The sequence below is a fragment of the Shewanella algidipiscicola genome (assembly GCF_003605125.1).
GTDB classification, from domain to species: domain Bacteria; phylum Pseudomonadota; class Gammaproteobacteria; order Enterobacterales; family Shewanellaceae; genus Shewanella; species Shewanella algidipiscicola.
The window spans coordinates 173015-230685 of sequence record NZ_QPQT01000005.1; the positions used below are offsets into that span (position 1 = coordinate 173015).

At 45.2% G+C, this 57671-nt stretch carries 56 protein-coding genes (2 of these 56 running past the window's edge); 26 read left to right on the forward strand and 30 right to left on the reverse strand.

The genetic code is table 11. The features are described from left to right. The 8 genes from DVO77_RS07080 to DVO77_RS07115 all read right to left on the reverse strand — a co-directional run. Positions 1-1119 carry the 5' portion of a M1 family metallopeptidase gene (locus DVO77_RS07080; RefSeq protein ID WP_119977842.1) on the reverse strand. Its footprint begins 666 nt before the window's first position, so 1119 of the gene's 1785 nt are visible here — the first part of the coding sequence; it begins with the start codon at positions 1117-1119; its stop codon lies off the left edge, out of view. Positions 1120-1662: 543 nt separating this feature from the next. Beyond that, the gene (locus tag DVO77_RS07085) at positions 1663-2634 is read right to left on the reverse strand and encodes a PstS family phosphate ABC transporter substrate-binding protein (protein ID WP_110458544.1); all 972 of its coding nucleotides are present in this window, start codon (positions 2632-2634) and stop codon (positions 1663-1665) included. 297 nt (positions 2635-2931) lie between these two features. Next, positions 2932-4239, reverse strand: a complete 1308-nt coding sequence (phoR, locus tag DVO77_RS07090; RefSeq protein WP_110458543.1) for a phosphate regulon sensor histidine kinase PhoR — start codon at positions 4237-4239, stop codon at positions 2932-2934. A gap of 93 nt (positions 4240-4332) precedes the next feature. Further along, a complete protein-coding gene (gene phoB / locus DVO77_RS07095) occupies positions 4333-5022 on the reverse strand; it encodes a phosphate regulon transcriptional regulator PhoB (protein WP_110458542.1) in 690 nt (229 codons plus the stop codon). Between the two features lie 260 nt (positions 5023-5282). Further along, a complete protein-coding gene (locus DVO77_RS07100; RefSeq protein WP_110458541.1) occupies positions 5283-6107 on the reverse strand; it encodes a mechanosensitive ion channel family protein in 825 nt (274 codons plus the stop codon). A gap of 32 nt (positions 6108-6139) precedes the next feature. Beyond that, positions 6140-6703, reverse strand: a complete 564-nt coding sequence (locus DVO77_RS07105; RefSeq protein ID WP_119977843.1) for an OmpA family protein — start codon at positions 6701-6703, stop codon at positions 6140-6142. 599 nt (positions 6704-7302) lie between these two features. Then, positions 7303-7755, reverse strand: a complete 453-nt coding sequence (locus DVO77_RS07110; protein WP_110458539.1) for a DUF924 family protein — start codon at positions 7753-7755, stop codon at positions 7303-7305. 249 nt (positions 7756-8004) lie between these two features. Next, positions 8005-8565: a DUF4136 domain-containing protein gene (locus DVO77_RS07115; protein ID WP_119977844.1), complete on the reverse strand. Its 561-nt coding sequence runs from the start codon at positions 8563-8565 to the stop codon at positions 8005-8007. Positions 8566-8744: 179 nt separating this feature from the next. Between DVO77_RS07115 and DVO77_RS07120 the strand changes: the two genes are divergently transcribed. The 4 genes from DVO77_RS07120 (at position 8745) to ruvX (ending at position 10596) form a co-directional block, all read left to right on the forward strand. Continuing rightward, entirely contained in the window at positions 8745-9056 is a 312-nt protein-coding gene (locus DVO77_RS07120; RefSeq protein ID WP_110458537.1) for a hypothetical protein, read from the forward strand. Between the two features lie 195 nt (positions 9057-9251). Then, positions 9252-9581: a stress response translation initiation inhibitor YciH gene (gene yciH, locus DVO77_RS07125; protein WP_119977845.1), complete on the forward strand. Its 330-nt coding sequence runs from the start codon at positions 9252-9254 to the stop codon at positions 9579-9581. Positions 9582-9598: 17 nt separating this feature from the next. Then, entirely contained in the window at positions 9599-10156 is a 558-nt protein-coding gene (locus DVO77_RS07130; protein ID WP_110458535.1) for a YqgE/AlgH family protein, read from the forward strand. Between the two features lie 20 nt (positions 10157-10176). Continuing rightward, the gene (gene ruvX / locus DVO77_RS07135) at positions 10177-10596 is read left to right on the forward strand and encodes a Holliday junction resolvase RuvX (protein WP_119977846.1); all 420 of its coding nucleotides are present in this window, start codon (positions 10177-10179) and stop codon (positions 10594-10596) included. Between the two features lie 230 nt (positions 10597-10826). Here the strand turns inward: ruvX and hemH are convergent, their stop codons facing one another. The 4 genes from hemH to DVO77_RS07155 form a co-directional block, all read right to left on the reverse strand. Beyond that, positions 10827-11843: a ferrochelatase gene (gene hemH, locus DVO77_RS07140; protein WP_119977847.1), complete on the reverse strand. Its 1017-nt coding sequence runs from the start codon at positions 11841-11843 to the stop codon at positions 10827-10829. A 23-nt stretch (positions 11844-11866) separates the two neighbouring features. Next, complete coding sequence (locus DVO77_RS07145) at positions 11867-12409, reverse strand: glutathione peroxidase (protein ID WP_119977848.1); 543 nt, start codon at positions 12407-12409, stop codon at positions 11867-11869. A gap of 176 nt (positions 12410-12585) precedes the next feature. Next, positions 12586-13698 (reverse strand): PilT/PilU family type 4a pilus ATPase, encoded by a 1113-nt coding sequence (locus DVO77_RS07150; RefSeq protein ID WP_119977849.1) that lies wholly within the window; start codon positions 13696-13698, stop codon positions 12586-12588. A 14-nt stretch (positions 13699-13712) separates the two neighbouring features. Continuing rightward, positions 13713-14750: a type IV pilus twitching motility protein PilT gene (locus DVO77_RS07155; protein WP_110458530.1), complete on the reverse strand. Its 1038-nt coding sequence runs from the start codon at positions 14748-14750 to the stop codon at positions 13713-13715. A 35-nt stretch (positions 14751-14785) separates the two neighbouring features. Here DVO77_RS07155 and DVO77_RS07160 point away from each other — a divergent pair, with 35 nt between their 5' ends. The 8 genes from DVO77_RS07160 (at position 14786) to DVO77_RS07195 (ending at position 21892) form a co-directional block, all read left to right on the forward strand. After that, the gene (locus DVO77_RS07160; protein WP_119977850.1) at positions 14786-15481 is read left to right on the forward strand and encodes a YggS family pyridoxal phosphate-dependent enzyme; all 696 of its coding nucleotides are present in this window, start codon (positions 14786-14788) and stop codon (positions 15479-15481) included. Positions 15482-15724: 243 nt separating this feature from the next. Then, the gene (gene proC, locus DVO77_RS07165; RefSeq protein ID WP_110458528.1) at positions 15725-16543 is read left to right on the forward strand and encodes a pyrroline-5-carboxylate reductase; all 819 of its coding nucleotides are present in this window, start codon (positions 15725-15727) and stop codon (positions 16541-16543) included. 27 nt (positions 16544-16570) lie between these two features. After that, a complete protein-coding gene (locus DVO77_RS07170) occupies positions 16571-17119 on the forward strand; it encodes a YggT family protein (protein WP_110458527.1) in 549 nt (182 codons plus the stop codon). Next, positions 17119-17412, forward strand: a complete 294-nt coding sequence (gene yggU, locus DVO77_RS07175) for a DUF167 family protein YggU (protein WP_119977851.1) — start codon at positions 17119-17121, stop codon at positions 17410-17412. Before DVO77_RS07170 ends, yggU begins: the two co-directional genes overlap by 1 nt. A gap of 125 nt (positions 17413-17537) precedes the next feature. After that, on the forward strand, positions 17538-17972 hold the full coding sequence (locus DVO77_RS07180; protein WP_110458525.1) for a DUF4426 domain-containing protein: 435 nt from the start codon (positions 17538-17540) through the stop codon (positions 17970-17972). Positions 17973-18139: 167 nt separating this feature from the next. Then, positions 18140-18742: an RdgB/HAM1 family non-canonical purine NTP pyrophosphatase gene (gene rdgB / locus DVO77_RS07185; protein WP_119977852.1), complete on the forward strand. Its 603-nt coding sequence runs from the start codon at positions 18140-18142 to the stop codon at positions 18740-18742. Then, entirely contained in the window at positions 18742-19881 is a 1140-nt protein-coding gene (hemW, locus tag DVO77_RS07190; RefSeq protein WP_119977853.1) for a radical SAM family heme chaperone HemW, read from the forward strand. The genes rdgB and hemW overlap by 1 nt, the downstream gene beginning before the upstream one ends. A gap of 169 nt (positions 19882-20050) precedes the next feature. Next, positions 20051-21892: a DUF885 domain-containing protein gene (locus DVO77_RS07195; protein WP_119977854.1), complete on the forward strand. Its 1842-nt coding sequence runs from the start codon at positions 20051-20053 to the stop codon at positions 21890-21892. 496 nt (positions 21893-22388) lie between these two features. Here DVO77_RS07195 and DVO77_RS07200 read toward each other — a convergent pair whose 3' ends face one another. The 5 genes from DVO77_RS07200 to trmB all read right to left on the reverse strand — a co-directional run bounded on the left by DVO77_RS07200 (position 22389) and on the right by trmB (position 26795). After that, positions 22389-23330, reverse strand: coding sequence for a LysR family transcriptional regulator (locus tag DVO77_RS07200; protein ID WP_110458521.1), 942 nt, complete (start codon positions 23328-23330; stop codon positions 22389-22391). Between the two features lie 343 nt (positions 23331-23673). Next, positions 23674-24498 (reverse strand): YggN family protein, encoded by an 825-nt coding sequence (locus DVO77_RS07205; protein WP_119977855.1) that lies wholly within the window; start codon positions 24496-24498, stop codon positions 23674-23676. Positions 24499-24759: 261 nt separating this feature from the next. Then, positions 24760-25674 carry a glutaminase B gene (glsB, locus tag DVO77_RS07210; protein WP_119977856.1) on the reverse strand — a complete coding sequence of 305 codons (915 nt, stop codon included), beginning with the start codon at positions 25672-25674 and terminating at the stop codon, positions 24760-24762. Beyond that, the gene (locus DVO77_RS07215; protein ID WP_110458518.1) at positions 25674-25997 is read right to left on the reverse strand and encodes a YggL family protein; all 324 of its coding nucleotides are present in this window, start codon (positions 25995-25997) and stop codon (positions 25674-25676) included. Before DVO77_RS07215 ends, glsB begins: the two co-directional genes overlap by 1 nt. A gap of 81 nt (positions 25998-26078) precedes the next feature. Next, positions 26079-26795 (reverse strand): tRNA (guanosine(46)-N7)-methyltransferase TrmB, encoded by a 717-nt coding sequence (gene trmB / locus DVO77_RS07220; RefSeq protein ID WP_110458517.1) that lies wholly within the window; start codon positions 26793-26795, stop codon positions 26079-26081. Positions 26796-27078: 283 nt separating this feature from the next. Between trmB and mutY the strand changes: the two genes are divergently transcribed. Together mutY and DVO77_RS07230 are read left to right on the forward strand one after the other, a co-directional pair. Continuing rightward, positions 27079-28164, forward strand: coding sequence for an A/G-specific adenine glycosylase (gene mutY / locus DVO77_RS07225; protein ID WP_119977857.1), 1086 nt, complete (start codon positions 27079-27081; stop codon positions 28162-28164). A 2-nt stretch (positions 28165-28166) separates the two neighbouring features. Continuing rightward, positions 28167-28445: an oxidative damage protection protein gene (locus DVO77_RS07230; protein WP_119977858.1), complete on the forward strand. Its 279-nt coding sequence runs from the start codon at positions 28167-28169 to the stop codon at positions 28443-28445. Positions 28446-29064: 619 nt separating this feature from the next. Here DVO77_RS07230 and DVO77_RS07240 read toward each other — a convergent pair. Beyond that, the gene (locus DVO77_RS07240) at positions 29065-30015 is read right to left on the reverse strand and encodes a porin (RefSeq protein WP_162924159.1); all 951 of its coding nucleotides are present in this window, start codon (positions 30013-30015) and stop codon (positions 29065-29067) included. A gap of 302 nt (positions 30016-30317) precedes the next feature. Between DVO77_RS07240 and rdgC the strand changes: the two genes are divergently transcribed. From rdgC to DVO77_RS07270, 6 genes are all read left to right on the forward strand, one after another. Then, positions 30318-31229 (forward strand): recombination-associated protein RdgC, encoded by a 912-nt coding sequence (rdgC, locus tag DVO77_RS07245; RefSeq protein ID WP_110458676.1) that lies wholly within the window; start codon positions 30318-30320, stop codon positions 31227-31229. Positions 31230-31951: 722 nt separating this feature from the next. Continuing rightward, positions 31952-34105 (forward strand): tetratricopeptide repeat protein, encoded by a 2154-nt coding sequence (locus DVO77_RS07250; RefSeq protein ID WP_119977861.1) that lies wholly within the window; start codon positions 31952-31954, stop codon positions 34103-34105. 187 nt (positions 34106-34292) lie between these two features. Beyond that, the gene (locus DVO77_RS07255; protein ID WP_119977862.1) at positions 34293-35849 is read left to right on the forward strand and encodes a GGDEF domain-containing protein; all 1557 of its coding nucleotides are present in this window, start codon (positions 34293-34295) and stop codon (positions 35847-35849) included. 144 nt (positions 35850-35993) lie between these two features. Next, the gene (gene ppnN / locus DVO77_RS07260; protein WP_110458509.1) at positions 35994-37346 is read left to right on the forward strand and encodes a nucleotide 5'-monophosphate nucleosidase PpnN; all 1353 of its coding nucleotides are present in this window, start codon (positions 35994-35996) and stop codon (positions 37344-37346) included. 65 nt (positions 37347-37411) lie between these two features. After that, positions 37412-38179, forward strand: coding sequence for a flap endonuclease Xni (gene xni / locus DVO77_RS07265; RefSeq protein WP_119977863.1), 768 nt, complete (start codon positions 37412-37414; stop codon positions 38177-38179). A gap of 140 nt (positions 38180-38319) precedes the next feature. Further along, positions 38320-38706 (forward strand): DUF3192 domain-containing protein, encoded by a 387-nt coding sequence (locus DVO77_RS07270; RefSeq protein WP_110458507.1) that lies wholly within the window; start codon positions 38320-38322, stop codon positions 38704-38706. 40 nt (positions 38707-38746) lie between these two features. On the opposite strand, the gene DVO77_RS07275 is transcribed toward DVO77_RS07270, so the two are convergent. Then, positions 38747-39280, reverse strand: coding sequence for a methyltransferase family protein (locus DVO77_RS07275; RefSeq protein ID WP_119977864.1), 534 nt, complete (start codon positions 39278-39280; stop codon positions 38747-38749). 94 nt (positions 39281-39374) lie between these two features. Then, entirely contained in the window at positions 39375-42203 is a 2829-nt protein-coding gene (locus tag DVO77_RS07280) for an alpha/beta hydrolase family protein (RefSeq protein WP_162924160.1), read from the reverse strand. A 288-nt stretch (positions 42204-42491) separates the two neighbouring features. On the opposite strand from DVO77_RS07280, the gene DVO77_RS07285 reads away from it, so the two are divergent. Further along, positions 42492-43499: an isocitrate dehydrogenase gene (locus DVO77_RS07285; RefSeq protein WP_110458504.1), complete on the forward strand. Its 1008-nt coding sequence runs from the start codon at positions 42492-42494 to the stop codon at positions 43497-43499. Positions 43500-43578: 79 nt separating this feature from the next. Here DVO77_RS07285 and rlmM read toward each other — a convergent pair whose 3' ends face one another. The 4 genes from rlmM to DVO77_RS07305 all read right to left on the reverse strand — a co-directional run bounded on the left by rlmM (position 43579) and on the right by DVO77_RS07305 (position 46779). After that, complete coding sequence (gene rlmM / locus DVO77_RS07290) at positions 43579-44664, reverse strand: 23S rRNA (cytidine(2498)-2'-O)-methyltransferase RlmM (RefSeq protein WP_119977866.1); 1086 nt, start codon at positions 44662-44664, stop codon at positions 43579-43581. Between the two features lie 94 nt (positions 44665-44758). After that, positions 44759-45148 carry a DUF423 domain-containing protein gene (locus tag DVO77_RS07295; protein ID WP_119977867.1) on the reverse strand — a complete coding sequence of 130 codons (390 nt, stop codon included), beginning with the start codon at positions 45146-45148 and terminating at the stop codon, positions 44759-44761. After that, positions 45141-45887 carry an alpha/beta fold hydrolase gene (locus tag DVO77_RS07300; protein ID WP_249038128.1) on the reverse strand — a complete coding sequence of 249 codons (747 nt, stop codon included), beginning with the start codon at positions 45885-45887 and terminating at the stop codon, positions 45141-45143. Before DVO77_RS07300 ends, DVO77_RS07295 begins: the two co-directional genes overlap by 8 nt. Beyond that, positions 45868-46779, reverse strand: a complete 912-nt coding sequence (locus DVO77_RS07305; protein WP_110458501.1) for a transcriptional regulator GcvA — start codon at positions 46777-46779, stop codon at positions 45868-45870. The genes DVO77_RS07300 and DVO77_RS07305 overlap by 20 nt, the downstream gene beginning before the upstream one ends. Before the next feature lie 181 nt (positions 46780-46960). On the opposite strand from DVO77_RS07305, the gene DVO77_RS07310 reads away from it, so the two are divergent. After that, complete coding sequence (locus DVO77_RS07310) at positions 46961-47194, forward strand: hypothetical protein (protein ID WP_119977868.1); 234 nt, start codon at positions 46961-46963, stop codon at positions 47192-47194. A 439-nt stretch (positions 47195-47633) separates the two neighbouring features. Here DVO77_RS07310 and thiI read toward each other — a convergent pair whose 3' ends face one another. The 3 genes from thiI to pomA all read right to left on the reverse strand — a co-directional run bounded on the left by thiI (position 47634) and on the right by pomA (position 50966). After that, entirely contained in the window at positions 47634-49088 is a 1455-nt protein-coding gene (thiI, locus tag DVO77_RS07315; protein WP_119977869.1) for a tRNA uracil 4-sulfurtransferase ThiI, read from the reverse strand. Positions 49089-49255: 167 nt separating this feature from the next. Continuing rightward, positions 49256-50194 carry a flagellar motor protein MotB gene (locus DVO77_RS07320; RefSeq protein ID WP_119977870.1) on the reverse strand — a complete coding sequence of 313 codons (939 nt, stop codon included), beginning with the start codon at positions 50192-50194 and terminating at the stop codon, positions 49256-49258. A 4-nt stretch (positions 50195-50198) separates the two neighbouring features. Then, on the reverse strand, positions 50199-50966 hold the full coding sequence (gene pomA / locus DVO77_RS07325) for a flagellar motor protein PomA (RefSeq protein WP_110458497.1): 768 nt from the start codon (positions 50964-50966) through the stop codon (positions 50199-50201). Between the two features lie 399 nt (positions 50967-51365). Between pomA and xseB the strand changes: the two genes are divergently transcribed. From xseB to dxs, 3 genes are read left to right on the forward strand one after another with little or no spacing between them, the layout of a single operon-like run. Further along, positions 51366-51605: an exodeoxyribonuclease VII small subunit gene (gene xseB, locus DVO77_RS07330; RefSeq protein WP_110458496.1), complete on the forward strand. Its 240-nt coding sequence runs from the start codon at positions 51366-51368 to the stop codon at positions 51603-51605. Continuing rightward, positions 51606-52487, forward strand: coding sequence for a (2E,6E)-farnesyl diphosphate synthase (gene ispA / locus DVO77_RS07335; RefSeq protein ID WP_119977871.1), 882 nt, complete (start codon positions 51606-51608; stop codon positions 52485-52487). A 22-nt stretch (positions 52488-52509) separates the two neighbouring features. Next, a complete protein-coding gene (gene dxs / locus DVO77_RS07340) occupies positions 52510-54378 on the forward strand; it encodes a 1-deoxy-D-xylulose-5-phosphate synthase (RefSeq protein ID WP_119977872.1) in 1869 nt (622 codons plus the stop codon). Positions 54379-54479: 101 nt separating this feature from the next. On the opposite strand, the gene grpE is transcribed toward dxs, so the two are convergent. Then, positions 54480-55115, reverse strand: a complete 636-nt coding sequence (grpE, locus tag DVO77_RS07345; RefSeq protein WP_119977873.1) for a nucleotide exchange factor GrpE — start codon at positions 55113-55115, stop codon at positions 54480-54482. A 100-nt stretch (positions 55116-55215) separates the two neighbouring features. Between grpE and nadK the strand changes: the two genes are divergently transcribed. Next, the gene (gene nadK / locus DVO77_RS07350) at positions 55216-56094 is read left to right on the forward strand and encodes an NAD(+) kinase (RefSeq protein ID WP_110458492.1); all 879 of its coding nucleotides are present in this window, start codon (positions 55216-55218) and stop codon (positions 56092-56094) included. A gap of 234 nt (positions 56095-56328) precedes the next feature. Here the strand turns inward: nadK and DVO77_RS07355 are convergent, their stop codons facing one another. Together DVO77_RS07355 and DVO77_RS07360 are read right to left on the reverse strand one after the other, a co-directional pair. Next, entirely contained in the window at positions 56329-57393 is a 1065-nt protein-coding gene (locus DVO77_RS07355; RefSeq protein WP_119977874.1) for a TonB family protein, read from the reverse strand. A 126-nt stretch (positions 57394-57519) separates the two neighbouring features. Next, positions 57520-57671: the end of an MATE family efflux transporter gene (locus tag DVO77_RS07360; RefSeq protein ID WP_119977875.1), read on the reverse strand. Its footprint extends 1189 nt past the window's final position; 152 of the gene's 1341 nt are visible here — the last part of the coding sequence; its start codon lies beyond the right edge, outside the window — the gene reads right to left on this strand; the stop codon is at positions 57520-57522.

Sequence of the window (57671 nt, forward strand, 5' to 3'; positions counted from 1 at the left end):
ACGGTTAAAAGCCTCATTAGGATCGCCTGCTTGCACATTAGCTGGCAAGGTCTGCGCCGCAATGGGCATAGAGGCTAACTCCTGCGCTAGCCGGCCATATTCCAAGACTAATTCAAGCTGCGCTTGCTCTTTGCCATAAACCGCTTCAACAATACGGTGGGTAAAATAGGTGGTAAATCCTTCATTAAGCCAAAGATCGCGCCAAGTCGCATTACTGACTAAGTTACCAGTCCAAGAGTGTGCCAGCTCATGGGCAACGGTGGAAACTAGGCTCTTATCACCGGCAATTAAGGTTGGCGTCATAAAGGCCAGTCGCGGATTTTCCATACCACCAAAGGGAAAACTGGGAGGCAACACTATCATGTCGTAGCGCCCCCATGGATAAGGACCCAGCAGCGACTCTGCGGTGTTGATCATCTGCTCGGTATCTTCAAATTCACTCACCGCCGAATCAAGCACCTCTGGCTCGGCATAAACCCCACTACGCGGCCCTAGGCTGCCAAATTGTAAATCGCCAACGGCAATCGCCAGCAGATGAGTCGGAATTGCCTTTTCCATTTCAAATAAAAACTGGCCATTGAGTGGCGCGTTGGCATCGTTCATGGCGCTCATCACAGCACGCATACCTTGAGGCACATCGACTTTAGCATCGAAGGTGATTCTGGCTTTCGGGGTGTCTTGCAAGGGGATCCAACTGCGGGCATTAATGGGTTGAGACTGACTAAATAGAAACGGTAATTGTTTGCCGCTGGTTTGTTCGGGACTTAGCCACTGCAACCCTTGTGCATTGGCGCTAGTGTAGTAATCGATAGTGATGTTGGGTGAATTTGCAAGCAGCTGAATATGCAGGCGTTGCCCGCGAATAAGATCGTGCATATCAAAATGAAAATCGAGCCGATTGTTTTTGTCATCTCGCACCGACTGGATCACGAGATCGCGGCTATCCAGATACAAGTGGCAGCACTGCTTATCAAGATAGTTCAGCATTAGCTTAGCTGTACCTGTTAGTCGTTGCTGCCCAAAATCGACCGCAACCGCCAAGCTAAGATGCGATACACGGATCTGTTCGACATTCGCAAACGAGTGATGATCTTGGTTATTGTCCCATTGCTTAGCCACATTTTATCCTTATTATTATTGCCCTAACGTCAATAGCGCTAAGTGTAATCATCGGCTAACCGCTTGTCATTGAGATTAAATATTCTCTTCCCCTACAGCATGAGTCCTTAATATCACTGATTCCACATAATGGCTCTCAACTACACTCAGCTCTAAACATTAATTGCGGCAAAATAATCAAAAAATCGGAACTAAAATGGTAAAGCGGACTCTGACCATATGAGTACGATTGATATTAACTGATGCAGAGTCCCTTACGGGTCATTGATTGGTTACAAAGGTTTTCATGGTTCATCATCTCCCTTTTCGATAGTCTCTAGCGCGACTATCAGCCAAATTCCAACTGGCATTTGTGGCGACCTACTTTAGGTCGTTTTTTTTTGCGCCACCGTTATCGTATTGCTAGCCATCGGGATCACATGGGTAAAGCACCGCGCTTATCAAGTGAGTTCATACTGATGGCCCATCACTGATAGCACAGAAAACAAAAAGGCCTCAAATTGAGGCCTTTGCTGTTGGGGGTCTCCCCCTAAACCACGTCCGTTATAGGCGGATGCCGGCTTTTTCTAAATCTTTGGCAGTCACACTCAGTGGTAGTGGAACATAACCGTCTTTCTCTACTGTTTTCTGCCCTTGCTTAGACAAAATAAAGCGGAGGAATTCACGCTCTAATGGTGCTAAGTCTTTATTAGGGTGCTTGTTGACATACACATACAAGTAACGTGATAGAGGATAACTACCATCTGCTGCATTGGCTGCGGTTGCTTCAATGTAATCATCGCCTTTTTTGGCGATAGCCACGGCTTTCACACCTGCAGTTTTATAACCAATCCCTGAATAACCAATCGCATTTAATGACTGCGAGACAGATTGCACTACCGACGCTGAACCAGGTTGTTCATTAACGTTGGCTTTAAAATCGCCTTTACATAGTGCTTTTTTCTTAAAGTAACCGTAGGTCCCAGAGACCGAGTTACGACCGTAAAGCTGCACATCTTTGGCAGCCCAATCGCCCCCAAGCCCAACGTCAGACCAACGCTGCACGTCGTTACCGCCACACTTATGGGTAGCCGAGAAGATACCGTCGATCTGCTCGATACTCAGCCCCTTGATAGGGTTATCTTTATGAACAAAAACAGCCAAAGCATCAATAGCAACACGGATCTCTGTTGGCTGATATCCATAGTGCTTTTCAAACGCTTCGATTTCATTGGGCTTCATTTTGCGGCTCATTGGGCCAAACTGTGAAGTCCCTTCAGTCAATGCTGGCGGCGCAGTAGAAGAGCCCGCCGCTTGAATTTGAATATTAACGTTAGGGTACATCTCTTTGTACTCTTCGGCCCACAGGGTCATCATATTCGCTAAGGTATCTGAGCCAACAGATGAAAGGTTACCCGATACACCGCTGCTTTTTTCATAAGTGGGTAGTGACGGATCGATAGCAGCCATAGAGGTGACTGAAAATACACTAGCGGCTGTCAAACTCACCGCACCAACAAGCTGTTTAAGTTTCATTGTATCTTTGCTCCAGTGTTAAGCGACTTGCTTACTCGTTTTATTTAAGTTGCAGTCAGTATCTATCGCAACAATGACAAGTCTATGACGAACATGTGACACTTAGATGACAGACCATCATAAAAGTGACTTATTTGAAGAAAGGTTACAATGACCTACAGCATCAATAACCCAAAAGCGCCTTATCGGCGCTATCTCTGTTAATGATGAACATAAACGGGATTTTATTAACTGATTTATTTGGTAAATAAATGACTTCGAGTAACAGAGCGAAGCCGATGCGCTTAACCAATAAGTTTAATGACCACGCTTGCCTGTATCAATAAGATGATTGGGAATAATAAAGCTGAAACAGCTGCCTTTGCCTAGACGGCTTTCTATCATCAAATCACTCTGGTGATGATTAAGCGCATGTTTAGTAATGGCTAATCCTAGCCCTGTGCCGCCCCGCTGCCGAGAGCGAGCGCTGTCGACGCGATAAAACCGCTCTGTAAGCCGTGTCAGGTGCTGCGGCGCTACCCCCTCACCCGAATCGGTCACACTAAACTGCGCCCCTAAAGGTACTCGCTTCCAACACACATGAACGCTGCCACCTGGGTCGGTATAACGAATGGCATTAGAGAGTAAATTAGAACAGGCACTTCTTATCTGGACTTCATTACCATAAATGTTCAGGGTTGGATCGCAATCAAAGCTTAGTTGATACTGTCCCTGAGCCAAAGCCTGCGCCTCCTCTTTGAGCATATCAATCAGCAGGGCCATATTGACTTTGGCATCGAGATTCACCGCAGAGCCATCTTCAATACGTGATAACACCAGTAACTGCTCGACCATGGAATGCATACGGTTGGTCTGTTGCTGCATTTGCTGCAACGCTTTATGTTGACCAGGATTAAACTCGGCCACCTCCTGCATCATTTCCAAATAACCTTGTAGCACGGTTAAGGGCGTTTTCAATTCGTGCGACACATTAGCGACAAACTCTTTGCGCATCCCTTCGAGTTGACGAATACGAGTAATATCACGGGCTATTAGCAAGCGCTGACCAGCACCATAGCCCATGATACGAATTTCTAACACGCGCGATTCATTTTGGCTATCGACAAACTCAAAGGGCTCATCAAATGTCGCTTGTTTAAGATAACGAGAAAAATCAGGATGACGCAAAAGGTTATCGATGCGCTGGCCTTTATCTTGTGGCCACACTAACCCCAACAATCGCTGGGCTAATTTATTACACCAGGCAATATTATTGTCTGAATCCAGCACAACAGCAGCATCTGGCAGGGCCTCAGCCCCTTGCCTAAAGCGCGCGAGCAGATCGGCTAATTGCGCCACTCGTTTACGGTTTTTACCTTGCAGACGATAGATACCATTAAACACCCCTTCCCAACTTCCGCTGCCATTAGGGGGGGTCAGACGTTTATCACGCCAAAGCCAGAAATTTAGCCTAGATAACTGTTGATAATGCCAAACAAGCAAGCCGATACAGCCAAGCAGCATCACTGGCAATACCTGCCCAAACAACAAGCCAATGGTAAGGCAAGCCAACAAAAATAGCGCTAAGCGACTAAGCAATTGATAGCCAGAGTATGAATTAAACATAGCGAAACCCTAATGCGCAAGTGAGCACAAGATAATCGATACCGAAGCTAACGCCTATCAAATTATATGGCCCACTTATTAGCGCTCAGCAAGCTAGAGCCGAGTCGAGAAACGGTAACCTGCGCCTCTTACGGTTTGAATAAGCCGGTCGTGGTTAGAGGGCTCGACCGCTTTACGTAATCGACGAATATGCACATCGACGGTACGATCTTCGACATACACATTGGTGCCCCATACATTATCGAGTAATTGCTCCCGACTATACACTCGCTCTGGATGAGTCATAAAGAAATGCAATAATCTAAATTCTGTCGGTCCCATGTCTAATACCTGCTCGCCGACAGTCACCCGATGGCTAACAGGATCGAGCACGAGGCCTTGCACATCGATAGGTTCATCTAAGGCGGTAGGCGCACTGCGACGCATAACCGCCTTGATACGTGCCACCAGCTCTTTAGGCGAAAAAGGCTTGGTGATATAGTCATCGGCGCCAACTTCCAGCCCTTTGACCTTATCCTCCTCCTCGCCCCTTGCCGTCAGCATAATCACTGGGATATGGCGCGTAAATTCATCCTGACGTAGCTTTTTCGCTAATTGAATACCGCTCCCACCGGGAAACATCCAATCCAGCAGCACTAAATCGGGATAAGGCTCTGTCAACATATCTAAGGCTGAGTCAAAATCCTCTGCTGTAGTTGTCGTAAATCCATGTTGTTCTAAAACAAAAGCCAACATCTCTCGGATGGCCAACTCATCTTCAACTATCAAAATCCTAGCAGTCATATGCGATCTTCTATCAGTGAATTCCCACGTTGCCATTATTAGGCTGCTTTATTACAAAATTATGAATCAGCGACACTATATTGTCATAAAAGCGCTATTTTTGTCATGAAACTTAAAACTGGTATAGGTCAATATAGGGGGATAGGAGAGCTTAACGGCCTTGTATAACAACTATGGCCCTTAAGCTTAAGTACACGAATTAACAAACAAAAAAGCCAGCCGTGAATTACGACTGGCTTAGGGCACACAATAAAAAATACTTAAGCGGCAGGTGTTTCCTTGACGTAAATATCCATTTGTGGATAAGGAATACCAATATTAGCTTCATCCAGTGCGACTTTAATTTGTTCAAGGATCTCAAAGCGTGCAGGCCAATAATCACTGCCTTTAACCCAAGGACGCACCACAAAATTCACCGAAGAATTAGCCAATTCAACCAGCGCTACAGTGTAAGCAGGATCTTTAAGCACATAATCATTGTTATCTAATACACTTTTTAATACGGCTTTAGTCTCTTTAAGATCGGCATCATAAGAGACCCCAATGACTAAATCGATACGGCGCGTGTCCATAGCCGAATAGTTAGTAATGGTACCATTCATAACCGAGGAATTAGGTGCAACTATGACCTTATTATCAGGGGTACGCAGTTTAGTCGAAAATATCGTGATCTCATCAACGGTCCCAGCGATACCCGCCGCTTCAATATAATCACCGACACGACAAGGGCGGAAAATCACCATCAATACGCCAGACGCAAAGTTGGACAGAGAGCCCTGTAATGCCAACCCCACAGCCAAACCAGCGGCACCGATTACAGCCACTAACGAGGCCGTTTGTACCCCAATTTGCCCTAAGGTGGCGATAACAGTAAAGACAAACACCGCTGCCCACGCCAAATTAGACACAAATGAGACAACGGTTGGATCTATCTTGCGTTTGGTTAATAGTTTACCAGTGAGTTTTTTAGCAATCTTGGCGAAGTATTTACCAACGACAAAAATAACCAGTGCCAATAAGACCTGCAAACCGTACGTCATGATTAGTTCTGGTGCTTGTGCAATATAACTATCCAAGTTTTCCATTTAACGCTCCCTCAATAAAATTAACCCGGTATTTACCGTGGCTGGACAATAAATTCGGCTCGTCGATTTTGCGCTCGCCCCGCTGCCGAAGCATTACTGGCAATTGGTTGAATACTGCCTTTACCTGCGACACAAAATCGACTGGGACTAAACCCATAATCTTCTACAAGTACTTTTTTGACACTCAAGGCCCTATCATAGGACAAAACTTGATTAAACTCTGCAGTGCCAACATTATCGGTATGACCAACAATACACAACTGAATAGGATACTCAGTTAACCATGTCGCTATGCTGGCAATACTCCGCCATTGTGAATAATCTACCTCGGCACGGGCAAAACGAAAATGCACGCTAACCGATTCATTAAGTTTACATTGTGCCGGATATGTCTCACCACTCATTGTCGGTAAACACAAGTACACACGTTTTGACTTTTCACAGCCTCGGGCGTCAACTCTGGTATCTGCCGCAGTATGCGGACAAGCATCTTTGAGATCTGGGACGCCGTCGTTATCAGTATCTTGCCAAGAAAACGCATGCACACAATGCAATAATCCGACAGCAAACAAGCCTATGCGGAGCAGTATGTTCATTATTACTTACCTAAAGATGCGTTAGGCTAATTACATTAATTACCAACAAAGGCATAAAAAGCAATTAAAAACTGGCCACAACATCCATCTATTTTATCTGCTTCGGCACGAGCCGCCAACAAAGAGTTACGCCACTAAGGCAAATATTTTACAATTATAGCCAGCAACAGCAGAAAACACTCCTTATTACCCAGTATGTTGCACTGCAATAATGTATAAATTTAGTACTCCCTAGAGCGGTGCCAACTATACAGCTACTAGCGTTCCCCCATGAGGGCCCTCACAAAATCGACACAAAGTTATCGACACAATAGGCGACAGTGATGCAACATCCAACTATATGATATGGAAAATGATGACGTACAGTTAAAGAAAAACATGAGGGAAAAATAACGATAGGAGCACGACATCTGGCTTGCTAGATAATTACCCCCCCATGCCAGACAAGATCTTGCTATTGATACCAAACCAATTTAATCAGGTAGGGATAAAACAGGCTGAGTCACACCCCATAATACAAAATATACAGCCCTATTGAGTAGACTGGTAAATTCCCCCCTACCCCACCTTAATAATTACTCGCGATGAATACCGATACATTAATGGCTTGCTACCGATGCTTGCTGATACCAGGCACACCAGGCTGGTTTAGCTGCAGAGGCTAATTGAGACTGCATTCCTTCGAGCAAGCGGATTAGTAAGGCTCTATCATCGGCTTTGGCTGAATAAAATAAGGGATCGTAAAAGCAGCGGCGTTGCAGTGGCTCTAATTGAGTATCAAAACCTTTATCAACCCCTGATACACAAAGCTCCCGCGCTTTAAGTTGTAATGTCATGGCACTATTATCTTCTAAAAGGTGTGCCACAGGCCCCATTAACAAAATAAGAGCTAATCTGCCCGGTGGGTTATGTTGCCAACTATCAAGCAAACCACTTTTAGCATTAACGAGTAATTGTTGCCAATGACGAGTGGTCTCTTGGCTCAGCTCACCAGCCTCTACACCTGCACCTTTATCATAATGATGAAACCATTGCTGTAGGAAATGTTCCACACTGCCTCCGTTGCCGATAACAAGATAAATCGTCAACCGAGAATAGCATCAGCAGGTGGAGGGAATATCTAGCACTTTGGTCTAAACGAAGCCTATTTTTATGTTCAATCTTTACCTAGGCAGGCTATATTCACAGACACAAACCCCCACAAGCGGCCTAAGCCGCTTGTGGGGTTTAGTATTGAATCTATGATTGAAACAAAGTGTTGATAAGGCGTTAGGCTTTAATAAAAGTAAGTTCGCCTTTAATTACTTTATTTCAGCTTGCGGCGGGTAGTGGGTCATTACCTCTGCAATGGCTTGATTTACCACCTCAATACGCTCTTCTGGAGTGCTCTTATCGCGCACGGTATCGGCAACCGAACCTCGCCAAATAAGCTGGCCTGATGCGCGATCAACTAAGTCAACGACCAAAGTACCAACTTCATACTCTCGCACTGTGGTTTGAGTATGCATATTGCCCCCCCACGCCCAGCCAGGGCCATAATAAGGGTTGTAGCCAAAATTGGTGTTAAAGGTGTCGACGTCAATTTTCTTGTCGACCTTAGTGAAATAGTTCACTAACACATCGGCCTGTTCTGCACTGGTTTTGGTTATGCCTTTAAGCTGTAATTGACTCTCGACAGCATTTCTAACACGTTGATCCATCAAACCATCGAGATGATAAGTCGTATCATCACTTTTTTTATCTATCCAGGCATAACTTTTAATCTGATTAAAGTTCACTTTAGGATCATAATCTGAGCTCGACTTCATCGTGCTACAAGCAGATAACGCCAACGCAACTGCTAAAACGATTATATTTTTCATACTTACTCCAGCAAAAAAACAAGGTCTGATATCAACTTACTCATTGTAATTTTAGCTTACAGACCAAATTTCTGATCTACAACTCTATTTTTTATACGCCATCTGCATAATTACCTTGACTTAAACCAACACCCAAATGATAATGATTATCAATTAGATTTGATTAAGGGGAGTTAACTATGACTTGGTTTATTAGTGCATTTGTTATCGCAAGTGCCATTTTCATCTTTGCGCCTAAGTCGTTAGCCACACCAAGCGCCGACACTTTAACTCAGGCAAAAGCGCAATGGCGATGGTTGCTACTGCCACTCTTGTTATTAGTGCCACTGGCCTTTAGCCTAACCAATGCTAATAACGCCCCTTACATTACCGTGGCAATTGCCTTTACCCTTACAGGCTGCGCCGTGGCCGTGCCTAAACTGCATCCTTACATTATTACTTGCGCGGCATTTACCGCATTAAGCTTGCTATTATTAGTGTTACAGCGATAAACCATTTGCTCACACCTTGCACTACTCGTTAGTTGCTTTGGGATAACATGGGCTTTATATCTCCCTGCAGATTGGTATAAAGCCTTATCCATGACCACTTATGTGGTCTTTTTTTTGTCTGATGTTGCTAATCCCTCCCACTAGATAGCGCAATTTGGTAAACTCGAGTTATCGCCCATAACCGTCCGATTAAAGATGAAAATAGATCCTAATGTAACCTTGGTCTATAGCACAGATATAGGCAAAATCACTGAAAAAAAACAACCAGAGTCCGCACCTCAAGGTGACGGCATTGTCCGTATTCATAAAGACAGCAAGGGCCGCAAAGGCAAAGGCGTTTCAGTGATTAAAGGGCTTGGATTAGATGAAAAAGCGTTAAAAGCATTGGCACAAAAGCTGAAAAAACAGTGCGGTTGTGGTGGTACAGTCAAAGAGTTCAATATTGAAATGCAAACCGACAATCGCGAACAACTCAAAACCTTACTTGAAAAACTCAATTATCAAGTTAAATTAGCCGGTGGATAATCACTCTGGAGTGCTAGATGGAAAGTTTGCAGCATCATCTACTTATTGCAATGCCTTCGCTTCACGATACCTTTTTCGAGCGTTCAGTCATCTACCTATGTGAACATAACGCACAAGGCGCCATGGGCCTGATGATTAACCGCCCTATCGGTATCGATGTTAATGAACTATTGCGGCAGATGAACCTCAATGAAGTCAACAACATTGACAGCATTAACAGTGAAGTTCTGCTTGGCGGGCCTGTTGAGCAAGAAAAAGGCTTTGTGTTACACACACCACAAGATCAGTGGAGCAATAGTCAGCGTATTAATGATGAAATAATGCTCACTACATCACGCGATGTACTGGCTTCATTGGGCAGCCACAATGCACCTGACAACTTTATTGTCGCGCTAGGTTATGCCGGATGGGGCAGACAACAATTAGAGCAAGAGTTAAGTGAGAACTCATGGTTAACCATCCCCGCCTCTGTCGATATTTTATTTAATACGCCACATGAGCAACGCTGGCAAAAGGCCACCCAAACCCTGGGCTTTGATATCGGTCAGCTCTGCAACCAAATAGGCCATGCTTAACTCCAGTAGGACATACATAGATGAATGCAGTAACAGTGCTTGGTTTTGACTTTGGCACTAAGAGTATTGGCGTGGCTATAGGCCAACAAATTACTGGCAGTGCTACCCCACTAACGTCAATCAAAGCTAATGATGGTATACCTAAATGGGAAGAGATTGGCGCCTTAATCGAGGAGTGGAAACCCGATATTATTGTCGTCGGTTTACCGCTAAACATGGATGGCAGCGAGCAAGAGATGACTCAAAGGGCACGTAAATTTGCCAACAGAATTAGCGGCCGGTTTGGTGTCAAAACCGCCACCCAAGATGAGCGCTTAACCACGGCCGATGCCAAGGCGCGGCTATTTGAAATGGGTGGCTTTAAAGCACTATCAAAAGGGCAAGTAGATTCTATGTCCGCAGTGCTGATTATCGAAAGCTATTTAGGGAACCTTTATTAATCTCACCTAAGCCAGTTTCGACTGGCTTGCACATTCCCCCCGCCGGGCAGGCAATTAATAACAGTGAAGCTTTGCCTTTAAAACACGTTAAATAAATAAAAATGCAGCCCGCCGCGACCCAAGCAGATGTCATTACTCTTCATTCCAAGGCCAACAAACTGTGCACCAAAATAAAATAGGCCTTCGTTGGAAGGCCTATAGATATTTACAAGTGATGAATATTGAGTGTGTTAAACCAAGTAAGGCTTAACTAAATTTTCCATCATCGCAATATGCGCATCATCATCGTTTAGCGCAGCAATATAACGATACTGCTTGCCGCCAGCTTCGATAAACACCTGACGATTTTCATGTTCAATCTCTTCTAACGTCTCTAAACAGTCGGCACTAAATGCTGGGCAGATAATGGCGACATCATCAACACCTTCGTTACCCAAACGTTGCAAGGTCTCATCGGTATAAGGCGTTAGCCATTTTGCCTTACCAAATCGAGATTGGAAGGTGGTAATGTAATCACTCTCAGTAAGACCTAGCTTTTCCACCACTAAACGGGTGGTTTTATGACAAAAACAAGAGTAAGGATCGCCTAAATGTAAATTACGCTCAGGCATGCCGTGATAAGAGATAACCAGCTTCTTCGGCTTACCATGTTTGTCAAAATCACGCTGAATAGACTCGGTCAATGCGGCAATATAATCAGGGTTGTCATGATAGGTATTAATAAAATGCACACTGGGTAGATAGCGCCAATTACGCAGCTCTAAGGTCAAGGCATCAAACGCCGATGCCGTGGTTGGCGCCGCATATTGAGGATACAGCGGAAGCACGACTAGCTTGTCTGTACCTTGTTGATGTAAACGGTTTAGGGTGTCTTTAACACTTGGCTCACCGTAACGCATACAGAAATCGACATTAATGTCATCACCGCGCTCACGAAACCGCTCTGCTAACTTTGCCGTCTGTTTTTGGGTTATCTCCATCAATGGCGAGCCTGACTCTCCCCAAATTTGCTTGTATAAGGCGGCCGATTTAGCGGGTCTCACTCGCAAAATAATGCCATGTAAAATGATCATCCAAAGTAGCTTAGGGATCTCGACCACACGCGGATCGGCCAAAAACTCGGCCAAATAACGACGCACTGCTGATGTTGTCGGTGCGCTAGGGGTGCCTAAATTCATCAGCAATACCGTTACTTTCGATCGCTTTTGATGCCCTTGTTCTTTGGTTAAGCCAATATATTTAGCCAATTTAACTCCCTGATTTTCAATTTTTATAATTGCTTTTCAATTGCTTCAATTAACACACTGTCGTTAGGTTTTACACTAGAAGCAAATCGTTGAACTTGTTTACCGCCGGCGCTGATTAAGTATTTATTAAAGTTCCAGCTGGGAGCTTTAGTCACCGCGGCTAAGTGGTCAAATGGACGCTGAGCCGCATCGCCTTTCACCGCGCCTGTGGCCAGCATAGTAAAGGTCACGCCGTAATTGATGTAACACACATCGGCGGTCTTCACCTCCTGTGCTTCTTCTTGATTAAAGTCATTAGAAGGAAACCCTAATACCACTAAGCCACTGTCTTTATAGCGCTGGTGAAGTTGCTCTAATCCTTTAAATTGTGAGGTATAACCACAATGACTGGCAGTATTAACCACCAATACTGGCTTGCCTTGAGTTAACTTACACAAGTCGAGCGCTTGCTCAGAATGCAACTTACGCGCCTCAACTTGGAAAAACTCGGCACATTCAGCCGCACTTGCTTGGCTTGATAAGCTTGCCATGCCTAAAACAACTAAGGGTAATAATATCGATTTCATCGTGATATCTCCAGCACTGTAAAGGCGAATATACGTGTTAATCAGTGTATTAGATCACAGCATCGAAAGATTCTTCAGCGGATAATTGGGTTCAGTTGATAACCTTTAGTTAGCCCCCCAAACATCATGAAAAAGCCGATAACCATACAGGTTATCGGCTTTATTAGCGAAAGACGTTAATCTAAGTCTAAGGTCACACCTTCCATGAAACCTGAGCTGGTAGAATCACTACTTTGCAATTTGATCATTAAACGCAAGTCGTTGGGGGAGTCGGCATGATGCAGTGCATCGGCATAGCTTATTTCGCCCTCAACATAGAGCTTTAATAACGCCTGATCGAATGTTTGCATGCCCTGCTCATTAGACTTGGCCATGGTCTCTTTTAAAACATGCAATTCGTTTTTAGCAATCAAACTGGCCACACGCGGAGTGTTAATCAGCACTTCAATGGCGGCCCGGCGTCCATTACCATCACTTTTTGGCACCAGTTGCTGCGCCACAATACCCCGTAAGTTAAGCGATAAATCAAACAGTAACTGCTGATGCTTACTCTGAGGGACTAGGTGCATAATACGATCTAACGCTTGGTTGGCATTGTTAGCGTGTAGCGTCGCCATACATAAGTGGCCCGTTTCGGCAAAGGAGAGGGCAAATTCCATGGTTTCTTGACTACGGATCTCACCAATCAAAATAACATCGGGTGCCTGACGTAACGAACTTTTAAGCGCGGCATCAAACGATTCGGTATCGATACCCACTTCGCGCTGGGTAATAATGCTCTTACGGTGATCATGTACAAATTCGACAGGGTCTTCGATAGTTAAAATATGCCCGCGGGCATTAGCATTACGATAACCCACTAATGCAGCCAAAGAGGTTGATTTACCTGTACCTGTGCCCCCCACCATGATGATGAGACCACGTTTACTCATGACCAAATCTTTTAAAATGGGCGGTAACTTTAACTCTTCAACTTCAGGGATCTTGGTTTCGATGCGGCGCATAACGCAACCGGGAGATTCTCGTTGCCAGAAGGCGCTGACACGAAAACGCCCCAGATCCTTGGCCGCAAAGGCAAAGTTACATTCACGACTTTCATGAAACTCTTTACGCTGCGCTTCAGTCATTAACGCTTCGACAAACTCAAGCGATTGCTGCGGTGTAAACGGATTTTCGGCCAGTTGCCTGACCTCCCCATCGATTTTGGCACTGGGCGGAAAACCCGCAGTGATAAACAGATCCGACGCTTTGCGATCGACCATGACTTTCAAAAAAGGACGAACTTCCATAATAAAACCTTAACTTAGAAACTAGCGTTCTTATTGGAACTCTTTGACATGGCGTCTTCACGAGTGATGAGGCCTCGATTGACCAAGTTTTGTAAACACTGATCTAAGGTTTGCATACCATGAGCCATACCCGTTTGAATCGCTGAATACATCTGGGCAACTTTATCTTCACGGATTAAGTTACGAATCGCCGGTGTCCCCATCATGATCTCATGAGCAGCCACACGACCACCGCCCACTTTCTTAATCAGGGTTTGTGATATCACCGCTTGCAGCGATTCAGATAACATGGTCCTGACCATACCTTTTTCGCCTTCGGGGAATACATCGACCACACGGTCAATGGTTTTCGCCGCTGAGGTGGTATGCAAGGTGCCAAAGACTAAGTGACCAGTTTCTGCTGCCGTCATCGCCAAACGTATGGTTTCGAGATCGCGCATCTCGCCCACCAAAATCACATCAGGATCTTCACGCAGCGCACTTCTAAGAGCAGCATTAAAGCTGTGGGTGTGACGATGCACTTCACGTTGGTTAATCAAGCATTGCTTATTTTGATGGACAAATTCGATAGGATCTTCAATGGTCAAAATATGATCATGACGGTTTTCATTAACATAATCGATCATTGCTGCCAAGGTGGTACTCTTACCCGAGCCGGTAGGCCCTGTCACCAAAACCAAGCCGCGTGGGTAACTGGCAATTTTTTTAAAAATCTCAGGCGCACCGAGCTTTTCTAGGCTTAAGATTTCACTGGGAATGGTACGAAATACCGCGGCAGCACCGCGAGATTGGTTGAAGGCGTTAACACGAAAACGGGCTAAATTAGGTACTTCAAAGGAGAAATCGATTTCAAGATGTTCTTCGTAATCTTTGCGCTGCTTATCGTTCATGATGTCATATACAAGGCTATGCACGCCTTGATGGTCTAAAGCAGGTAGATTAATCTTTCTGACCTCACCATCTACACGTATCATTGGCGATACACCTGCAGAAAGGTGTAGATCCGATGCATTGTGCTTTACACTAAAGGCAAGTAACTCTGTGATTTCCATAGTTTGGGATATCCATTCAACCAAAAACGTAGACCATGACAACAATAGCAGACAGACTGGCGCTAGCCCACCAAAGAATCGCTCATGCGGCGCAAAATTCATCACGTCATAGTGACGAAATAAAGTTACTGGCAGTGAGTAAAACTAAGCCAATTTCTCAGATAGTAGCCGCTTATGAGGCCGGACAACGTCTTTTTGGTGAAAACTATGTCCAAGAGGGTGAATCCAAGATTATTGCCCTAAAAGCTGACTACCCAGATATCGATTGGCATTTTATCGGCCCGCTGCAATCGAATAAAACGAAAGTGATTGCCGAGCACTTTGATTGGATGCACACCCTAGACCGTGTCAAGATAGCTCAGCGCCTAAATGAGCAGCGCCCGCCGCAGCGCGCACCGCTCAATGTGTGTATTCAAATTAACATCAGCCAAGAAGCCAGTAAATCTGGGCTTCCCCCTGATGAGGAGCAGATAACGGCATTGGCAGATGTGATCGACTCATTACCACATTTATGTTTACGCGGACTAATGGCAATTCCTACAGCAACCGATGATAAACATCGCCAACAGCAAGAGTTGTCACACATGCAGCGGCTATATCAAGCATTGCAAGTCAAGTATCCACAGCTTGATACTCTGTCGATGGGTATGAGTAACGATTTGGAGATGGCGATAGCTTCTGGATCGACCCTAGTGCGTATTGGCAGCGCCATTTTCGGTGCCCGTAGCTAGCGTTAATTGCCATTTGCAATCGCCTAAAATCAGGAGTAATGGGTTAGCAATAGTTGATTTGTAAGCATAGGCCCGAAAATAGCATAGCGATGCACTAAAGAGCGTAAAATTAGGTTGGTGTAAAGCGTTAATCTACATGCTGCCCCATCAGCAGGCTAGTCTATTAGATTGACAAGCCTTGTTTTTTCAGCACTTGCCCTAATATTATTAACAGCAGTTTTAGGCAAAACAACAGAGACCCTTATGATACAGAAAAAAATATGCTTTATTGGTGCCGGTAACATGACGCGCAGCATCGCCAGCGGTTTAGTCAACAGTGGCTATCCGGCTGAACTCATCCACGCCACCAACCCCAGTGAAGCTAAGCTGCAACTCTTATCGCAGCAACTCGGTATCAAGGTGTCACATGACAATCGCCAAGCGGCTATTGAAGCCGATGTTATCGTTCTGGCGGTAAAACCTCAGCTAATGCAGCAAGTATGCGAAGCATTAAGCGACTTAGATTTATCACAAAAACTGATTATTACCATAGCTGCGGGCGTAGCGGCATCACGTTATCATGATTATTTTAAGCAGCCGATAAAGCTCATTCGCACTATGCCAAACACGCCAACGCAAATCGGCTACGGTATGACTGGCCTGTATGCCCAGCCGTCGGTGTCAGCACAAGACAAAGCCCTGTGCGAACAAATCATGCAAAGTGGCGGCGAAACGGTGTGGGTGTCAAAAGAAGATGATCTTAATCAAGTTATCGCATTAGCGGGCAGTTCCCCCGCCTATTTTTTCCTGATGATGGAGGCTATGATTGACAGCGCGAAGCAAGATGGCGTTGACGAAGATTTAGCTCGTCAATTAGTGCAGCAAGCCGCCCTTGGCGCCGCGCAAATGGTTAAGCAAAATCCGCAACTGTCGGCCGGACAGTTACGCGAAAATGTCACCTCTAAAGGCGGCACTACGGCGCAAGCATTAGCGGCATTTGAAGCGGCTAATTTAAGGGGCATCGTCAGAAATGCAATGCACGATTGTATGGATCGCGCCGCAGAGATGGCTAAACAATTTTAATTCAATACCGTTAAATAGAGAGATCCAATGAACGCATTTAGCTTTTTAATCAGTACCGTTTTCGACCTGTACCTGATGGTGGTCATTATCCGCATCTGGTTGCAGCTGGCTCGCGCCGATTTTTACAATCCATTTAGCCAGTTTGTGGTAAAAGCCACCCAGCCTATTGTCGCGCCAATGCGACGAGTTTTACCCTCAATGGGGCCATTAGATACCGCATCAGTGGTACTTGCCTTGTTAGTGGTTGTGACTAAGTTTGTCGTACTCAGTTTAATCGCTGGCGCCGCTATTAGCATTCCGACAATTTTACTGATATCTGTAGTCTCAGTGATTAAAGAAGCTGGGGTATTGCTGTTTTGGATGTTAATTTTACGTGCGATTTTAAGCTGGGTGAGCCAAGGCCATAACCCTATAGAAATGGTCATGGCACAACTAACAGAGCCTCTATTGTCGCCCATTCGCCGTATTTTGCCGCCTATGGGTGGGTTAGACTTATCGTTACTGGTGATGATGATCATTCTTAACTTTGTCAATATTTTGCTCGCTCAATACGTGCCATTTTGGGCCAATGTATAGTGGCGTCAGTGACACAAGTGCAAGGTGATCTGCTGCTCAAGCTCTATATACAACCTAAAGCCAGCCGGGACCAGATTGTGGGCCCCCATGGTGAGGAGCTAAAAGTAGCGATCACCGCTCCGCCTGTCGACGGCAAAGCCAACGCTCATTTGAGCAAATATTTAGCCAAACTGTTTAAGGTGCCTAAAAGCCATATTGTTATCGAAAAAGGCGAATTGGGCCGTCATAAGCAAGTTAAGGTATTGGCGCCCAAGCAACTGCCTGATGAGATTGCTAACCTACTCGAGCCCTGAGTTTAGCGATAGCCAATCGGCCGCCTAAATTCAATCGCTAAGCTTAAAATCGCAATGCTTAAAACCACCAAAGTTAAGCATTAAAAGCTATACTAATACCCATATAGAGTCTCTAGGAGATAACCATGTTTCGTTCATTATTTTGCGTACTACTGCTGTCACTTGGTATAGCAAGTCACGCTAACGCCGAGCAAAAACACAGCGTGGGCCATTACGATATTCATTATATTGCCTTAGGCAGCACCTTTGTCACGCCAACCATAGCTAAAACCTATGGCATAAAACGCAGTAGCTACACAGGATTAATAAATATCTCGGTGTTGGACACCAGCAAAGAGGGAAATCCGGCGATCCCGGTGGAGATTTCGGGCATTGCCAATAATCTGCTCGATGCTCGTCAGGATCTAGTCTTTCGCGAAATACGCGAAGGCGACGCCATCTACTACATCGCAGAGGTACCTTATCGTGATGACCAAGAGATCAATTTTCAGGTGGCGATAAAATACGGCAATAAGCTCAATACTCAGCTCACCTTTAAACAGAAATTTTACGTCGATTAAGCCAAAACCATAGTAATTTCAGCTTGATAGCTCCTACACAGACTACACAGCACTTTGCTTTTTAGCCGCGGTTAAAGAGCAAAGTAAAACGCACTCCCCCCTACCGTTTCGGCCCTAGCTTGGGTATCATTGCCGCCAGTTATCTCCATCTCTCATTGGTGCTCCAAATGAATAAAATAGTGTTAGCCAGCGGCAATAAAGGTAAGTTAAAAGAGTTTGCAGAAATCTTAGGTAAATTTGGTATCGAAGTACTGCCCCAAAGCCAATTCAATGTCGAAGAAGTGCCAGAAACGGGCACCACCTTTGTTGAAAATGCCATCATCAAGGCGCGTCACGCCGCAAAAATTACCGGGCTTGCGGCCATTGCCGATGACTCAGGACTAGAGGTCGATGTACTTGGCGGCGCACCTGGGATCTATTCGGCCCGCTACGGCGGTGACAATGCCAGTGACAGCGATAATTACAATAAACTCCTAGCAGCATTAAAAGAGACTTCCGCTCAGCGCAGTGCGCGTTTTCAATGTATTTTGGTCTATATGCGACATGCAGATGATCCGACCCCTATTATCTGCCAAGCGGCGTGGGAAGGAAGTATTGCTTTCGAGCCCAAAGGCGATAATGGCCATGGTTACGATCCGATATTTATCCCTGAGCATCATCAATGCAGCGCGGCACAAATGAGCAGCGAAGAGAAAAATGCCTTAAGCCACCGCGGTAAGGCGATGCAACTATTACTTGCTGAATTACAAGCCAAAGGCGTACTAGGCTAATGTTACTACTGCCACCGCTGAGCCTCTATATTCACATCCCATGGTGTGTCCAAAAATGCCCTTATTGCGATTTTAATTCCCATGGCCAACATGGTGAATTGCCCCAGCAGGAATATATTGATGCTCTGCTGGTCGACTTAGCCAAAGATCATCAATATGTTCAAGGCCGTAAGCTACACTCCATCTTTATTGGCGGCGGCACGCCGTCACTGTTTGATGCGAGCCAAATACAACGGCTACTCGAAGGTGTAAAAGCACAAATTGCCTTTAAAGACAATATCGAAATCACCATGGAAGCCAACCCTGGCACCTTAGAGCACGATGACTTTGCCGCCTACCGTGCAGCAGGCGTTACGCGCTTATCGATTGGTGTTCAGAGCTTTGCCAGCGACAAGCTCAATCTATTAGGGCGTATCCATGATAAAGATGAAGCTAAAGTAGCGGCAAAAAAAGCCCAGCAGGCTAATTACAACAGTTTTAACTTAGACTTAATGCATGGGCTACCTAATCAAAGCTTTGCCGAAGCCATGCACGATATCGAAACCGCGGCGGCACTTAACCCTCCGCACCTGTCTTGGTATCAATTAACGATTGAACCAAACACCTTGTTCCACTCTAAACCGCCACAACTGCCCGACGATGAGGCGCTATGGCACATATATGAACAGGGGCAACAACGTCTGGCACAGCTTGGTTATGAGCAATATGAGATCTCCGCCTATGCCAAACCCGGCTATCAATGCCAACATAACCTCAACTATTGGCAGTTTGGTGATTACCTAGGCATAGGTTGTGGTGCCCATGGCAAGATAACCCTCGAAGCCGAACAACGCATTTGGCGCACGGTGAAAATTAAGCACCCTAAGGGCTATCTCAGTGCAGTAGAACACCTGTTTGATAAAAGTGAAGTACTCAATGAGGATCGCCCGCTAGAGTACCTAATGAACAGGTTACGACTGATGTCACCTATCCCTAAACTAGAGTTCGAGCAGCGCACAGGGTTACATCGCAGTGTACTCGATAAGGGGATGCTACTAGGTGAACAAAAAGGCTTGGTTGTCATAGGTGATGAGCATTGGCAGCTTACCCCCAAGGGCAATATGTTCGTTAACGAACTACTCGCACAGTTTTGCGATTAACCGTCTTACTTCTACTTTAAAAAGTGCCCCATTAAGTCCCTGCAGCCCGCGAGCACATCTCGCAGGCTGCTTTCTTGTGAACTGGTTGAAATATCTGTTAACATTTATCTTCACAAATCTACAGCCACCTTGCTTATTATGTCAGCCATTATTAAATGGAAGCCATAATATGACTATAAAAACAACAATATCAGTCGTCGCGATAGCCCTATCAACACTGCTCCCCTGCACCACTAACGCCCACAACAATTCCATCGAACCGGCAGCAACCTCGAGGATTGGCGTTACAAAACAAAGCCGTGATTCACAGCAAGCCAATCAACTATTTGAAGCCATTTTCATGGAAAATGTGATGGCAAGTCCCATACGCCAAACTGAACTGGGCATAAAAACCGACTATGGTAAATGGGATGAACTGGGCAAGTCGGCAGAACAAGCCCAGTTAGCGCGTGACCAAAAGCACCTACAACAACTGCAACAGCTTAAAGTCAGCGAGCTCGATACACAGACTCAACTGAGCTTCAAGCTATTAACGCAAAAGCTGCAACAGCGCATTGCCGACCACCAATGGCGTTTGTACAACTACCCTGTTAATCAGATGTATGGCAGCCACTCTCTGGTCGCATCTTTCTTGATAAACCAACACCAAATACAATCGATTCCCGATGCGCAGGCCTACATCAGCCGCCTAAATGCAGTACCCAAATACTTTGCCCAATTAGAGCAAGCGCTCGAAGAGCGAGCTCAAGCAGGCATTATTGCGCCAAAATTTGTCTTTGCACATGTCCTTTCTGATAGCCGCAACATTATCGATGGCGCGCCATTTAACACAGCCAAAGATAGCGCCATCTGGGCCGATTTTAAGCGTAAACTCGAGAGACTTGAGCTTAGCGCGAAGCAGCGACAATCACTATTAAACGATGCCCAAAAAGCACTTACCACCCAGGTTAAGCCCGCATACCAAAAACTCATCGCTTATATTACGACACTAGAGCAGCGTGCAGATGACAAAGATGGGGTGTGGAAATTTAAGCACGGCGAAGCGTTTTATAACAACGCCCTTGCCCGCACAACTACCACGGCAATGAGCGCAGAGACCATCCACCAGCTAGGGCTGACAGAGGTAGAGCGCATCCATCAAGAGATGCACGCTATCATGGAAAAAGTGGGCTTTGAGGGTGACTTAAACGCCTTTTTCCAATTTATGCGCAGCGACAAACAATTTTATTATGCTGACACCGAGAGCGGCCGCAAAGCCTATCTGAAGCAAGCCAGCAGCTTAATTGATAATATCTCAGCCCGGCTCGATGAGGTGTTCAATGTTAAACCTAAAGCGGCAATGATCGTTAAGCGCGTCGAAGCTTTTAGGGAAAAGTCTGCAGGTAAAGCATTTTATAATCAACCCTCACCCGATGGCAGTCGCCCCGGTACTTACTACGCCAACCTGTACGATATGCAAGCTATGCCAAAATACCAACTGGAAGCGCTAGCCTATCATGAAGGAACGCCAGGCCATCACATGCAAATAGCTATCGCCCAAGAGTTACAAGGGGTGCCTAAGTTTAGAAAGTTTGGTGGTTATACCGCTTACATCGAGGGCTGGGGACTGTATAGCGAATACTTTCCTAAAGAGATGGGATTGTATAGTGACCCCTATTCCGACTTCGGGCGCTTGGCCATGGAGCTATGGCGCTCATGTCGTTTAGTGGTCGATACGGGGATCCATGCCAAACGTTGGACACGCGAGCAGGCCATCAACTATTACATGGCCAACACACCAAATGCCAAATCTGATGCCGTCAAAATGGTCGAGCGACACATTGTTATGCCTTCCCAAGCTACAGCCTATAAAATTGGCATGTTAAAGATCATCGATATTAGAGAAAAGGCCAAACAAGTGATGGGGGATAAATTTGATATTAAAGCATTCCATACCTTGCTACTCAAAAATGGGCCGCTCCCTCTTGATGTGCTTGAGGAACAAATAATAGACTGGGCTAATAATGCTTAATAACGCCTGTATCGTTAGGAAGAGTATTGCGCTGAATAAAGGCAATGGTTAAAGAAAAATCACCCCAGCAAGCCTTGCTGGGGTAAACCAAAAACTAGGATGATGGTTAAAGCTAGCATTGTTTTAGTTATTAAAGCGTTGCTAGCGTCAATTTAAGACTGCGTGATGCTAACCTGCATAAAATCGATTAAGAGGGGTCATTCTTAATCAACTTAACGTGATCAGGTCATCCCAAATCAACTGCAACCATTGTATTAAATTAAGAACGTAGTGCAACGTGTATTATAGCTGACCATTCGCCACCGCTAAAAAACGCACTAAAACCAAATTAGAAAGCTAATTTAACTATCTGAATGAAAACGAAAATATACAAAACCATCCCACTAAAGGCTTATTATCCTAATAGTAAAACAATGTTTTCAATTAAATGTTTACTCTTGCACAAGCTCACCGCAGAAACAGGAACCATTGCAAAAACAATAACGAATCTACAGCATTACTTTCGCTTTGCATATAGCGACTCATAAGGCCTATCCCAATAAGGTGACGCACCGATATGCCCCTTGATAAAGTCAATAAATGCACTTACCTTAGGTGCTAAATGTTTACGCCGAGGGTAGACAGCTTGCAGGGGTAAATGGTGTGTCAATTGCCATTCAGGCAACAGAGGGACCAAGGTGCCTTTGGCTACCTCATCTTCTAATAGATAACTGGCAAGATACACCACACCTAAGCCACTGATCGCAGCCGATTTTAGGGCTGGTGCATTATCGACCCTAAAATTACCCGAGACCCCTATCTCACAATAATCATCTTCTTTCTTAAACTGCCAAACACTGTGTTCATGCCACTCTCCTTGATACACAAGACAGTTATGGTCGACTAACTGCTCTGGACGCTCAGGATAACCGTGCTTTTCAACATAATCAGGCGAGGCCAGCAGTAAAAACTGACACTTCATTAAGGGTCTTGCTACCATACCCAGCGGCAATTGCTCTGACATAGTTAATAGCAGATCTAACCCTTCGCTGACGACATCCACCTTATGGTCTAACAAGCTGACCTGTAATTCTAACTCCGGATGTTTAGCCATGAAATCAGGTAATGCCGGGATAAGGTGCATAGTCCCAAAAGACTGTGAAATCCCCACTTTAAGTACACCGCGGGTGGCATCATTAAGATTGTGTACACTCGCAACCGCTTGCTCGGCATCTCTCAGTAACTCTTCACCTTGGGTATAGAGTAACTGTCCGGCCTCGGTTAGACTCAAACTACGCGTGGTACGCTGGATCAGCTGAACACCAAGTTTATGTTCTAAATCAGCAACCTGGGTGCTAACTTTAGATTTAGAAATCCCCAATTTACGCGCGGCGGAACTAAAACTACCTGCACGAGCAACATGAGTAAAAATTGCAATAGGTTCTAAAAGTTCTAACATTTAAATAGCCTTAAGGTGTTTGCGACCATATTAATATATGTTGTAAACCATAGTGATAAGCCACCCGTTTATGGTTATCTCTGTGATAATTAAAAATAACTTAACAGTAGAGTCAAACTGTTACTCATTTCATCATCGAAATTTAGCCAGCATTGTTATAATTTTTCGCAAGTATACCAAAAATTTACGCTTTAATTCTAATTCCTGCCATGCATTAGCATTGATTCTGTGGATAAATGAAGAAATATAACCAACATGCAAACAAAAAAGCCCTACACCCAAGGCAAGTGTAGGGAAAATGTAGCCATATAAGGCCTACCAGAGAAGATGCAACAGTTCGCAGTTATTCTAACAATAGTTTCTGAGGGGGATTCATTAGGGGATAAGCTGTCAACTCTGGTACTTGTTGACGTAATTGCGACTCCAGCGCAACCAGCTGCTGAAAGTCATCACACAGTTTGTCGGCACGCTGCTGCAAATCATTACTTTGTTGCTCAATTTGCACTTCGATATCTTTACCGACATTATCCATCTTGGTGGCGAACGCTTGCATTTTTTGCTCAAACGAGTCGCCATCACCTTTCATCATCTCGCTACCTAACGTCATCATCATGCTACCAATAGAGCTTTGCACTAACTGCTCCATCTGTTGCTCAAATTCTTGGCCGAAAGTCTCTTCCAGTGAAGACTCTGTAGCACCTAGGTAAAATTTATCACCATTTTGATAAGCAACAGTATCAATTCGCTGACTTAACTCCGTCATCATTTCATCAATTTTTGCGCCACTCGCATCACCAAGTAAAGGGGTTAATGCCATACTGACCGCTGTTGATGCGATACTAACAGCATCATGAACAAGATCGATAACCTCTGGCAGCTGTCTCGACACTTCATCGGCATATTGGTTAATCAAGGTTCGTTGTTTGGCATCGAGTTGCACCTCTACGCCATCGACATACAATTTACCGACCTCGATGCGATACACCTCTTTTTCGGCCTCTGATATCACCAGTTTCTGAGGCTCTACCGCCACATCATAATTGAGGCTAACTTCACACTGGCTATTATCATTGCTAAAAGAGAAATGATTATCTTTTTCGCTGGCCTGCACACTACTGCTGACAGCCAGTAATGCACACAATCCCAAAGAGGTATTGATGTAATTCATATTATTAATCCTTAATCATAAATTGCCGATATCGATTGCTATCTGTATCACGCTGTCGTCATCATCAGATATTGGGCATGAGATACCACTATAGTTAACACTCGATAAGTTGACTTTAACTAAGCCAAATGAATACAGATTTTATGCCAAAACACATATACACTATATTATCAATTAGTTATCAAGTTTAGGTGCAGGTGTTTAACCGAGGCGTTAGCAATTTTGACCAGTAGTTAGTCGCTATTGCTAACTCATAAAAGATTAGAAAATCGAGCGACCCAGAGATTGAGATAGCATTTCAAGGGCTGCGGTACCAGCAAGTGAATTACCATTTTTATCTAACTCAGGCGACCAAACACACACGCTCATATCACCTGGAATAACGGCAATAATGCCTCCGCCAACACCACTTTTACCCGGCATGCCGACGCGATAAGCAAACTCCCCTGCACCATCGTACAGGCCAGATGTAGCCAATAAGGCATTGAGTTTACGTGTCTGAATAGGTGACACAATCGCCTCGCCCGATAAACTTTTGCCGCCATTCGCCAAGTAAAGCATCGCCTTAGACAGATCGGCGCAGCTCATGCGCATGGCACAATAATGAAAATAGTTTTTTAAGACTCTATTGACATCATTATTGAAATTACCAAAAGATTTCATCAAGTAGGCAATAGCCGCATTTCGGGCGCTGTGATCATATTCTGATGCAGCCACCTGCTTGTCATAGACTATATGTGGGTTACCGCTAAGGGCTCTGACAATTTCCAGCATACGCTGTTTAGGTGCGCCAAGGCGTGTGTGCAACAGATCGGCAATAATTAGAGCGCCTGCATTAATAAACGGATTACGCGGCACGCCACGTTCAAGTTCAATTTGCACTAGGGAATTAAATGATTGTCCCGACGGCTCTTTGCCTACGCGAGACCAAATGTCTTGCTCTTCATACAAGGTGAGAGCCACAGTCAGGCTAAATACTTTGGAGATACTTTGTATCGAAAAAGGCTCTAAATAATCACCAGCGCCTATGGTAGTACCATCAATGGTGGTGACGGCAATGCCTAACTTACCGGGATCGACATTAGCTAATGCAGGAATATAGTCGGCGACCTTGCCTTGGCCGAGCAGGGGGCGAACTTGCGCCACCACCTGCTCTAATAATGCCTGTTCGGGCATTAATTCCACCAAATATCATAAAGCTCGCTAACTTCAACCTTGGTTGTCGGTTGTTGCTGCCAAAACGCACGGACTGCTTCGCGGTCTTCTTCGGTGCACTTACCGATAGACTGAGTAGCAATAATACCTTCCCACTCTTTATGTCCACCACCGTGGAAGCCTAACTTACGCGCCTCTATCACTTGGGCAATAAACTGATCCACTATAGTGTCGATCTGCTCCTCTGACACTGAATCGTCAAATGTCCAGTTAACATCAAATCCAAACTCTTGAAACTCATCAATACGCAGTTTTTTGCGAAGACGACGGCTACGTGTTGCCATATTTTACCCCGTTAATTGCTAACAATACTTACTCAAATACTGCCAAATTAATCATTTGATTATCATGGCAATGTTAAAATCTTATTCACAGCGTTCGAACATTAGATCCCATACGCCATGGCCGAGGCGATGACCACGGGCTTCAAACTTAGTTAAGGGACGATGCTCTGGTCGTGGCACAAAATCCCCGGTAACAGACTGATTTTTATAACCAGGTGCCGCGCTCATTACCTCAAGCATATGCTCGCTGTAATTTTCCCAATCGGTTGCCAAATGAAACACACCACCAATCTTAAGGCTGTTACGAATCGTCTGCACAAATTCAGGCTGCACAATACGACGCTTGTGATGACGTTTTTTGTGCCAAGGATCGGGGAAAAACAGCTGCACCCGCGCAAGAGAGCCAGGTAAGATACTGTTTTCGAGCACTTCAACCGCATCATGATGGAACACGCGTAAATTGGTCACGCCCGCTTCGGCGGCATCGGCTAAACATGCGCCAACCCCAGGCTTATGCACTTCGATACCAATAAAGTTCAGCTCAGGAGCGGCCTTAGCCATCTCAACCAGCGAGGCACCCATACCGAAACCTATCTCAAGTACGGTATCTGCTTCACGGCCAAATATGGCGGCTAAATCCAGTGGCTGTGGCGAGTAATCTAGCCCCATCACTGGCCATTGTTGCTCCATTGCAACCGCTTGACCTTTTGTTAAACGCCCTTCTCGTAATACAAAGCTTCTTACTTTACGAAGGTATTTACCCTCTTCATTAAATTCAGCGGTGGTAACGTCACTCATTGTTTTAGCCTCAATAATCTGCCAGCGATGGCCATATAGTCTCTGATGTAGCTTAAATTAGGGTTATCTGCCGATAACGGCGCCTCACCAGCAAGATTGTAGTTAACCTTGATACTAATATATTTGGAAATCATAAAAAGAAAGGCATTATGCAAAGTTACTGGTGCAGTGCAAGCCCTATTGTCGCCAAAGTATACCAATAATCATCATAGATGCGACCAACGCTATAGGTTAACGCCTATTTAGGTTGAGAAACCAAGATACGCTCTATACACTGTGCGCCATGAAAAAAGAGCCATTTCACCAGCGCATTGTTAGCTGGTACGCCGAACACGGCCGTAAGCACCTTCCTTGGCAACAAGATAAAACCCCTTATAAAGTATGGGTGTCAGAGATCATGTTGCAGCAGACGCAAGTCGCAACCGTTATTCCCTATTTCGAAGCCTTTATGCAGCGGTTTCCGAGCATAAAAGAGCTCGCACTGGCCAAGCAAGATGAAGTCCTGCACCATTGGACAGGCCTAGGCTACTATGCCAGAGCCCGAAACTTGCATAAAAGTGCCCAGCTTATCGTCACCCAGCATGGCGGCGAGTTTCCTACCGAATTTGAACAAGTATTAGCCCTACCTGGCATTGGTCGCTCCACAGCAGGGGCGGTGTTATCGCTCTCTCTTGGTCAACATCATCCGATTTTAGATGGCAATGTAAAAAGAGTGCTCGCGCGCCACGGCGCCATCGCTGGCTGGCCAGGAAAAAAGCAGGTTGAGGAGCAACTATGGCAGCTTACCGATGCCCTTACTCCAAAACAGCACATTACCCAATACAATCAAGCGATGATGGATATTGGTGCCAGCATCTGTACTCGCGCTAAACCTAAGTGCGAACAGTGCCCTGTAGCTGTCGATTGCAAAGCCCAGTTAATGGGGCGCCAAACCGAGTTCCCAGGGAAAAAACCTAAAAAAAGCATCCCAGAAAAACAAGCCTTTATGTTGGTGCTCCGTGATGACAAGCAAGTGATGATGATTAAACGTCCTCCGGCGGGTATCTGGGGCGGGCTCTGGTGTTTCCCTCAATTTTCCTCTCGAGCCGAGTTGGATAACTATGCCCAGCAGCAGGCAATTAGGCTGCACTTAGCTGAGCCGCTCACCAGCTTTAGGCACACCTTTAGCCATTTCCATCTCGATATCACCGCCATAGAGGGCACCATAGTCCAAAGTGACAGCCAAGATAAAGTGGCAGTAAAAGCCCATCTGGTAATGGAAGATGATGCATCACTCTGGTATAACATAACCAATCCACCGAAAGTTGGCCTTGCTGCGGCAACCGAGCGTATTTTAGCCAGCCTAGGTTCAGTAGTCATTAAGGAGTAATCATGGCGCGTACAGTGAATTGCCAATATCTAAAGAAAGAGGCTGACGGCCTAGCCTTCCAACTTTACCCTGGAGAGTTGGGTAAACGTATTTTTGACAATATTAGTCAAGAGGCATGGACACTTTGGCAAGCAAAACAAACCATGCTTATCAACGAGAAAAAGCTCAACATGATGAATGTTGACGACCGTAAGTTCCTCGAAGAACAGATGGTCAACTTTTTATTTGAAGGTAAAGAGGTCGAAATTGAAGGTTATGTCCCCCAGAAGGATGACCAGTAATCAGTAAAAGGACGACAAGTAAAAGGTCGACCAGTAAATCCTCCTCGCATAACCTCGCAATAAATAGGCGCCACTTAACGATGAGTTAATGGCGCCTGTTTGCATTTATGGCAAGTTAGCCCTACCTGCCAAGCCACCTCTATTCAGCCTATTTGCTTTATCCTAGGGCCTGTTGATCTTTGCTGGTTGAATGTTGTTCGAGACAAAAACGTGTTAATCGAGGCGAGTGGATTGCAGCCTAGTCATCTAAGCAAAATTCACTTAACAAAGAGTAAAACGTTTTTAGCCGACCCCTTCGGGCAGCGTTTGTTGGGTATTTTTACTGCGTTCTCAGCTTTTTATGTAGAATAACTACACCACAAAGCTTCTGCCTTGTATAAATACCCAACAATTCACCGCAAAAACAACCTTGAAAGATCAACAGGCCCTAGGCGCAGCTTGCCTATGCCACCACAATATCACCTTAATTTAAGTGCCCCCATACAAGCTGAATCAACATAGATATGACTGCCTTTAATGGCTAACAGTGCAAGACCCATCAAACAGAAAACCCTTAATGCTGACATTAAGGGTTTTTGGCTAAGCGTTAATGGCAATTAAAGCCGGCTATGGAGTCACATTAAAATTTATGCTCTAAACCGAAACCGAAGTATTTTTCATCGTTAACTTCAGCTTCTAATGAACGGTTGGTATAGAAAGCAAATAGCTTAGTCGGTTTACCCAGTTTGTAATCACCACCCACTGACCATGAATCACCCAGATCTTCCATATCTTGATACTGCGCTTTCAGCACGATAGCCTCTATGGTGTAAGCCGCACTTAACAAGTAGCCCGTTTTACTCTCGGCGCCGACAACCGCTTCACCCAACTTAGTGTAAGTCGCCTCTTGCTGCTGATACATACCACCTAACACTAAATCGGCAATTTTACCTTGCACCGTGGCGCGCACCACCCCGTAGCCTTTTACGTCTGCATCATAGGCAACCGAGGCGAAGATAGGCGATTTTTTCAACTTAGCATCACCATACATGGCTGCAACGCTAAATCCATCTTGAGCATATTGTGAACTCGCACCTTCTGCGGCATAGGTCACCCCAAGGGTAAAACCGCTAAAGGCTGGCGTAATATAAGTCGCAGTCTGCTCGATACGGTTTTCACCTTTAAATAAGTTTTTCAGATCACCCGAGAGATCGTTAAACTGGTCAACCTTCCCCTGAGACACCTTAAGCATAGTATCGTTACGGCCAACAGAAAAAGCCCCGAAGTTACCTTTAAGGCCAACAAACTGATTGCGCGCCTTGAAGTTTTCCTTGGCTGAGTCACCGGTATCGACTTCATATTCTACAGTATAGAAAGCTTCGAGCGATGGGCTTAACTCAAAATCCCCTTTAACACCAAAGCGTGACGCGTTACTTTGAATCGTCGTTGTTGCATCACCATCGACATCATTAGATTGAGCCGTCACATTTAACTTTCCGTAAACAGTCAATGGATCCGCCGCCTGTGCAGATGCAAGAGTGGCAGTCGCTAACGCAGAAGCAAGCAGAGTTTTACAAAAAACGTTCATCATTAAATCCTTTCGACGTATGTTCGTCTGGGTTATTGGTTTGGACGGCCGAAAGTGTGCAATTTTTATGTTGCAGTTTTATTTCATGTTTTGGCATTGCCATCGCACTAAGCATATGAAGACGATAAGATTGGCTCTCAAAGCCATACAGAGTAAGGCTTTGAGCAAGACTAAAAGTAATGTGACAGTTTGATGAATTATGCTAAAAGCGAACTTTTTATGACATTTTGCCGCTAAGCGATAGCGGTTTACCCGACGTCGACAATGGCTTACACTGCGGCTTTATTTTTGATTGGGCGCCTATCATGTGGTTTAAAAATCTTACAGTTTATCGTTTTAATAAACCTTTCTCTGTCGATACAGAAGCGCTAGAGAAGTCACTTGAAGACTTTACCTTTTCTCCCTGCTCAAGTCAGGACATCAGCAAGTTTGGCTTTTCAAAAGCATTAGGCAAACTCGGGCACACCTTAGTCCATAGCGCAGGTGACAGACACCTTATTTGTGTCACCAAAGAGGAGAAAATTCTTCCCTCACAAGTGATTAAAGAAGCACTTGATGAAAAAGTGACGCAAATTGAAGATGCTGAAAATCGTAAACTGGCGAAAAAAGAGAAAGATGCATTAAAAGATGAGATCACCACGACCTTGTTACCACGCGCTTTTTCTCGTCGTAGCCAGACTCATGCGTTGATCTTGCCCGAAATCGATATGATTTTAGTCGACAGCTCAAGCGCCGCTAAGGCTGAAGAGTTACTCGCGCTACTGCGAAAGGCATTAGGCTCGCTACCTGTTATTCCATTGAGCTTTAAAACGCCTATCGAAACTCAGTTAACCGATTGGTTAAAAGCCAATAGCGCACCAGCGCCGTTTGAGATGCAAGATGAAGCCGAACTCAAATCTGACTCAGATGAAGGTGGTATTGTACGCTTCAAGCAGCAAGATCTGACCGAAAACGAGGTCCTTGCCCATATCGAAACGGGTAAGCAAGTACATAAGTTAGCACTACATTTTGCTCAATCCATCGCGTTTGTTCTGCAATCAGATGCTGGCATTAAACGCCTTAAGTTTTCTGAAGAGTTTAGAGCAGGCAATGACGAAGTGGGCACCGAAGATCCTATCGCACGACTGGACGCAGACTTTGCCCTAATGGGCAGTGAATTAATTGCTTTGATGAACGCCTTAGTTGAAGTGCTTGGCGGTTTCGAAGATAGCCTGTAAAGCACTTAATCACTCAATTAATGAGCAAGGTTTAACCCCTTTACGGGTTGACTGAGCTGCAATTGATAAACAGCCACCGCAATCCGCGGTGGCTTTTTTGTCTTAGGTCTCTTGCCCCAATATTTTGACACATATAGGGTTTCATATGACAACCATATCCGCACGCATTAAGCGTTAACACCAGATATGTTAAAAACGTTAGATTGCTGCTTGCTGGCGACGTTACTCAAGACAACATAATCGCGGCCCATACTTAACCTTGAACTCATGTGACACAGCGCCGACGTCATAGGTAATGAAAATGGATAAAGATATCTCTTCAGATCAGGCTTTGATAACAGGTTATCCCTGCATTTAAAGCGAGAATTAAAACCTAACGGCTTAAGCTTATCGATCACCCTTGATACTTATTTTTACCTATTCGCGGTAAGTTAACCGTCAAGATGATCGCATCAGTTATTGCTTCGCCCATCACACCTCAAGCTTAACCGAGATAAGCCAGAGTTAGACTAAAGTCGAAATGACATTTGACTTTAACATAAGAGAGGGCAATAAAAAGACATTTAAAATCAAAATCAAGTGCATAGCTGGTTTCTCACACGCCTGCTTCTGTTATTATTGCTGCCTTATAAGGTTCGTGATTAAAACCTAGAATAGTATTGAGTTACGGACACAACCCCAAAATCATAACAAGCCCTTAATAAGGTGGTTGCGAGATACCCATGCGCGCTTTTTTCTACTGTCTATTAGTACCTGCATTCTTGTATTGCTCTGTGGCGACCGCTGCGTATAGTCAACTTCAACTCGTGTCGCAAGAGGTTAAATTGAGAGAAACGCCGAGTCAGCTTTTTCAGGAGATGATGCAATCCCTCAACTTTGATCTCAGCTTTAATAATGACACTGAATTTAGGCAAATAGCTCATGAGCATGGATTCGATGCTGAGGGGTTAGAAGAGCAACTGCAATGGCTGGCGCGCATTTACCTTGAATCTGACTTAGGGGAAAACGCCAGCATATCCAAAGCCTCAGCCATTATTACATCATTAGAAACCATTGCCGACACGCCTTATGATATGAGTAAATTATATATGCTAAAGGCACGCAAAATTGGCAGAGAAAAGCAAGATTACCAACAAGCTATCGCACTCTACACCCAAGCGCTTAATCAACTGGATAACTCTGAAGATGTTCGTACTGTGCTGCTTAGGCACAATATTCATCATCAATTAGGCGACCTCTACCGTATCACCTTACACACCGCTCAGGCTCAGTTCCACCTTAATCAATATCGACAGCTAGCCTATCAGCTCAATAATGACTATCTCAGCGCCAACGCTGAAGCGGCACTAGGTAAGTTTTACACTAAAAATGAACAGTTTAACAAAGCATTACAGCATTACACCCAGGCTATTCGTCGCTCAGAAAACATCAACCAGCCCTTCTTGAATGCGATATTATCACTTAGGCTAGCGCGGGTTTATCGCGAACTGCAATCTTGGGATGAAGCACTACAATATGCTCACAAAGCGGCAGACGGTTTTAAAGCGCTCAACAACAATAATTACTTATCCAGTTGCATGACTGCCATCGCAATTGTTTATGCCGAGCAAGGATTATGGAATCAAGCCATCGATTATTATCTTAATGCGCAACAAATTGATGTTAAAAGCGGTAACCTCACCGCGCAGGCGCTTAACTTCCATAATTTAGGTGAAGCCTATTTTAATAACAATGAAGCCCAAACAGCATTAGACTTTTTAATAAAAGCCAACAGCTTATTTTTACAGAAAAAAAGCAAACATTATTTGGTATACAACGACCTACTTATCGCTCAAGTTGCCAGCAGTATTGAGGATTGGCACATGGTTAATAATTATGCCGCTAAGGCCTTTGTTTTGGCTAAAGAAAAAAGTCTCTTAGAGCAGATGGTTGAGGCATTACGCTATCGTACTCAGGCCTTTATAGCGCTTGGTGACACAGAAAAAGCTCACAACGCGTTGACTCAACTGCTCGATCTTAGCGATGAGCTTAATCAACAAGCCAATGAAAAGCCTGAATCCAACGAAAATAGTCTGGCAGAACAAAAGCTTGCGCTGCAATTGAGTCAATTAAAAACTACGAGCAATATCCAGCAGCAACAAAGTGCTCAATTTAAAACAGCATTAGTGATTAGCCTAGTCTTGGCAGCCATGTTGTTATTAACCTGTATTTATCAATGGCGCAGTAAGCAACAAATTAGCCTACGAAAAGGGGCGTTAAAAAAGCGACTCACTAATGAGCCCGTCAGCGAAATTAATGGCTACCGTGGATTAACTGAATCCCTAAGCCAAGCCGATAAACTGGCCATGGTGGGATTAATCTCGCTAACTAACAAACACAATATTGACATCCAATGGGGGGTAGACGCCTACCAGCAAGTGATGCTGAAATTTATGTCGCAATTAGATCTACAGCTAGAATGCGACAGCTATTTAATTCGCCCCGGTGTGCTGGCTATCACCCTCAAGCAATCGATAGCACCAATGATGCTATTAGGCGATATTCGCCGCGTGCTTGAAACCCAACCAAAGCTTAATGATGCTCAGTTACATTTAGGCATATTAAGCTTGCCACTATTACAAGATCCCGATATTAAGCTCGAACCTAATATCTATTTTAACGTGCTTCAGATGATGGTGGCTGGTGCAATAAGCCTTGGCCATAATAAAGACTATTTTGTCTCTATTATTCCGCTGAGTTTTGCCCCTGTTGCTATATTTTCTCCGCCGCTCTACTCACACTTAGAAAAAGGTATCAGTCGCGGCTTGGTTAAAGTGGAATGCAACGATGATAAAACACTTATTCGTTGGCCAAGTGATCATATAACCATTGATTAAAAGGTTAAAATTGCGGATAAGCACGCATCTCTAGTCCAAAGTTCATTTGCTAAGGCTCATGAATGATATACCATTAGTGTTATCGAAATTTGCTTTAAAGTGCTATGCAACTGAACGATTGCTAGATGCGCTGCATAAGATATTTTTACCATTATGATTACGCTCAATTACAATTATAAGGTCTAGCATGAAAGACTCCATGGCAAGTGTGTCCCAACTATCACTTCTGCAGCAGAAGCTTCATAGTGCTAAAACCGCATTGAATGAGCTAAGCGAACAAAAAAACCAAAACCAACATGCTTTGCTGCAGTTTATTAGCCAGCTCAGTCTCGCCTGCAAAGGCCAAAGTATCGAACTCGATAACAAGTTAGCCAAATTGCGCCATAATCTGGCAAGTATCGAACATATCGAAGAGGTCTTGCCTGAGTTAGTCGAAGTTGAGCATTTAGTTAAACAGCAATATCACTATATGATGGCGCAGTTAGAAGATGGCCGCGCCAACTTAACTAAAGTGGTACGCCAGCTACAGCGATTTGACTCATTACCCGACAAACTCACAAAAGAGCTCGCCTATTTTAAGCAAGATTTGGGTAAACCGTTTTACACCTGCTGGGATTACTTCCCTAAGGTAAGAAGTCTTGTCAATTTTTATAATGCAATTTTACAGGCACAATTAGCCCAAGATGATCCCCTCTCTGTGTTACCTAAACACCGCCAACTCGCCCATGAATTGGCTCAGATGGTCTCAGAAATCGAATTTCGCAAAGATCAGCGCGATCAAGTTTTAGTCATCAAAGACTATTTAGCCGGTGAGATTGATATTGACGGCCTCATCGATGCCTATCAAACCGTATTAACGCTATTGCTGGAAAATATTGCGCTAGAGAAAAGTGCCTCAAAAGAATTTTTGTATGTACTCAACGATGCGCTATCGGCTGTACGAGAAGTGGTCACAGACTCCTATAACAATAGTCAACGCAGTTTCCAACTCAAGCAGCAACTTAATCGAGAAATTAATTCGCGGGTGGATAACGTGGGTGAAGCAGTCATCGATATTAATGATATTGACCAGCTCAAATCACAGGTGGCTGAACAACTGGTTTCGATCCGCACCGCCCTCGGCCGCAAAGAAGCACTAGAGCAACGTGAACAAGCCCTGCTACGCAAATCCATCGAAACCATGCGTGATGAGCTTAATGAGCTAAGTAAAGAAGCCAGTGTCTACAAGGAACGACTATTTGAGCAACAAAAGCTCACTATGCTTGACTCCTTAACACAACTGCCTAATCGAGCGGCGCTTGAAGAGCGTATGGAGCTCGAATACCGCAATTACCAACGTCACAAACAGCCATTATGGGTGGCTGTGGCTGATATCGACCACTTCAAAGCGATTAATGATAGTTTTGGTCACAGCACGGGCGATAAAACCTTACAGGTGATCTCCATGGCGCTGAAAAACTCCTTGAGGGATTCTGAATTTGTAGCCCGTTACGGCGGTGAAGAATTTGTACTACTTATCCCCGATGTCTCTGCTACCGATATAAAACATCTGCTCAATCGTGTAAGGGAAAAAGTAAAAAATATTCCTTTTAAATTTAAAAATCAGAGAATTACAGTTACAGTGTCTATAGGTGCTGCACAACTTCTCGATACTGAGCAGATAAATGAAACTTTCGAGCGAGCCGATGCAGCCCTCTACCAGGCTAAACACGAAAGCAGAGACAGAGTGATTATTGACGCGTAACCCGAAGCACAAACCGAAGATTTAGCCATCGACTAAAGTCCCCTGACATAGTCATATCGCTAAGGCCTCATCACTTAACCCCATAGTGAGCATCGGGCTTTCTCCTGTCATCTTCATGCATCACTCTGTACATAAGGAGATGCCATGATCGTCAATATCAGCCCTAGAGGCAGTATGGATCAACTTTCACAACTGGAAGTCGATCGCCTCAAACAAAACGCCAGCAGTGAGCTGTATCAATTATTTCGCAGTTGCGCACTCGCGGTACTCGCCTCAGGTTCCCATACCGATGATGCCTTACAACTGTTTGAACAGTATCGTGATTTTAATATCAATGTGCTCCGCCGTGAGCGGGGCATAAAGATAGAATTAATCAATCCGCCAGAAGCGGCTTTTGTCGATGGTAATATTATTGCGGGCATTCAAGAACACTTGTTCGCCGTCTTACGCGATATCGTCTATTTAAGTGACCGCTACGACAACCTCAAGCATATCAACCTCACGAATTCGAGCCACATCACTAATGTAGTATTTGATATTTTACGTAATGCTCAAGCCATTCCTCGCCGCGAGCCCAATATTGTCGTGTGTTGGGGTGGCCATAGTATTAATGCAGATGAATACCAATACACCCGCGAAGTCGGCTATCAGTTAGGTTTACGTAATCTCGATATTTGTACCGGTTGTGGCCCTGGCGCGATGGAAGGGCCCATGAAAGGCGCGGCGATAGGTCACGCCAAACAACGGGTTCGCGATGCAAGATACATAGGCTTAACCGAACCCAGCATCATCGCCGCCGAGCCTCCCAATCAAATTGTGAATGAACTCATCATTCTCCCTGATATCGAAAAGCGCCTAGAAGCTTTTGTACGCCTTGGCCATGGCATCATTATCTTCCCTGGCGGTGCCGGAACCGCCGAAGAGCTACTCTATCTACTGGGTATTTTACTCAATAAAGAAAATCAGCCATTACCCTTCCCTCTCATTTTAACTGGGCCAAAAGAGAGTGAGGACTATTTTCGTAAAATTGATGAATTTATTGCCGCGACATTAGGCCAAGAAGCACAGAATAAGTACCAAATCATCATAGATGATCCCGTGCATGTTGCTCGCATTATGAGCCATGGCATGGATGACATTAAGCACTACCGCAAAGAAATTGGCGACTCTTACCAGTATAATTGGTCACTAAAAATTGAACCCGAATTTCAATTACCTTTTACTCCAACCCACGAAGTAATGAGTAACTTAAACCTTTATTTTATTAATAATAAAGCAGAGCTTGCCGCCAACTTAAGGCGTGCATTTTCTGGAATCGTAGCAGGAAATGTGAAGATGGATACCATCAGAGATGTTCAAAAGTTTGGTCCATTTGAGCTTAAAGGCGACCCCAAACTCATGGCGATAATGGATACATTATTGCAAGCCTTTGTCGCCCAGCAACGCATGAAATTACCCGGAAGCACCTATCTTCCTTGCTATAAAATAGTCACCTAATCCATAACGACTTACCTTAAATAGGTAGTTTTATTATCAGCTAAACCAGAGACCCGATACATTTTATGAATACGTTTTTAATCATCGATGGACTGAATCTGGTGCGGCGCATCCATGCCGCACAACCTAATGAAAACGATGTTAATGGCTTACCCCAACGTGTCGGATCCGCCTGCTTAAAACTACTCAAAACCCACACCCCATCCCATGTTGCTATTGTATGGGACGGTGATGCCATTTCTTGGCGCAAACGTTTATATGAAGATTATAAAAAAGGCCGAAAGCCTATGCCTGATGCGCTAGCAAAGGCATTAGAGGGCATTAAAGGCCACTTGGCAGAGCTCGGAATAAACTCTATCAACGCGCAAGCGGAAGCCGATGATGTCATAGCCACACTCGCCACTAAAATGAGTCAAGCACATAGGGCCATTATCGTCTCCACCGATAAAGGCTTCACGCAATTACTGCACCCCAATATTTTACTGTGGGACTACTTTAATCAGTGTGAAATCAGTATCGCAGAGCGCGAGCAAAAGCTGGGAGTCGATCGCAGTCAATTTATCGACTTTTTAGCGCTAGCTGGTGATAACGGTAACAAGATCCCTGGCGTGCCAGGCATTGGTCCTAAATCGGCTTCAGAACTATTAAAAACCTATATAACCTTAGCCAATATCTATGCTTCTCTAGACAATGTAGGGGCTAAACAGGCAAAAAAACTTGAGCAAGGAAAACCACTTGCCAGACTTAGCTATAAATTAGTCCAACTTCAAACAAACATGCCACTCAATACTCATTTAGCCTATTTTAGGGTCACACAGTCAAATGGCACGTAAACATTGGCTTACTGAATAAATCAACATATTTACTAAGCTAACGCTATCTTCATCATTTCATCTGCCTTATATTGTAAAGGTTATGTTAACTACTTAGGCGATACTGTGATCACCGCCCAATATAAGGAACCTGTACAGGCATGAAATCAAAAGTCCCCGTTATTATTGGTACTCTGTTTGCGGCTTACGTCGCTTTTGTACTTGTAGTGGTGTTGGTTTATGAACCAAGCCCAGAGGATATGGATTGGCAAGACAGAGAGGCATACAATAAAGCAAAACTCAGTGAGTTAACCCTAGGCCAACCCTTAGATACGGTCACATTGGTACTAGGTAAAGCCGATTTTTCAGAGGCAAAAACTGTCAAGCAGGACTCGCTGCAAGTGTTATTTTACCGTACTCATCACACTAAGTCTGACGGTGAAACCACCCGAGATGAATGCACCCCACTGCTGTTTAAAAACAATAAACTTATCGCATGGGGCCAAGATACTTATCAGCAATATTTAACCACTAATATCGGCGGTTAATACGCACAAAATCGCGCTGGCTAGACAGCAGGAGGCAGCGCTAACACCAGCGCCTAACACGCTGACAATACTCGTCATAGACCTTGGGAAAGCGTGCCCGTAGATAATGCTCCTCAGCCTTAATAGCAATATAATACACCCCCACACAGCTCGGGATCACACTTAGCATCACCCATAACGAGTCCAGTATCGTTCCCAGCCCGAGGGGGTAAATACAAAAAATCATATAAATCGGATTACGCGAGTAGCGATAGTAGCCAGTGGTGATGATGCATGAGGCTGGCCCCCAAGGTTCTATAGAGGTGTGTTTTCGCTTAAAAATCAATAGCAAATGCACAAGCATCAATAAGCCAAGCAACATCAGCACCTGCGCCAGCACCTTTAGAACTTGGGGCAATGCAATACCCGAAGGATAATACTGCTCGGCCACATAGGCTAACACCATCATAATGATAAAGACGAGCGGTGGTGGAAACCTCACCTTAGCGCCTTGATTGTCAGGGTCTTGTTTGTCAGCAAGGATATTAACTCGCTGTTTATTGTCAGTATCTACATCGTTATTTTTAACTGTCATGGACACCCCCGCTGTTATCTTGGATAACAAAAAGCCGAGCAAGGGTACGCTCGGCTTTCATTCTATTTGCTCATTGCCTTTGCATTAAGATCTCTTAATCAGCTTTTTTATACTCAGTATACGCTTCGCCTTGCTGTAGCCATTGCGGTGCAGGCGTGCCTTTAAGATAATGATCGAAGTACTGCATCATACGTAGGCTGTAGTCCAGTTTATTGGGGTACTTTTTCAGATGATGAGGCTCATCTTCATACTGTAAAAACACCACCTCTTTACCCGCACGTCGCATGGCTAAATAAAGCTCAACGCCTTGCTCCCACGGCACGGCATCATCTTTATCACCAAACATGATCATCATAGGTGTTTTAATCCGCTCGGCATAGAATATCGGTGAATTTTCGATATATTTTTGCGGCGCATTAAACAAACTTTCACCTATACGACTCTGACCCGTTTCGTACTGAAACTGGCGGGCAAGGCCTGTTCCGTGACGTATGCCACTGTAAGCACTGGTCATGTTTGCCACTGGCGCCCCTGTTACCGCCGCTTTAAATATATGGGTTTGAGTCACCGCAAATGCGGTTTGATACCCGCCCCACGAATGACCTTGAATACCAATCGCCTCTCTATCGGCAATCCCCATTTCAATCAAATGCTGTACACCAGAAGTTAAGGCCTGGACCGATGCAGCCCCCGGATACCCTACTTCAAACCGAATATCGGGTAAGAAAATGGCATAACCATTATCGGCATACCAAGCAAAATTGGGGCGATGGTTTAGTTTCATTTGCGGAAAAGCATGCAACCTGTCACTCATGAAACGGTAAAAATAAACCAGTACAGGATAACGCTTACCCGCTTGATAATTGCTCGGTTTAATTAAAACCCCGTCCAATGGTTGACCATCACCATTAGTCCAGTGTACCAGCTCAGCATTACCCCAATCGAGACCACGTCTTTGACTATCTAGGTCGGTTTGACGCACTGCGTGCTGCGGCGTGCTAATATTGCTGCTGTATATATCGGGGTACAGGTCATAACGCTGCTTACTATATAGTACCGTATCACTGAGCTCTGCACGGGCTAAAGGCGTGAGTTTATAATCGCCTTGCATCAATGCTTTAACCCCAGCTCCGCCAACCTTAGCCTGATAAAAACCATCACCTTTAGTACGCTCGTTATAGCCATGCAATAACACGCCTTGGCCATCGGTTAAGATTGTGGGTTTATCTTTATGCTCCACTAAACCTGCGAGTCGATACTGGATCTGCTGCTGACGACCTTTACCCGCCGTAATAGTAAAGCCCGTTAGTGATTCGGTATTAAATTGCCAAATATCATATTTATCATAAGCTAAAAACGCCGAGCCATCTTCAAGCCAGGGACCAAAACCGTAACTAGGTGCGGCCGAGGGGTAATCGTGATCTTCGTCGGCAAAAGGCGTATCTATATCTTTGGTCAGGTGCACTCGTCGATCTTGTGCTATCTGATAGAGAAATAGCTCTCCTTGCTGGTAATAGGCCGCAAAACGTTCATTGGGCGATAGCCTTGGTGCTTCACCACTAGGTTGTTGGGGTAAAAACAACTTTTTGCGCCCCGTATTAATGTCGACAATATAGTAGTCGCGGTAAAAACCCGCCCAGGTGATCATTTTAAGGTAAGGCTTATCAGAACTGGCGATCAGATAGCGCTGCTGCTGTTGCAGCTCAATATCGGGTACTTGTCGATCCGCTAGTTGCACCACTTGATTGTTATTAAGGTGCAGCACCGCGAGATAACTGCGCTTAAGATCTTTTTTATATTGCTTTATTTCATTAGGTTTAATCCTAGGATCGTCGCCATGCCAAAGTTTAAGTCCACGCTGAGCGGTGATCATACTAGGGTCAAAAAGATCGGACTCTGACGCCACTTTAGGCAGCTCAAGCTGTTGGTTAACCTGAGGTACACGACCAAAAAATAGGCGTTTACTGTCTTCAGAGAAGGTCAGTTCACTATAACGATTAAGGGTCCATTCATCTGTATTGGGAACCTTATGGGTGCGGCCATCGGCCAAATGATACAAGCTCAATTGGTATTCGCGGCCAAAAGGCGCCTGAGACGCTGTGCCAAATGTGTAAGCGACAAAGCGGCCATCTTCGCTTACTGATACCGCACCAATTTGTTGGTCTACATACGTTTGCAACACTGTTTGCTTATCGGTATTAAGATCGATCAACACCAAATTATGCACATTAGCGTTAATATCATTTTGCGCCACCAGCGCATAACGGCCAGCCTTATCAAAATAATAAGCGGTAACTTGGTCGATTTTTTGGCTGCTAGCACCGTTTAAGTTTACCAATTCTAAGGTACGGCCTTTATCGTATTTATCCACTTTAGGGACACTTGCATCTGCCTTAGCGCTAGTAACCTCAGCAGTCGCCCTTTCTTGAAGGTCACTTTCCGCTTTAGCATCACTTTCATCGGAAGCCTCATCGGCGGTATACCAGATAGCCATATGCGAGCCAGCCTGATTAAAAGCAAATTTCTCGACGCTGGCATACTGCACTTGGCTACCGGTATCGGTATTGAGTAATACCAACCCCGACTTTAATTGCTTACGCGCCTTATCAGTAGCCATCTCTTGCTCGAGTAAAGTCGGCTCAATCACAAATGCGGCAAAACGACCATCACGATTGATTTGAGGTTTAGATCCGCCTTTCACTGTAAATGAGTTGTTTGAATCGAGTCGTTGCGCTAAACCGTGACTATCGCCGCGATCGGGGGCAACTTCAACTGCAAAGGCGCCCCCTTGAGCTGCTAATACTGGCTTATGCAGGGACTCAAATTTCATGATGGCGTTGGGGGTGACATCTGCGGCAAACGAACCAGCAGAAAAAAGGCTGACACATAACATGGTCAGTGATGCTGTAGGTAATAACTTCAAGGCTTTCCTCATTATAATTATTTTATTAACAACTTTATCGCATTCTGTCGCTATATCTTAGACTAAAGTAGACTTTTTTAACGCTTAATGATCAATCATCGTCATTAGTCCTTATTAATGCAAGTTAAGCGCAACAAATAATGTGATTTTGCTCACTATTTCCTGTAAAACTTGCGCGAAAGTGGTTAAAATGGAGCGGATAAGTTTCTAAACAATTCATAGTCATAAAACCGTGTCTTCGACATGGTCAGACAATAGCAGTAACGACCAACCGTGGAAGGACTCTCCATGTCAAAAAGAACAATTACCGTGATCCCTGGTGATGGGATTGGACCTAGTATTATCGACTCAGCAATCAAAATTTTAGATAAAGCAGGCTGTGATTTTGAGTATGAGTTTGCCGATGCAGGTTTGGCTGCGCTAGAGAAGCAAGGTGAGCTTCTTCCGCAACGTACTCTCGATTTAATTGAAAAAAATCGTATTACCCTTAAAGGTCCGCTTACCACTCCAGTTGGCGAAGGATTTACTTCAATCAACGTAACTTTACGTAAGCGATTCAGCCTTTACGCTAACGTACGACCTGTATTGTCTTTTAAAGGTACTCAAGCCCGTTACGACAATATCGACATTATTACCGTACGTGAAAACACCGAAGGTATGTATTCTGGCCTTGGGCAAACTATCTCGGCCGATGGTGACACTGCCGAAGCCACCAGCATCATTACGCGTCAAGGCGCTGAGCAGATCACCACATTTGCTTATGAACTTGCTCGTAAAGAAGGCCGTAAGAAAGTCACTATCGTGCATAAAGCCAACATCATGAAGTCAACTTCGGGTCTATTCCTGAAAGTGGCACGTGAAGTGAGCCTACGATACCCTGACATCACGACCGAAGAGATGATTGTTGACGCAACTTGCATGAAGCTGGTGATGAACCCAGAAAACTTCGATGTGATTGTGACGACTAACCTATTTGGCGACATTTTGTCAGATTTGTGTGCCGGTCTTGTCGGTGGCCTAGGTATGGCTCCTGGCGCCAACATTGGTAAAAATGCCGCGATCTTCGAAGCCGTTCATGGCAGCGCACCTGACATTGCGGGTAAAAACTTGGCAAACCCAACTTCAGTGATCTTGGCTTCTATCCAGATGCTCGAGTACTTGGGAATGTCTGACAAAGCCGAAGCGATTCGTAGCGCTGTGTCGGCAGTTATCGCCGAAGGCGATCGTACTACCCGCGACTTAGGCGGTACTCACGGTACTACCGATTTCACTCAAGCTGTGATTGACCGTCTTTAATGGTTTAACACCCCATTAAAAAAGCCCCGCATAAGCAATTATGTGGGGCTTTTTAATATCATGCAGTCCAAGATAAGGCTTAGTTCCAAGCCGTATTAGGGCGCAACCATAAGTGCACAGTCACTTCATCACGATCGTGATACAAATGCTTACAGGCTAAATGAAACTCTTCGATGCCATTCTCTTTTAAGATGGTCTTCATGGTGTCTAATATTGTCGACACCTCTTTATAACGGCTCTTCATTGGCAGTTTAAGATTAAAAATAGCCTCTTTAAACCAGCCATTAATTGCCCATGCTTCTATCAGCTCCGCCACTCGCGAAGGCTTCTCAACCATGTCGCACACTAACCAGTAAATATTTTTACGCGGCGGTTCAAAACGAAAACCATCGGCTTGATAATGTTTTACCTGTCCGGTGTCCATTAAGCCTTGATCCATAGGGCCATTATCGACAGCGGCCACAAACATGCCTCGACGCACCAATTGATAAGTCCAACCACCAGGGCATGCGCCTAAATCGACGGCATTCATTCCGCTACGTAAACGCTGCTCTTGTTGATCCTTAGGAATAAAATGGATAAAGGCTTCATCCAGTTTAAGCGTTGAGCGACTCGGCGCATCCGCAGCCATCTTTAAACGCGGGATCCCCATAAAGTAGGGCGAGCTGTTATTGCTGAGCGAGTAACCCACATACGCCGTGCCCGAGCCAACAAAACAGACATGAATAATCGGGCGTTTTGTATTTTCTTTTTCTAGCAGAGTACCACTGCGCTTTAAGGCTTGGCGAAGCGGTACCGTAAACTTACGGCAGAAGTTAGATAACTCTTTCGCTTCATTGGTATCTGGAGTTTCAACCCTCAACTCACCCGCTTTACTCACTTTGGCTAGCGCTTCAACGATTGGCGTGACGCGATCGTTTTCAGGCAGTGATTTTAGCAACTCATTGGCGGCGAACATCTGACGGGTAAAAATGAGCGAATCTAACTCCAGCTTTTTAGCCAGAATATCGGCGTCGCCAGCTTGAAAACATTGAAAAATAACGTAACCGTCATTTTTGTTGGTTTTGACAAAGCCACCAATATCCAATTCAGCAGCGCGATGCTGGATCTCGGCGGCGCACTCTTTCTCGTAGCCAGCACGGCAATATAAAAATAGGTTAATCATCAGAACTTCCTGAATAAAAAATGGCGACCAAAACAATCGGCCGCCATTCTACACTTTCTACTAAACGAATACGATTGCCATAACAGGCAAGGCACTAATCATCCAGCTCAACCACCCTGTCACGCCATACCGCAACGGCAATAAACAGCCAACCAAGTAAGAAGCAAAATCCCCCCATCGGCGTTACAGGCCCGGTCCATTTGGCGCCGAGTAAGGCATACAAGTAAAGCGAGCCTGAAAACAGCACGATACCTAACATAAACAGGTATCCAGCCCAGATGATTAAACGCGACTTTAACCAATGACCACCAAAGGCCACCGCAATTAAGGCAAAGGTGTGATAAAACTGATATTCAACGCCCAGATTAAAGATAGTTATCATCTCGGCACTCGTGACCTGCTTTAACCCGTGTGCGGCAAAGGCGCCTAACGCCACGGCCAAAAAACCACTGAGCGCCGCCATGAGTAAAAATCCTTTATGCATGTAACCCCCTAATAAAACTCACGCTATAAGATATTGCCTGTTGCAGATTAGCCGCTTGCGTGGTGCCTGACGACTTTCGCGGCGCAAAACTATGATCGCCATCGCTTAACCATAGTAACTGCGCAGAATATGGAGCAAGCCATGGCTCGACTTGCCCCTTAGCGCCAAATTTATCGCGCTCCCCTTGTATCACCAGCAATGGTGCGGGACACAAAGCAATCGGCTCGAGTCTAGGGTCGCCCCCTTTCGGTGGCACAAATGGATACCCCAAGCAAATCACGGCATCGACCGCCACTTCGCTCGATACCATAGCGGCCATACGCCCGCCCATAGACTTACCCATTAAAATCAGTTGCCGCGGACGGTATAGTTTACGTATCGCCTCAATATGTAATTTAAAATCATTCAGGAGTTTAGGCGCCCTGTCTGGCGGGCGTCGTTTTCCATCAATGGCATTGTTACGCATATAAGGGAAATTAAAGCGCACGACACTCATTCCTGTAGCACTTAATCCAGCAGCCAAATCGGCCATAAAGGGATGCGCCATATTGGCACCGGCGCCATGGGCCAACAAAATCAGCGTGTCGATATCTGTGTCTTTGCTTGCCACAGGCCCTGAAAGCCAACATTCGCTACTCGGCAATGCGTTATCAAACATAGGTTGCTCAAGCAACACACGGCTAAAAGTCGCCGCCTTAGTGTCTTGACTATCCGTAGGATTAACCTGGTAACAACTCACTACGAGACTCCTCTTCAAACATATCTAACATCCACTGCCTAAAGGCGGCAATCTTACCGATTTCGGCATGATTTTGCTGACACACCAGATAATAGGCATCTTTGCTTACCAGCACTTCAGAGAAGGGGCAGACTAAACGGCCAGCTTTAATATCGGGTCTCGCCAAGACACTGTAACCTAATGCAACTCCTTGACCATGAGCGGCCGCCTGTAAGACTAACGATGAATGACTAAAAATGGGACCTTGGTTCACATTAATATCATTAATGCCACATTGCCGAAACCAAGCCTGCCAATCGTGACGACTTGAGTCATGTAATAGGGTGTGATATTTCAAATCACTTGGCTGCTGAAGTGGTTTGGGCCCATTGAGTAACATAGGTGAACACACCGGAATTAATACCTCATTACGCAGCTTATCGGCACGCACACCAGGCCAGTTTCCCATACCATAATAGATGGCTACATCGACATCATCGGTAAGTGAGCTGGTTTCATCGTCGACAGCTTTAATACGCACGTCAATATCGGGATTCTTTTCACTGAAATTAGATAAACGAGGTACCAGCCATTGAATAGCGAAACTCGGCGAGGTACTGACGGTAAGGGATCCTACGGCACTTCGAGCAAGTAAACGATCTGTTGCATCGGCCAGCTGAATGAAAATATCTTTGATATCGAGAAAATACCCCTGCCCCTCTTCTGTTAGCAGCAAAGAGCGATTTTTACGACGGAATAATTTTAAGCCTAAATACTCCTCTAACGCCTTAATTTGATGACTTACAGCAGCTTGCGTTACAAACAATTCTTCAGCCGCTCGCGTAAAGCTTAAATGCCTGGCAGCGGCTTCAAATGCTTTGACCGCATTCAACGGAGGTAGACGTCTAGACATAGTGATCCCTGTCGCATACTTTGATTAGTTTTTCTAATCATGATTGTTACATTTTATCGTTTGTAAAGAAACAGATAATTGGTAAAATTTGCGCCAATCAAACGATGAAATTAGACAGCCTCTACGACGAGAAAAGGGGGAGTGTCTAATCCCCAATAGCAATCGCTCGGAGACGATTAATATGATTAACTTTAAGACTGTTTTTGCCATGGCCTTGCTCTCTGGCTCGACTGTCGTAAACGCAGATGAAATCCTGGTAGATACTACAGATTTACATGCGTCGATCAGTGCACAGTTAGCCGAAGGGTTAACCCAGATGCAACAAGATCTCAATGATGACCTCAACGCTATTTTAATTGCACATGAAGATGAGCAATTAAAGACCGAAGCCGTTAGCGCACAACTTGCAGAGTAGCACAAGTTGCATCACCACGAGCAATAGTGCTTATTGCAAGTTATAAAAAGCCGCATATTTTAATGCGGCTTTTTTATTGCCACTCATTCAACCTCAGAGCCAATTAAGACTAGCTTATTGATAAATATTATTAATACTCATCTTGCACCATTATAGCCATCAGCTAAGCCCATTGACCACAGCACTTCCTATTGCGACTTTGACCTCAGGAAGCCAATCGCTTAGCGTTACCATGTCGCTTTGTATCACCGTTTAAGTCAGCTGGACTCAATCAAGTTATACAAACTAAATCATCCTAATACACTGTCATGAAAGCGGTATCAAGTTACAGTCCAAATGAGTAGCCATGGTATGTTAACCAGAGAGCATACAGGCTACCGAGTGAGCGTTAGATAACAAAAAGCCGCCTGTTAGGCGGCTTTTAAAAGCTAAATAACGATTACGGGCGATAAACCTTCACGTTATTATAGCCTTGCTCTTGCAGATACAAGGCTTGCAACTTACTCATTACCCCTCTATCGCAGTACAATAGATAGGTTTTATCCTTATCGAGGGCGGCAAACTGAGTGGCCAACTTAAAGAATGGAATGGTTTTAATCTCGACCCCTTCAATTGCTAATGGGCTCTGCTCTTGCTCTTCTGGAGCACGAATGTCGATGACAACCTCGCCACCACCAATTGAGTCAACGGTTTCAGTTGCCGTGATCTTAGTATCCATGCTGGTTGCTATCTCCCTAATATCAATAATTTCGGCATCGGCAATCACCCTATCTAACAGATCGTCAGAAAACTTAGCTTCTTCGGCCTCGATTTTTGATAATACCGCTTTTACCGTAGGTTTTTGTGAAATAACACCGCAGTATTCGGGTATCGACTTAGCGAAATCTTCGGTGCCAATTTGACGACTCAGATTAATAATATCTTGCTTATCCATCACAATAAGTGGGCGTAAAATAAGCATATCGGTACAGCGGTCAATCACATTGAGATTAGTCAAAGTCTGACTTGACACCTGCCCCATGGCCTCACCAGTCACTAATGCCTGAATCCCCATTTTTTCGGCAACCCGAGTCGCAGCGCGCATCATCATCCGTTTAAGGATAACGCCCATCTGACCATTGTCGACTTTTTCTAAAATCTCGGTCACGACAGGATCAAACGGGACTGAAACAAATTTAACCTTATGAGATTCACCGTATTTTTGCCATAAGTGGTAAGCAACCTGCTTTACACCTATCTCATGTTGATCGCCGCCAAGATTAAAGAAGCAGTAATGGGTTCGCGAGCCACGCTTAATAAACTGGTAACTCGACACTCCAGAGTCAAATCCACCAGACAACAAAGAAAGTACATCTTCTTGGGTCGCCATAGGAAAACCGCCGAGTCCGTCGATACGTTTTTCAACCAGATAAAGGTGTTCTCTATCGATCTCTAAGTTAACCGTCATATCGGGGTTTTTAAGCCTAACGCCAGTGGCGTCGGTAAACTGGTTCAAGCCGCCGCCCACATACCGCTCAACTTCAATTGAGTTAAACTCATGCTTACCACTACGCTTTACCCTTACACAGAAGGTTTTTCCCGCAAGTTGTTCTTTATATAAGGCTAGCGTCTGCTGATAGATATCGTCAACCGACTCAAAGGTGCTCTCTTTAACTTGCAGCACATGGGCGATCCCAGGAATACAAGCTAAACGCTCGGCATATACAGCCACCATTTCAGGTTTGTCAGCTGGCACCTTAACCATGATCTTATCCCACTGACGTTGCACTTTTGCGTCTTCATCGACCTTGCGCAACACATTACGAATATTGGTTTCAAGCATCTTGGTAAACCGCATTCTTACCGGTTTGCTTTTCATCATGATTTCAGGAAACAGTTTTACGATAAATTTCATTGAAGTTCCGAGGGGGATAAATTTAGACAGCAATTTAGCCATTATATCAAGGTCACAGCACAAATGCCTATTATGCTGCGCTAAAAGATCGCAATTTTAAGCAGGATTAAATCAAACGAGCCCCAATAAGGGGCCCGTTCTCGAATCGCTATGGTATGAGTCAACCGTTATTGTCCTACCCGGATCTCGTCAGTTTCTTTCGCTTTACCTTGCTCAATAGCAATTTCAACACGCCGATTACGCGTACGATGTTCGGCAGAGTCGTTAGCGACCAAAGGAGCTGAACTGGCCATACCAACCACTTTCATCCGTTGTGGTTTAAAGCCGTCGACTTTGATTAACTCATGGGCGACAGCTACCGCTCGTTTACTGGAAAGATCCCAATTGGAGCTATAAAGTTCATTATTGATGCTCATGTCATCGGTATGCCCTGATACCGTCACCACACCGGGCACATCTTTTAGCAGCTCGCCAACACGGCGCACTACAGGCTTAAATCTAGGCTGTAAGAAGCCAGATCCCGATGCGAAGGCACCTTTCTCACGAATGCGAATAATGATCTGCTGCCCTAATGATTCAATTTCAATCGCCCCATCAACAATCTCTTTATTGAGGGCTTGGGCCATTTTTTTGACTTGATCGTTAATCTGATCTTGCGAAGAGGTATCTTGCTGAGACTGAGCTTCGGCCTCGGCATCCGCCTGCTCTTGCGCGGTCGACGCTGCATCGCCACCCCGTTGAGCACCACGTTGCTGCTGTATACCACCAGCACTATCATCTTCCCCCGCCTGCACTTCAATCGTCGGCTCAGTCATCTCGTTGGTTTGCTGATTAATGATTTCAATCGGTGTTGGTTCGGGCTTGCCGGGGCGAAACTCTAGGGCAATAACAGAGGTTCCCTTAGGAATATCTTTAACCTCGACCTTATTCTGCACCCCAAAGGCGTATTTCATCGAGCCTGCTATCTGCTTAAACTTCATCACATCCATTTCGGAAAATGCCAGCAGCAGCACGAAAAAACACATCAGCAACGACATCAAATCGGCAAAGGTCGCCAACCATTTCGGCGCCCCAGGCGGACAATCGCATTTGACCTGCTTAGCCATACGACTATTCCCCGTCCGTTGTATCGATTGTGCGTTGTTTTTCTGATAAATAGTTTTTCAAAAAACCTTCAATCACCCGAGGGTTTTGACCATCTTGAATGGCTAATACCGCATCCATGATCAGGTTACGATTGAGCATCTCTTCACTCATACGCAGGGTCAATTTATCGGCAATAGGAATTGCTATCATATTGGCAATGATGGCGCCATATAAGGTCGTCAACAGGGCGACGGCCATCGCAGGACCAATAGACTTAGGATCGTCCATATTAGACAACATGGCCACCAAGCCGATTAGGGTACCTATCATGCCCATAGCGGGGGCGACATCACCTAACGCCTTAAAAATACCAATCCCAATTTTGTGACGATCTTCTGTGAGCGAGATATCCTTTTCCAGTGCTTCACGAACCACTTCGCCATCGTGACCATCGACCAACATATCGACCGCTTTTTGCATAAAACTGTTACTAATTTCAGCCTCTTCCAATGCTAAAAAGCCGCCCTTACGGGCTGCATCAGCCATGGTAACTGACTGTTCAATCAGCTCATCTGGTTTATCGATTTTAAAGATAAAGGCTTTGGCGGCAATTTTTACTGCGCCTAAAAACTGCTTTAAGTTGTATTTCATCATGACCACAAACAGTGAGCCTATCATCACGATCAGTACCGAGGGCACATCAATAAAAATAGCAATGCCACCACTGGTGAACATGGCGCCGATAATAAAAGCAAACGCACCAATTAGGCCTATCAGTGTCGCTAAATCCACAACTCTTCCTTAATCTATAAAATGGCTGTCTCTAACTTAGTCATCAAAGCAACAAGAGTTAATCAGCTCGATAAAACGCAAAAAAATAGGGCCTTTGATACTAACCCCCATACTTCCCTAACACAGGCAATTATACGATGTATCTCTGCCAGATAAAGTCATTATTGGCAACTTATCACCTTAACGAGCTACACCTGTTTAGGGTATAATACTCGACAAAATTGAGTCTTGATCTATTACCATTATCGGACAGCTTACACGCAAGTTTAGCTATAAATTCAATTTTTTATAAAAAAACCTCCTTAAAGCGTGCTGTTGCACAAATATACGGCAGCGTAATTTGACCCTTAAGGTTGACTGAGATACTTTGTGTGTCGCTAATTTCTTGGGAAAATCACTGTGGCTAAAAAACCTGAAAACCTCACTTTTGAAGAATCCTTATCCGAGTTAGAACGGATTGTCGGCGACTTAGAACAAGGTGATGTATCGCTCGATGACGCATTGAAACAGTTTGAGCGCGGTATCAACCTAGTCAGAAACAGCCAAGCAAAGTTAGAGCAGGCACAACAAAAAGTGTCTATTCTAACCCAAGAGCAAGATCAACCCAGTTTGCACCCCTATATTGCCGAGGGCGAATAATTGCTAACCGATGCGATAACCCAATATCAGCAGCGTGTCGATGACCAGCTGCGCCATTTTATTCTTGCTCAAGATGACACTGAGCCGAAACTCAAAGCCGCGATGGAGCATGGCGCATTACTGGGGGGCAAACGTATTCGGCCCTTCTTAGTGTACGCTGTAGGCGACATGCTTAATATCCCCTTGCAGCAGCTCGACGCCTGCGCCGCCGCCATCGAATGCATCCATGCCTACTCGCTTATTCACGACGACTTACCGGCCATGGACGATGATGCCTTGCGCCGCGGTCAACCGACAGTGCATATCGCCTTCGATGAAGCCACGGCGATTTTAGCCGGCGATGCTTTGCAGACCTTAGCCTTTGAAATTATTAGCCAAGAGCAGTCAGGCTTACAACCAAGTCAGCAATTGACCATGGTGCGCTCACTGGCCAAGGCCTCTGGATATCATGGTATGTGTGGTGGTCAAGCGATGGATCTTAATGCCACCGATAAACAGATAGATTTAACCACATTAACACGCTTACATCGTTTAAAAACTGGCGCACTCATCCGCTGCGCAGTGGAATTACCTATCATTGCCGCTGGCATCACAGATACCGAACGCGATCTACTGTTAGAATTTGCCGACGCAGTGGGCTTAGCCTTTCAAGTTCAAGACGATGTACTCGACATTACCTCGAGTACCGAAGAGCTTGGAAAACCACAAGGTTCTGACTGTGAGTCCAATAAGAGCACCTACCCTAAACTGCTAGGCTTGTCTGGTGCACAAGCAACCGCGAAAAGTTTGATCCATGACGCCCTATCAGCGCTGGCTAAATTACCATACAATAGCCAGTTAATTGCCGAATTCGCCCGTTTTATCATTGAGCGAAGAGTATAATAAAGAGCCAAAGAATCTCGCTATGAGTTTGGATATAACGAAATACCCTGTGTTAGCACAGGCCAACACCCCTGATGAGCTGAGACAGTTGCCACAGGGCGTGCTCCCAAAACTTGCTGATGAACTCAGAAGTTTTCTGCTGCAATCGGTAGGCATTTCAAGTGGCCACTTTGCCTCAGGACTAGGCACAGTCGAACTCACCGTTGCCTTGCACTATGTCTATAACACCCCATTCGATAGACTCGTATGGGATGTGGGACATCAAGCCTATCCACATAAAATTTTAACCGGTCGGCGCGATAAGATGCACACCATACGTCAAAAGGGAGGCATACATCCCTTCCCTTGGCGTGAAGAAAGTGAATATGACACCTTTAGCGTGGGCCACTCTGGAACCTCCATCAGTGCCGCGTTAGCGATGGCTGTTGCGGCTGAAAAAGAGCAAGCCGGGCGCAAAGTGGTCGCCGTAATTGGCGATGGTGCCATGACTGGCGGTATGGTGTTTGAGGCGATGAACCATGCCGGAGACCTACACAACGACATGTTAGTCGTGCTCAATGATAACGAGATGTCGATTTCAGAAAACGTCGGCGCTCTCAATAATCATCTAGCCCAACTGATGTCCGGCCGCTTATACACCACCATTCGTGAAAGCAGTAAAAAAGTGCTCAAAGGGATGCCAGTCATCAAAGAGATGGCTAAGCGAACCGAAGAGCACCTTAAAGGTATGGTCGTGCCTGGCACCATGTTTGAAGAGCTGGGCTTTAACTATATTGGCCCTATCGATGGTCACGATGTCGATGCCTTAGTCGAAACCATGCGCAACATGCGCAATTTATCTGGGCCGCAGATTTTACATATCATGACCAAGAAAGGTCGTGGTTACGAACCGGCAGAAAAAGATCCCATAGGCTGGCATGCCGTGCCTAAATTTGATCCATCAACCTTTGCCAAGCCAGCTGCAAAGCCGTCAAATCCAACCTTTTCTCAAGTATTTGGCCGTTGGCTATGTGATATGGCAGAAAAGGATGACAAAGTCTTGGGGATCACTCCCGCCATGCGTGAAGGCTCTGGCATGGTTGAGTTTTCTCAACGTTTCCCGGCACAATATTTCGATGCGGCGATTGCCGAGCAGCATGCAGTGACATTAGCCGCTGGCTTTGCTTGTGAAGGGTATAAACCCGTTGTGGCCATCTATTCAACCTTTTTACAACGCGGTTATGATCAGTTAATTCATGACGTGGCCCTGCAAAAGCTACCGGTTGTCTTTGCTATCGACCGCGGTGGTATTGTGGGTGCCGATGGCCCAACCCATCAAGGCGCGTTCGACTTAAGCTTTATGCGCACTGTACCTAATATGGTGATCATGGCGCCGTCTGACGAAAACGAATGCCGGCAAATGCTCTATACGGGCTATTGTTACAACGATGGCCCAACTGCCATCCGTTACCCGAGAGGCAGCGCCACTGGCGAGCCGCAAGTGGACACCATGACGGCGATGGAAGTGGGTAAGGGGTTGATTAAGCGTCAAGGCCAGAAAATTGCCATCCTTAACTTTGGCACAACTTTGGCTGCAGCAGATTACGCAGCCCAAGCCTTAGGTGCCACACTGGCTGACATGCGCTTTGTTAAGCCATTAGATGCCGAACTGGTTAAGCAATTAGCCACCAGCCACGACCTGTTAGTGACAGTGGAAGAAAATGCCATTATGGGCGGTGCGGGGTCTGGCGTATTGGAACTACTGCAACAACTGAAATTACCCATGCCGGTGCTCAATATCGGTTTGCCCGATGAGTTTATTAAACATGGTGATTCGGCGGAGATTTTGGCAGAGTTGAAACTCGATGGTGAAGGGATTTTACATCAAATCAACGCCTACATCGGTGCGTGATCTGTCAGTATCTCGAGTCGAATAGTGACAAAAAAATAGGCCTCTACTTGAGGCCTATTTTTATAATAACGTCTTTTTATACTAACGACATCGAATACCTATTAGGCTTGGGTATCGATTGAGCCTGTATCGGCCGAGTCAGCACTACCTTGCGACACCATCACCATGGCTGGACGCAGTAGACGGTCGTTAAGAATGTAACCTTTTTGCATGACCATCATGACAGTGTTTGCCGGAAAATCATCACTTGGCTGCATACCAATGGCTTGATGATGATCAGGGTTAAAGGCTTCACCTTGTGGGTTCAATGGTGATAGACCAAACTTTTCAACCGCTGTAGTAAAGCTCTTAAGCGTCAGCTCAACCCCTTCATAAATCGCCTTGGTGGTCTCATCTTCTGCATTGGTTCCTTGAAGCGCTCGCTCCATGTTATCAATAACAGGTAAAAGTTCATTGGCAAACTTTTCGAGGGCGAACTTGTGGGCCTTTTCCACATCCATGGCAGCACGACGACGCACGTTATCCACTTCTGCAGCAGCGCGGATCACCGAGTCTTTCTGCTCTTCGACTTTCGCTTCTGCCGCAGCTAATGCTTGTTCAAGCTCTTCTATACGAAAATTAGCTTGGGTCAGCTCATCCATCAAATTTGCCGCATCTTCAACCACCTCGGTGTCGACTTCTGGCGCGATATTGTTATCAATCTGTGGCTCTTGTGCTTTATTTGATTCGTTGCTCATTGTTACTCCAGCTAAAAATGCTTTGTTTCTGCATACTCTGGGCATATTATGGGGATCAAATTTGAGGTTTCAAGCCCTAAGGCATGGATCAAAGACAAATATGAGCAAAGCGTTCCACACAATTGGCTTAATTGGCAAACCCCATCACATTGGGACACATAACACCCTGAAACAGCTACATCATTGGTTAACCCAAAACGGGTATGATGTTTATGTTGAGGAGAGAGTTTCAGCCGAAATAGGCGCCCATGTCAAATCGGTCGACTTACTGCAAATAGGTGAATACTGTGATTTGGCTATCGTTGTCGGCGGTGACGGCAATATGCTAGGGGCTGCGCGCGTGTTGGCTCGCTTTGATATTGGGGTCATCGGCGTCAACCGCGGTAATTTAGGCTTCTTGACCGATCTACCACCCGAGGGGTTTGAACCTGCATTAACGAAAGTACTCGAAGGGGATTATAAAACCGAATACCGTTTCTTACTCGAATCGGAAGTCCATCGTCACGGCAATGTAAAGGCCAGCAATACCGCCGTCAACGAAACCGTGCTCCATCCCGGTAAAATTGCGCATATGATTGAGTTTGAAGTCTATATTGACGATAACTTTATGTACAGTCAGCGCGCCGATGGCATGATAGTGTCGACCCCAACGGGCTCTACAGCCTATTCACTTTCTGCAGGGGGAGCCATTTTAACCCCTAATCTTGAGGCGCTCATTTTAGTGCCTATGTTTCCGCACACTTTGTCCTGCCGGCCGATTGTGGTCGATGCGTGCAGCACCATCAAACTGGTTGTGTCACCAGATAATGATGATGCCTTAGAAGTCAGCTGTGATGGTCATGTCACTTTAGCGGTACTACCAGGCGATGAAATAATTATCCGCCGCAGCAAGGAGCGCTTACATTTGATCCACCCAACGGGATATAACTACTTTAACGTGCTGAGAAGTAAACTCGGGTGGGGCAGTAAGTTATTTTAACTAAGTGTCTTGCTTATGGTTACAGCTCACAACGTCTCTCACCACTGTATCACGTCAATCATGGGCACTAGATACCTTTACCAGCTCAAAAGCCCATTAGATCTATCAGCCAGTGGTAAATCAAAAATAAGCCCTCGTCATTACGCGAGGGCTTATGAGTTAACTAGTTCGATTAAGTGCTTTAATAGCTGAAAACACTGCTTACTCAACCGCTTGAGTCATACAGAGCAAATGTTAACCTTCTACTTCAAACAATAATCTTACTGTGGTCTGCGCCGCAACCGGCTTACCATCGACAAACTTAGGCGCATAACGCCACTGCTTTATCGCCTTCAGCGACTCTTTTATAAATAGAGGCCCCCCTTCAGAGGCTAGGGTCACAGGATCTTGCACAAACCCTTGTTCATCGACAGTAAATTCAATCTCCGACCAGCCTTCACGTCCAGCACGAATATAGGACATAGGATATTGAGGCGATGAACGAAACAGCGGCGTTTGCTCTTGCTGATCATCCCAAGGCGTCATACTGCCAATCGCAATACAGTGGGCTGTGGCCTGCTCGCTCTCGCCCTCACGCTCATATAGCTCGACTAAACGAGCATGGGCTGACAGCTTATAGGGATGACTAAAATCGAGTACAGCAAACTGCTTGACCACCTCTTCTAGATGACTAATAGCATCGCTGTAGCGCTTTTCACTCGCCTTTATCACGCCAACGTAATAAGTTGCCGTTATCCGGCGGATATCATTATTAGGCAGCTGCTGATAGATCTCATAGGCATCTAATACATCACTGCGAATATCACGCCCGTAATATTCTGTCGACATCAATGCCTTAAAAGCCAATAACTTAACCTCGGCTGTGAGTAACAGGTTATCGCTTGTCTGTGCAATGGAGATAGCTTCTTTAAACAGCGACTTTTGCTCTTTAGACGCCGACATCGTTTGCGCAGCGCCCAGTAGTGGGTCGATAACCTCAATGGCATCCCCCCCAAAATATGACCTATAAGTCTCTAAAACCTGCAAAAACTGTTGATGCGCGGCCTCGAGATCGCCTTTGGCCTGTAAGGATGTTGCCCAGTTCAATTGCAGATGAGTAATGTCGATTGCGTCAGGCTCAAAATACCCCTGACCCAGCAGATAGGTTTGCTGCGCATACTGCTCAGCAGCATGAATATCTTTAACTTCAATGGCGTGTTGATAAGCGGCATAACTGTCGCTAAAAGGTGAGGCACCAAGCGGCGCAGAATTGATTAACAGTACTGCACTTAGCGCCAATAGCGGTAATTTTAAAACCATAATAAACAAATATCCTTATTTGTGAAAATAAACTAACGCAGCTTTTCCCTGCTTTATATTAGGTAAACTCGACTTATTTTAGACAAGCATTTCACTGGTTAAAAACCATCCTACCAGCCTACCCAGTTATTGTAAACTTATGTAAAGTGAGCGTAATCGCCTCACCATCCATAAGGTCAATAACGCGCTGCAACACGCTAAAGAGATCCACACGCCTGTCACCCCAAACGCCCAAGCAAACAAGTAAATAATAACGGCAATTAATATTAACTTGCTGC

Bases quoted from the DNA above. Each gene is read 5' to 3' on its own strand.
- DVO77_RS07085 (WP_110458544.1), bottom strand. From the start codon at position 2,634: ATGAAACTTAAACAGCTTGTTGGTGCGGTGAGTTTGACAGCCGCTAGT.
- phoR (WP_110458543.1), bottom strand. From the start codon at position 4,239: ATGTTTAATTCATACTCTGGCTATCAATTGCTTAGTCGCTTAGCGCTA.
- phoB (WP_110458542.1), bottom strand. From the start codon at position 5,022: ATGACTGCTAGGATTTTGATAGTTGAAGATGAGTTGGCCATCCGAGAG.
- DVO77_RS07100 (WP_110458541.1), bottom strand. From the start codon at position 6,107: ATGGAAAACTTGGATAGTTATATTGCACAAGCACCAGAACTAATCATG.
- DVO77_RS07105 (WP_119977843.1), bottom strand. From the start codon at position 6,703: ATGAACATACTGCTCCGCATAGGCTTGTTTGCTGTCGGATTATTGCAT.
- DVO77_RS07115 (WP_119977844.1), bottom strand. From the start codon at position 8,565: ATGAAAAATATAATCGTTTTAGCAGTTGCGTTGGCGTTATCTGCTTGT.
- DVO77_RS07120 (WP_110458537.1), top strand. From the start codon at position 8,745: ATGACTTGGTTTATTAGTGCATTTGTTATCGCAAGTGCCATTTTCATC.
- yciH (WP_119977845.1), top strand. From the start codon at position 9,252: ATGAAAATAGATCCTAATGTAACCTTGGTCTATAGCACAGATATAGGC.
- DVO77_RS07130 (WP_110458535.1), top strand. From the start codon at position 9,599: ATGGAAAGTTTGCAGCATCATCTACTTATTGCAATGCCTTCGCTTCAC.
- ruvX (WP_119977846.1), top strand. From the start codon at position 10,177: ATGAATGCAGTAACAGTGCTTGGTTTTGACTTTGGCACTAAGAGTATT.
- DVO77_RS07145 (WP_119977848.1), bottom strand. From the start codon at position 12,409: ATGAAATCGATATTATTACCCTTAGTTGTTTTAGGCATGGCAAGCTTA.
- DVO77_RS07150 (WP_119977849.1), bottom strand. From the start codon at position 13,698: ATGGAAGTTCGTCCTTTTTTGAAAGTCATGGTCGATCGCAAAGCGTCG.
- DVO77_RS07155 (WP_110458530.1), bottom strand. From the start codon at position 14,750: ATGGAAATCACAGAGTTACTTGCCTTTAGTGTAAAGCACAATGCATCG.
- DVO77_RS07160 (WP_119977850.1), top strand. From the start codon at position 14,786: ATGACAACAATAGCAGACAGACTGGCGCTAGCCCACCAAAGAATCGCT.
- proC (WP_110458528.1), top strand. From the start codon at position 15,725: ATGATACAGAAAAAAATATGCTTTATTGGTGCCGGTAACATGACGCGC.
- DVO77_RS07170 (WP_110458527.1), top strand. From the start codon at position 16,571: ATGAACGCATTTAGCTTTTTAATCAGTACCGTTTTCGACCTGTACCTG.
- DVO77_RS07180 (WP_110458525.1), top strand. From the start codon at position 17,538: ATGTTTCGTTCATTATTTTGCGTACTACTGCTGTCACTTGGTATAGCA.
- rdgB (WP_119977852.1), top strand. From the start codon at position 18,140: ATGAATAAAATAGTGTTAGCCAGCGGCAATAAAGGTAAGTTAAAAGAG.
- hemW (WP_119977853.1), top strand. From the start codon at position 18,742: ATGTTACTACTGCCACCGCTGAGCCTCTATATTCACATCCCATGGTGT.
- DVO77_RS07195 (WP_119977854.1), top strand. From the start codon at position 20,051: ATGACTATAAAAACAACAATATCAGTCGTCGCGATAGCCCTATCAACA.
- DVO77_RS07200 (WP_110458521.1), bottom strand. From the start codon at position 23,330: ATGTTAGAACTTTTAGAACCTATTGCAATTTTTACTCATGTTGCTCGT.
- DVO77_RS07205 (WP_119977855.1), bottom strand. From the start codon at position 24,498: ATGAATTACATCAATACCTCTTTGGGATTGTGTGCATTACTGGCTGTC.
- glsB (WP_119977856.1), bottom strand. From the start codon at position 25,674: ATGCCCGAACAGGCATTATTAGAGCAGGTGGTGGCGCAAGTTCGCCCC.
- DVO77_RS07215 (WP_110458518.1), bottom strand. From the start codon at position 25,997: ATGGCAACACGTAGCCGTCGTCTTCGCAAAAAACTGCGTATTGATGAG.
- trmB (WP_110458517.1), bottom strand. From the start codon at position 26,795: ATGAGTGACGTTACCACCGCTGAATTTAATGAAGAGGGTAAATACCTT.
- mutY (WP_119977857.1), top strand. From the start codon at position 27,079: ATGAAAAAAGAGCCATTTCACCAGCGCATTGTTAGCTGGTACGCCGAA.
- DVO77_RS07230 (WP_119977858.1), top strand. From the start codon at position 28,167: ATGGCGCGTACAGTGAATTGCCAATATCTAAAGAAAGAGGCTGACGGC.
- DVO77_RS07240 (WP_162924159.1), bottom strand. From the start codon at position 30,015: ATGATGAACGTTTTTTGTAAAACTCTGCTTGCTTCTGCGTTAGCGACT.
- rdgC (WP_110458676.1), top strand. From the start codon at position 30,318: ATGTGGTTTAAAAATCTTACAGTTTATCGTTTTAATAAACCTTTCTCT.
- DVO77_RS07250 (WP_119977861.1), top strand. From the start codon at position 31,952: ATGCGCGCTTTTTTCTACTGTCTATTAGTACCTGCATTCTTGTATTGC.
- DVO77_RS07255 (WP_119977862.1), top strand. From the start codon at position 34,293: ATGAAAGACTCCATGGCAAGTGTGTCCCAACTATCACTTCTGCAGCAG.
- ppnN (WP_110458509.1), top strand. From the start codon at position 35,994: ATGATCGTCAATATCAGCCCTAGAGGCAGTATGGATCAACTTTCACAA.
- xni (WP_119977863.1), top strand. From the start codon at position 37,412: ATGAATACGTTTTTAATCATCGATGGACTGAATCTGGTGCGGCGCATC.
- DVO77_RS07270 (WP_110458507.1), top strand. From the start codon at position 38,320: ATGAAATCAAAAGTCCCCGTTATTATTGGTACTCTGTTTGCGGCTTAC.
- DVO77_RS07275 (WP_119977864.1), bottom strand. From the start codon at position 39,280: ATGACAGTTAAAAATAACGATGTAGATACTGACAATAAACAGCGAGTT.
- DVO77_RS07285 (WP_110458504.1), top strand. From the start codon at position 42,492: ATGTCAAAAAGAACAATTACCGTGATCCCTGGTGATGGGATTGGACCT.
- rlmM (WP_119977866.1), bottom strand. From the start codon at position 44,664: ATGATTAACCTATTTTTATATTGCCGTGCTGGCTACGAGAAAGAGTGC.
- DVO77_RS07295 (WP_119977867.1), bottom strand. From the start codon at position 45,148: ATGCATAAAGGATTTTTACTCATGGCGGCGCTCAGTGGTTTTTTGGCC.
- DVO77_RS07305 (WP_110458501.1), bottom strand. From the start codon at position 46,779: ATGTCTAGACGTCTACCTCCGTTGAATGCGGTCAAAGCATTTGAAGCC.
- DVO77_RS07310 (WP_119977868.1), top strand. From the start codon at position 46,961: ATGATTAACTTTAAGACTGTTTTTGCCATGGCCTTGCTCTCTGGCTCG.
- thiI (WP_119977869.1), bottom strand. From the start codon at position 49,088: ATGAAATTTATCGTAAAACTGTTTCCTGAAATCATGATGAAAAGCAAA.
- DVO77_RS07320 (WP_119977870.1), bottom strand. From the start codon at position 50,194: ATGGCTAAGCAGGTCAAATGCGATTGTCCGCCTGGGGCGCCGAAATGG.
- dxs (WP_119977872.1), top strand. From the start codon at position 52,510: ATGAGTTTGGATATAACGAAATACCCTGTGTTAGCACAGGCCAACACC.
- grpE (WP_119977873.1), bottom strand. From the start codon at position 55,115: ATGAGCAACGAATCAAATAAAGCACAAGAGCCACAGATTGATAACAAT.
- nadK (WP_110458492.1), top strand. From the start codon at position 55,216: ATGAGCAAAGCGTTCCACACAATTGGCTTAATTGGCAAACCCCATCAC.
- DVO77_RS07355 (WP_119977874.1), bottom strand. From the start codon at position 57,393: ATGGTTTTAAAATTACCGCTATTGGCGCTAAGTGCAGTACTGTTAATC.